At 72.6% G+C, this 56,642-nt stretch carries 51 protein-coding genes (1 of these 51 running past the window's edge); 13 read left to right on the plus strand and 38 right to left on the minus strand.

Features of this window, described 5'->3' with window-relative positions:
- Window positions 1–90: 90 nt before the first annotated feature.
- Window positions 91–1,125, minus strand: a complete 1,035-nt coding sequence (locus ACERUN_RS13490; RefSeq protein WP_370290522.1) for an extracellular solute-binding protein — start codon at window positions 1,123–1,125, stop codon at window positions 91–93.
- Between the two features lie 359 nt (window positions 1,126–1,484).
- Between ACERUN_RS13490 and ACERUN_RS13495 the strand changes: the two genes are divergently transcribed.
- From ACERUN_RS13495 to ACERUN_RS13505, 3 genes are all read left to right on the plus strand, one after another.
- Window positions 1,485–3,470 (plus strand): 2-oxoacid:acceptor oxidoreductase subunit alpha, encoded by a 1,986-nt coding sequence (locus tag ACERUN_RS13495; RefSeq protein WP_370290523.1) that lies wholly within the window; start codon window positions 1,485–1,487, stop codon window positions 3,468–3,470.
- Entirely contained in the window at window positions 3,467–4,570 is a 1,104-nt protein-coding gene (locus tag ACERUN_RS13500; RefSeq protein ID WP_370290524.1) for a 2-oxoacid:ferredoxin oxidoreductase subunit beta, read from the plus strand. The genes ACERUN_RS13495 and ACERUN_RS13500 overlap by 4 nt, the downstream gene beginning before the upstream one ends.
- 74 nt (window positions 4,571–4,644) lie before the next feature.
- Window positions 4,645–5,685, plus strand: coding sequence for a PP2C family protein-serine/threonine phosphatase (locus ACERUN_RS13505; protein WP_370290525.1), 1,041 nt, complete (start codon window positions 4,645–4,647; stop codon window positions 5,683–5,685).
- Between the two features lie 94 nt (window positions 5,686–5,779).
- Here ACERUN_RS13505 and ACERUN_RS13510 read toward each other — a convergent pair whose 3' ends face one another.
- The gene (locus ACERUN_RS13510; RefSeq protein ID WP_370290526.1) at window positions 5,780–6,973 is read right to left on the minus strand and encodes an acyl-CoA dehydrogenase family protein; all 1,194 of its coding nucleotides are present in this window, start codon (window positions 6,971–6,973) and stop codon (window positions 5,780–5,782) included.
- A 121-nt stretch (window positions 6,974–7,094) separates the two neighbouring features.
- On the opposite strand from ACERUN_RS13510, the gene rarD reads away from it, so the two are divergent.
- Window positions 7,095–8,003 (plus strand): EamA family transporter RarD, encoded by a 909-nt coding sequence (rarD, locus tag ACERUN_RS13515; protein WP_370290527.1) that lies wholly within the window; start codon window positions 7,095–7,097, stop codon window positions 8,001–8,003.
- A gap of 29 nt (window positions 8,004–8,032) precedes the next feature.
- Here rarD and ACERUN_RS13520 read toward each other — a convergent pair whose 3' ends face one another.
- The 17 genes from ACERUN_RS13520 to ACERUN_RS13600 form a co-directional block, all read right to left on the minus strand.
- Complete coding sequence (locus ACERUN_RS13520; protein WP_370290528.1) at window positions 8,033–8,545, minus strand: flavin reductase family protein; 513 nt, start codon at window positions 8,543–8,545, stop codon at window positions 8,033–8,035.
- Window positions 8,546–8,655: 110 nt separating this feature from the next.
- On the minus strand, window positions 8,656–9,678 hold the full coding sequence (locus ACERUN_RS13525; RefSeq protein WP_370290529.1) for a polyprenyl synthetase family protein: 1,023 nt from the start codon (window positions 9,676–9,678) through the stop codon (window positions 8,656–8,658).
- Window positions 9,675–11,276: an NADH-quinone oxidoreductase subunit NuoN gene (gene nuoN, locus ACERUN_RS13530; protein WP_370290530.1), complete on the minus strand. Its 1,602-nt coding sequence runs from the start codon at window positions 11,274–11,276 to the stop codon at window positions 9,675–9,677. Before nuoN ends, ACERUN_RS13525 begins: the two co-directional genes overlap by 4 nt.
- Window positions 11,276–12,976 carry an NADH-quinone oxidoreductase subunit M gene (locus ACERUN_RS13535; RefSeq protein WP_370290531.1) on the minus strand — a complete coding sequence of 567 codons (1,701 nt, stop codon included), beginning with the start codon at window positions 12,974–12,976 and terminating at the stop codon, window positions 11,276–11,278. Before ACERUN_RS13535 ends, nuoN begins: the two co-directional genes overlap by 1 nt.
- Entirely contained in the window at window positions 12,973–14,955 is a 1,983-nt protein-coding gene (gene nuoL, locus ACERUN_RS13540; protein ID WP_370290532.1) for an NADH-quinone oxidoreductase subunit L, read from the minus strand. The genes ACERUN_RS13535 and nuoL overlap by 4 nt, the downstream gene beginning before the upstream one ends.
- A gap of 11 nt (window positions 14,956–14,966) precedes the next feature.
- Window positions 14,967–15,260: an NADH-quinone oxidoreductase subunit NuoK gene (nuoK, locus tag ACERUN_RS13545; protein WP_370290533.1), complete on the minus strand. Its 294-nt coding sequence runs from the start codon at window positions 15,258–15,260 to the stop codon at window positions 14,967–14,969.
- The gene (locus ACERUN_RS13550) at window positions 15,257–16,156 is read right to left on the minus strand and encodes an NADH-quinone oxidoreductase subunit J (protein ID WP_370290534.1); all 900 of its coding nucleotides are present in this window, start codon (window positions 16,154–16,156) and stop codon (window positions 15,257–15,259) included. The genes nuoK and ACERUN_RS13550 overlap by 4 nt, the downstream gene beginning before the upstream one ends.
- Window positions 16,153–16,683, minus strand: coding sequence for an NADH-quinone oxidoreductase subunit NuoI (gene nuoI, locus ACERUN_RS13555; protein WP_370290593.1), 531 nt, complete (start codon window positions 16,681–16,683; stop codon window positions 16,153–16,155). Before nuoI ends, ACERUN_RS13550 begins: the two co-directional genes overlap by 4 nt.
- 100 nt (window positions 16,684–16,783) lie before the next feature.
- Entirely contained in the window at window positions 16,784–18,118 is a 1,335-nt protein-coding gene (gene nuoH, locus ACERUN_RS13560; RefSeq protein WP_370290535.1) for an NADH-quinone oxidoreductase subunit NuoH, read from the minus strand.
- On the minus strand, window positions 18,115–20,535 hold the full coding sequence (locus tag ACERUN_RS13565; RefSeq protein WP_370290536.1) for an NADH-quinone oxidoreductase subunit G: 2,421 nt from the start codon (window positions 20,533–20,535) through the stop codon (window positions 18,115–18,117). The genes nuoH and ACERUN_RS13565 overlap by 4 nt, the downstream gene beginning before the upstream one ends.
- Window positions 20,532–21,863 carry an NADH-quinone oxidoreductase subunit NuoF gene (nuoF, locus tag ACERUN_RS13570; RefSeq protein WP_370290537.1) on the minus strand — a complete coding sequence of 444 codons (1,332 nt, stop codon included), beginning with the start codon at window positions 21,861–21,863 and terminating at the stop codon, window positions 20,532–20,534. Before nuoF ends, ACERUN_RS13565 begins: the two co-directional genes overlap by 4 nt.
- The gene (gene nuoE, locus ACERUN_RS13575; protein WP_370290538.1) at window positions 21,860–22,579 is read right to left on the minus strand and encodes an NADH-quinone oxidoreductase subunit NuoE; all 720 of its coding nucleotides are present in this window, start codon (window positions 22,577–22,579) and stop codon (window positions 21,860–21,862) included. The genes nuoF and nuoE overlap by 4 nt, the downstream gene beginning before the upstream one ends.
- Window positions 22,576–23,958, minus strand: a complete 1,383-nt coding sequence (locus tag ACERUN_RS13580; RefSeq protein ID WP_370290539.1) for an NADH-quinone oxidoreductase subunit D — start codon at window positions 23,956–23,958, stop codon at window positions 22,576–22,578. The genes nuoE and ACERUN_RS13580 overlap by 4 nt, the downstream gene beginning before the upstream one ends.
- The gene (locus tag ACERUN_RS13585) at window positions 23,958–24,683 is read right to left on the minus strand and encodes an NADH-quinone oxidoreductase subunit C (RefSeq protein WP_370290540.1); all 726 of its coding nucleotides are present in this window, start codon (window positions 24,681–24,683) and stop codon (window positions 23,958–23,960) included. Before ACERUN_RS13585 ends, ACERUN_RS13580 begins: the two co-directional genes overlap by 1 nt.
- On the minus strand, window positions 24,680–25,234 hold the full coding sequence (locus ACERUN_RS13590; RefSeq protein WP_370290541.1) for an NADH-quinone oxidoreductase subunit B family protein: 555 nt from the start codon (window positions 25,232–25,234) through the stop codon (window positions 24,680–24,682). Before ACERUN_RS13590 ends, ACERUN_RS13585 begins: the two co-directional genes overlap by 4 nt.
- Window positions 25,235–25,314: 80 nt before the next feature.
- Window positions 25,315–25,671: an NADH-quinone oxidoreductase subunit A gene (locus ACERUN_RS13595; RefSeq protein WP_370290542.1), complete on the minus strand. Its 357-nt coding sequence runs from the start codon at window positions 25,669–25,671 to the stop codon at window positions 25,315–25,317.
- Between the two features lie 193 nt (window positions 25,672–25,864).
- Entirely contained in the window at window positions 25,865–26,554 is a 690-nt protein-coding gene (locus ACERUN_RS13600) for a demethylmenaquinone methyltransferase (RefSeq protein ID WP_370290543.1), read from the minus strand.
- Window positions 26,555–26,691: 137 nt separating this feature from the next.
- Here ACERUN_RS13600 and ACERUN_RS13605 point away from each other — a divergent pair, with 137 nt between their 5' ends.
- On the plus strand, window positions 26,692–27,636 hold the full coding sequence (locus ACERUN_RS13605) for a L,D-transpeptidase family protein (protein ID WP_370290544.1): 945 nt from the start codon (window positions 26,692–26,694) through the stop codon (window positions 27,634–27,636).
- Window positions 27,637–27,649: 13 nt separating this feature from the next.
- On the opposite strand, the gene ACERUN_RS13610 is transcribed toward ACERUN_RS13605, so the two are convergent.
- The 6 genes from ACERUN_RS13610 to ACERUN_RS13635 form a co-directional block, all read right to left on the minus strand.
- Window positions 27,650–28,312, minus strand: coding sequence for a hypothetical protein (locus ACERUN_RS13610; RefSeq protein WP_370290546.1), 663 nt, complete (start codon window positions 28,310–28,312; stop codon window positions 27,650–27,652).
- Window positions 28,313–28,402: 90 nt separating this feature from the next.
- Window positions 28,403–29,041: an MBL fold metallo-hydrolase gene (locus ACERUN_RS13615; RefSeq protein WP_370290547.1), complete on the minus strand. Its 639-nt coding sequence runs from the start codon at window positions 29,039–29,041 to the stop codon at window positions 28,403–28,405.
- Window positions 29,042–29,082: 41 nt separating this feature from the next.
- Window positions 29,083–30,954: a Na+/H+ antiporter gene (locus tag ACERUN_RS13620; protein WP_370290548.1), complete on the minus strand. Its 1,872-nt coding sequence runs from the start codon at window positions 30,952–30,954 to the stop codon at window positions 29,083–29,085.
- 55 nt (window positions 30,955–31,009) lie between these two features.
- Window positions 31,010–32,713: a 2-succinyl-5-enolpyruvyl-6-hydroxy-3-cyclohexene-1-carboxylic-acid synthase gene (menD, locus tag ACERUN_RS13625; RefSeq protein ID WP_370290549.1), complete on the minus strand. Its 1,704-nt coding sequence runs from the start codon at window positions 32,711–32,713 to the stop codon at window positions 31,010–31,012.
- Window positions 32,710–33,669 carry an o-succinylbenzoate synthase gene (locus tag ACERUN_RS13630; protein ID WP_370290550.1) on the minus strand — a complete coding sequence of 320 codons (960 nt, stop codon included), beginning with the start codon at window positions 33,667–33,669 and terminating at the stop codon, window positions 32,710–32,712. The genes menD and ACERUN_RS13630 overlap by 4 nt, the downstream gene beginning before the upstream one ends.
- Window positions 33,666–34,763, minus strand: coding sequence for an AMP-binding protein (locus tag ACERUN_RS13635; protein WP_370290551.1), 1,098 nt, complete (start codon window positions 34,761–34,763; stop codon window positions 33,666–33,668). The genes ACERUN_RS13630 and ACERUN_RS13635 overlap by 4 nt, the downstream gene beginning before the upstream one ends.
- Window positions 34,764–34,800: 37 nt before the next feature.
- On the opposite strand from ACERUN_RS13635, the gene ACERUN_RS13640 reads away from it, so the two are divergent.
- Together ACERUN_RS13640 and ACERUN_RS13645 are read left to right on the plus strand one after the other, a co-directional pair.
- Window positions 34,801–36,171 (plus strand): MFS transporter, encoded by a 1,371-nt coding sequence (locus ACERUN_RS13640; RefSeq protein ID WP_370290552.1) that lies wholly within the window; start codon window positions 34,801–34,803, stop codon window positions 36,169–36,171.
- Between the two features lie 66 nt (window positions 36,172–36,237).
- Complete coding sequence (locus ACERUN_RS13645) at window positions 36,238–37,131, plus strand: 1,4-dihydroxy-2-naphthoate polyprenyltransferase (RefSeq protein ID WP_370290553.1); 894 nt, start codon at window positions 36,238–36,240, stop codon at window positions 37,129–37,131.
- A gap of 16 nt (window positions 37,132–37,147) precedes the next feature.
- Here the strand turns inward: ACERUN_RS13645 and ACERUN_RS13650 are convergent, their stop codons facing one another.
- Entirely contained in the window at window positions 37,148–37,420 is a 273-nt protein-coding gene (locus ACERUN_RS13650; protein WP_370290554.1) for a DUF4229 domain-containing protein, read from the minus strand.
- A gap of 68 nt (window positions 37,421–37,488) precedes the next feature.
- Here ACERUN_RS13650 and ACERUN_RS13655 point away from each other — a divergent pair, with 68 nt between their 5' ends.
- Together ACERUN_RS13655 and ACERUN_RS13660 are read left to right on the plus strand one after the other, a co-directional pair.
- Window positions 37,489–37,734 carry a hypothetical protein gene (locus tag ACERUN_RS13655; RefSeq protein ID WP_370290555.1) on the plus strand — a complete coding sequence of 82 codons (246 nt, stop codon included), beginning with the start codon at window positions 37,489–37,491 and terminating at the stop codon, window positions 37,732–37,734.
- A gap of 239 nt (window positions 37,735–37,973) precedes the next feature.
- A complete protein-coding gene (locus ACERUN_RS13660; RefSeq protein WP_370290556.1) occupies window positions 37,974–38,912 on the plus strand; it encodes a type IV toxin-antitoxin system AbiEi family antitoxin domain-containing protein in 939 nt (312 codons plus the stop codon).
- Window positions 38,913–39,034: 122 nt separating this feature from the next.
- Here the strand turns inward: ACERUN_RS13660 and ccsB are convergent, their stop codons facing one another.
- From ccsB to hemL, 6 genes are read right to left on the minus strand one after another with little or no spacing between them, the layout of a single operon-like run.
- On the minus strand, window positions 39,035–40,099 hold the full coding sequence (ccsB, locus tag ACERUN_RS13665; RefSeq protein WP_370290557.1) for a c-type cytochrome biogenesis protein CcsB: 1,065 nt from the start codon (window positions 40,097–40,099) through the stop codon (window positions 39,035–39,037).
- Window positions 40,096–41,742, minus strand: coding sequence for a cytochrome c biogenesis protein ResB (locus ACERUN_RS13670; protein ID WP_370290558.1), 1,647 nt, complete (start codon window positions 41,740–41,742; stop codon window positions 40,096–40,098). Before ACERUN_RS13670 ends, ccsB begins: the two co-directional genes overlap by 4 nt.
- Complete coding sequence (locus ACERUN_RS13675) at window positions 41,739–42,500, minus strand: cytochrome c biogenesis CcdA family protein (RefSeq protein ID WP_370290559.1); 762 nt, start codon at window positions 42,498–42,500, stop codon at window positions 41,739–41,741. Before ACERUN_RS13675 ends, ACERUN_RS13670 begins: the two co-directional genes overlap by 4 nt.
- Window positions 42,493–43,131, minus strand: a complete 639-nt coding sequence (locus ACERUN_RS13680) for a TlpA disulfide reductase family protein (RefSeq protein ID WP_370290560.1) — start codon at window positions 43,129–43,131, stop codon at window positions 42,493–42,495. Before ACERUN_RS13680 ends, ACERUN_RS13675 begins: the two co-directional genes overlap by 8 nt.
- On the minus strand, window positions 43,128–43,841 hold the full coding sequence (locus ACERUN_RS13685) for a histidine phosphatase family protein (RefSeq protein ID WP_370290561.1): 714 nt from the start codon (window positions 43,839–43,841) through the stop codon (window positions 43,128–43,130). Before ACERUN_RS13685 ends, ACERUN_RS13680 begins: the two co-directional genes overlap by 4 nt.
- On the minus strand, window positions 43,841–45,229 hold the full coding sequence (gene hemL, locus ACERUN_RS13690) for a glutamate-1-semialdehyde 2,1-aminomutase (protein ID WP_370290562.1): 1,389 nt from the start codon (window positions 45,227–45,229) through the stop codon (window positions 43,841–43,843). The genes ACERUN_RS13685 and hemL overlap by 1 nt, the downstream gene beginning before the upstream one ends.
- A gap of 399 nt (window positions 45,230–45,628) precedes the next feature.
- Between hemL and ACERUN_RS13695 the strand changes: the two genes are divergently transcribed.
- Complete coding sequence (locus ACERUN_RS13695; protein WP_370290563.1) at window positions 45,629–46,861, plus strand: lytic murein transglycosylase; 1,233 nt, start codon at window positions 45,629–45,631, stop codon at window positions 46,859–46,861.
- Between the two features lie 110 nt (window positions 46,862–46,971).
- Here ACERUN_RS13695 and hemB read toward each other — a convergent pair whose 3' ends face one another.
- The 6 genes from hemB to ACERUN_RS13725 form a co-directional block, all read right to left on the minus strand.
- Window positions 46,972–47,964 (minus strand): porphobilinogen synthase, encoded by a 993-nt coding sequence (gene hemB, locus ACERUN_RS13700; RefSeq protein ID WP_370290564.1) that lies wholly within the window; start codon window positions 47,962–47,964, stop codon window positions 46,972–46,974.
- A 146-nt stretch (window positions 47,965–48,110) separates the two neighbouring features.
- On the minus strand, window positions 48,111–49,802 hold the full coding sequence (locus ACERUN_RS13705; RefSeq protein ID WP_370290565.1) for a uroporphyrinogen-III synthase: 1,692 nt from the start codon (window positions 49,800–49,802) through the stop codon (window positions 48,111–48,113).
- The gene (hemC, locus tag ACERUN_RS13710) at window positions 49,799–50,878 is read right to left on the minus strand and encodes a hydroxymethylbilane synthase (RefSeq protein WP_370290566.1); all 1,080 of its coding nucleotides are present in this window, start codon (window positions 50,876–50,878) and stop codon (window positions 49,799–49,801) included. The genes ACERUN_RS13705 and hemC overlap by 4 nt, the downstream gene beginning before the upstream one ends.
- Window positions 50,875–52,182 carry a glutamyl-tRNA reductase gene (locus ACERUN_RS13715; RefSeq protein WP_370290568.1) on the minus strand — a complete coding sequence of 436 codons (1,308 nt, stop codon included), beginning with the start codon at window positions 52,180–52,182 and terminating at the stop codon, window positions 50,875–50,877. The genes hemC and ACERUN_RS13715 overlap by 4 nt, the downstream gene beginning before the upstream one ends.
- Window positions 52,179–52,916, minus strand: a complete 738-nt coding sequence (locus ACERUN_RS13720) for a redox-sensing transcriptional repressor Rex (protein ID WP_370290570.1) — start codon at window positions 52,914–52,916, stop codon at window positions 52,179–52,181. Before ACERUN_RS13720 ends, ACERUN_RS13715 begins: the two co-directional genes overlap by 4 nt.
- Window positions 52,917–53,008: 92 nt before the next feature.
- Entirely contained in the window at window positions 53,009–53,377 is a 369-nt protein-coding gene (locus tag ACERUN_RS13725; protein WP_370290571.1) for a glutaredoxin family protein, read from the minus strand.
- 55 nt (window positions 53,378–53,432) lie between these two features.
- On the opposite strand from ACERUN_RS13725, the gene ACERUN_RS13730 reads away from it, so the two are divergent.
- The 3 genes from ACERUN_RS13730 to ACERUN_RS13740 all read left to right on the plus strand — a co-directional run.
- Window positions 53,433–54,314, plus strand: coding sequence for an HAD family hydrolase (locus tag ACERUN_RS13730; protein ID WP_370290572.1), 882 nt, complete (start codon window positions 53,433–53,435; stop codon window positions 54,312–54,314).
- 189 nt (window positions 54,315–54,503) lie between these two features.
- Window positions 54,504–55,304: a sigma-70 family RNA polymerase sigma factor gene (locus tag ACERUN_RS13735; RefSeq protein WP_370290573.1), complete on the plus strand. Its 801-nt coding sequence runs from the start codon at window positions 54,504–54,506 to the stop codon at window positions 55,302–55,304.
- A gap of 196 nt (window positions 55,305–55,500) precedes the next feature.
- Window positions 55,501–56,642 carry the 5' portion of a DUF5667 domain-containing protein gene (locus ACERUN_RS13740; RefSeq protein WP_370290574.1) on the plus strand. Its footprint extends 46 nt past the window's final position, so the window shows 1,142 of its 1,188 coding nt (coding positions 1–1,142); its start codon is at window positions 55,501–55,503; its stop codon lies off the right edge, out of view.

The following is a 56,642-nucleotide window of genomic DNA, read 5'->3' on the forward strand; positions in this document are numbered from 1 at the left end:
GGGCCGCCCGGCGTGGGGGGCGGCCCCAGTGGGGGCGGTGAGGGTCGCCTCAGCCATGGCGACCTCGTCGCGTGAGCGACACCGCCCGCGTCACTTCTTGGTGGCCTCGGCGTAGAGCCGGTCGAAGCGCAGCTTGACGCCGTCCTTGCCGAACCACTCCTTGTTGACAGCCGACCAGCCGCCGAGGTCGGCGATGGTGGTGAGCTTGCCGGGGGTCGGGAACGGGGCGGCGGGGTCGTTGGCACCCTCGACCTCGATGCCCGAGGCGTCGAAGTCGCCGACCGGGCGGAAGCCCTTCTTCACGAACTCGGTCTGACCCTTGTCGCTGAGCACGAAGTCGAGCCACTTCGTGGCCACGGGGTCGGCGTCCTCGAGGACGGCGCCGGGGTTCTCGATGAGGAAGGTCGAGTCGGGCACGATGTAGTCGAGGTCCTCGCCGTTCTGCTTGGCCAGGATCGCCTCGTTCTCGTAGGTGATGAGCACGTTGCCGACGCCCTTCTTGAACGCCTCGGTGGCCTCGCGACCGCTGGCCGCCCACGTGGTGACGTTCGAGAAGACGTCCTTGAGGAAGGTGTCGGCCTGCTCCTCGGTCGCGCCGCGGTCCCTGGCGGCGCTGTAGAGCGCGAGCACGTTCCAGCGGGCGGCACCGGAGCTGGCGGGGTCGGCCGTGACGACCTTGACGCCGGGCTTGGTGAGGTCCGTCCAGTCCTTGATGCCGAGGGGGTTGCCCTTCTTGACCGCGATCACGGCCACCGAGCTCGACACGATGCCCTTGGTGGGGCCGGTGTTCCAGTCGTCGGCGACGAGACCGGCGTCCACGAGTCGGGTGACGTCGGGCTCAAGCGAGAAGTGGACGTAGTCGACGTCCTTGCCCTTGGTGTCGGCCACCTTGCGGCTCTGGTCGCCCGAGGGGCCGTAGGACTGGATGAACGTGACGTCCTTGCCGTCCGAGGTCTTCTTGAACTCCGCCTCGATCGCCTCGTTGGCCGCCTGCGGCACGGCGAAGCCGTAGATGCCGATCGTGGTGTCGCTGGCGGCACCGCTGCCGCCGTCGGCGCTGGCGCACGCGGTGAGCGTGAGCGCGCCGGCCACCGTCAGGACGGCGGCCTTGAGCATGGTCTTCATCGTGTCCCACTCCTTCGCGGCCGGCGTGCACCCGCCGACCGATACAGGTCCCCACGCCGGAGTGAACCCGGCGTAACTGTATGGAAATCATAGAGTTCATCGGATCCATCGCCTCAATCCGCTCACTATGTGGCCGGGGTGGCGGACGTCACAGCCGCCCCTGCGCCCATCCCTCGGCGTACCGGGAAGTAGCGACAGGGGGCCGCGTATCGTGGAAAGGCGCCTGCCGATCGGCGAGTCGACACCTTCGTGATCACGTGCCCAGAAGTGGAACGTGTTCTAGTCTGACCCCCGGACCAGGCGCGCGCGCCGCACCCCTGCCGCGCGCGAGACGCTGATGCGAGAGAGTTGGATCGAACGTGAGCCAGACCAAGCAGGTCAAGCAGCTGGACCGGGTGATCATCCGCTTCGCCGGTGACTCCGGTGACGGCATGCAGCTCACCGGCGACCGCTTCACCCAGGAGTCGGCCGTCTTCGGCAACGACCTCGTGACGCTGCCCAACTTCCCGGCCGAGATCCGGGCGCCCCAGGGCACGATCCCGGGCGTCTCGTCTTTCCAGGTGCACTTCGCCGACCACGACATCCTCACCGCCGGCGACCGACCCGACGTCCTCGTGGCGATGAACCCGGCGGCTCTCAAGGCCAACCTGGGCGACCTGCCGAAGGGCGCGACGATCATCGTCGACACCCACGACTTCACCAAGCGCAACCTCGACAAGGCCGGCTACTCCTCCAACCCGCTCGACAAGCTGGGCGAGGTCGACGACCTGCTGGCCGGCTTCCAGGTGCAGCCGGTCGACCTCACCGGCATCACGGTCGAGGCGGTGAAGGACTTCGGGCTCTCGCGCAAGGACGCAGCGCGCGCCAAGAACATGTTCGCCCTCGGTCTGCTGTCGTGGATGTACGGACGCCCCACCGAATCGACCATCGAGTTCCTCACCAAGAAGTTCGGCAAGAAGCCCGACATCCTCGGCGCCAACATCGCCGCCTTCAAGGCCGGGTGGAACTACGGCGAGACCACCGAGACCTTCGTCGTCCAGTACGAGATCAAGCCGGCCAAGATGCCTGCGGGCACCTACCGCAACATCACCGGCAACCTCGCGCTCTCCTACGGCCTCGTGGCCGCCGGCGTCCGCTCGGGTCTGCCGGTGTTCCTCGGCTCGTACCCGATCACCCCAGCCTCCGACATCCTCCACGAGCTCAGCCGCCACAAGGGCTTCGGCGTCACGACCTTCCAGGCCGAGGACGAGATCGCGGGCATCGGCTCCGCGCTCGGCGCGGCCTTCGCGGGCCAGCTCGCCGTCACCACCACCTCCGGCCCCGGCATCGCGCTCAAGAGCGAGACCATCGGCCTGGCCGTGATGACCGAGCTGCCGCTGGTGATCGTCAACGTCCAGCGCGGCGGCCCCTCGACGGGCCTGCCCACCAAGACCGAGCAGTCCGACCTGCTCCAGGCGATGTACGGCCGCAACGGCGAGGCGCCGGTGCCGATCGTCGCGCCGCAGTCGCCGGGCGACTGCTTCGCCGCCGCCGTCGAGGCGGCCCGCATCGCCGTCACCTACCGCACGCCGGTCTTCCTGCTCTCCGACGGCTACCTGGCCAACGGCTCGGAGCCGTGGTCGATCCCCTCGATCGACGAGCTCCCCGCCATCGACCCGGACTTCGCGACCGAGAAGAACCACGTCTCGGCGAAGAGCGCGGACGGCGAGCCCGACGAGTACTGGCCCTACCAGCGCGATGCCGAGACCCTCGCCCGCCCGTGGGCGATCCCCGGCACCGCGGGGCTCGAGCACCGCATCGGCGGCCTCGAGAAGGCCGGTACCACCGAGGTCGGCCACGGCAACATCTCCTCCGACCCCGCCAACCACGACGCGATGGTGCGCCTGCGCGCCGCGAAGGTCGCCGCGATCGCCGACTCGCTGCCCCCGCTGGAGGTCGACGACCCGAGCGGATCCGCCAAGGTGCTCGTCGTCGGCTGGGGCTCCACCTACGGCCCGATCGGCGCGGCCTGCCGTCGCGTGCGCCGCGCCGGCTACGACGTCGCCCAGGTCCACCTGCGCCACATCAACCCGTTCCCGAAGGACCTCGGCGAGATCCTCAAGCGCTACGACAAGGTGCTCGTGCCCGAGATGAACCTCGGCCAGCTCTCGCGCCTGCTCCGCGCCGAGTACCTCGTCGACGCCATCGGCTACAACCACGTCTACGGCCTGCCCCTCAAGGCGGCCGAGCTGGCCGACGCCATCGGCGCGCTGGTCGGTGAGGCCGAGGGCATCGCCGTCGACCTCGGCGAACACGGCACCGCCCCCGCCGACCACGAGACCGCTTCTGAGGAGGCCACCCGATGAGCATCGACCTCGGCACCCCCGCCCTGCGCTCCGGCACCGAGCTGGTGCCCGCCCTCGCCGAGGGCGAGACCCAGAGCGGCAAGGACTTCTCCAGCGACCAGGAGGTGCGCTGGTGCCCGGGCTGCGGCGACTACGCCGTCCTCAAGGCCGTGCAGTCCTTCCTGCCCGACCTCGGCCTGCGCCGCGAGAACATCGTGTTCGTCTCGGGCATCGGCTGCTCCAGCCGCTTCCCGTACTACCTCGACACCTTCGGCATGCACTCGATCCACGGCCGCGCGCCGGCGATCGCGACGGGGCTGGCCACGGCCCGCGAGGACCTCTCGGTGTGGGTCGTCACCGGTGACGGCGACGCGCTGTCGATCGGCGGCAACCACCTCATCCACGCCCTGCGCCGCAACCTGAACATGACGATCCTGCTGTTCAACAACCGGATCTACGGGCTCACCAAGGGCCAGTACTCCCCCACCTCGGAGCCGGGCAAGGTCACCAAGTCCACCCCCGTGGGCTCGATCGACCACCCGTTCAACCCGGTGTCGCTGGCCCTGGGCGCCGAGGCGACCTTCGTGGCCCGCACGATCGACTCCGACCGCAAGCACCTCACCGCGGTGCTCGCCGCGGCGGCGGCCCACCGCGGCACGTCGCTGGTCGAGATCTACCAGAACTGCCCGATCTTCAACGACGGCGCGTTCGACGTCCTCAAGGACCGCGACTCCGCCCAGCACGCCCTCGTGCCGCTCGAGCACGGCAAGCCGGTCACCTTCGGTGTTCGCGACGAGGCCACCGGCCTCGGCGACAAGGCCGTCGTCCGCACCGCCTCGGGCAGCGTGGAGGTCGTCGAGACCGCCTCGGTGCCCGTCGAGCAGATCCTGGTGCACGACGCCCACGCGGACGACGCCACCACGGCGTTCGCGCTGAGCCGCCTCACCGACAACGACCACCTCAACCGCTCGCCCATCGGCATCTTCCGCCAGGTCGAGCGGGCGACCTACGACGACGAGGCGCGCGCCCAGGTCAACCGCGCCGTCGCGGTGGCCCCCGGCACCCCCGAGGAGCGGCTCGAGGCGCTCATCAACGCCGGCGACACCTGGACCGTGGCCTGATCGGACCCGCGTCACACGAGGGTCCGCCCTGCGAACTCCTCGTGCGCGCCGACCCGGGCTGGCAGACTGAGGGAATGTCCACCGTCAACGTCGCCGCCGTGCGCCCCGGCATCGCCGTGGGCGCAGGGCTGGCGACGCTGGGCCTCCTGGTCTTCATCGACATCGAGTTCTTCCGCCTGGCCGGTGCCTTCAGCGCCGCGGCACTGCTGACCTCGGTGATCGGCCGGTGGCGCCAGACGGCGGCGATCGCCGCCACCAGTGTCGTCGTGGCGATGCTGAGCGGGCTGTGGCACGGCTACACCTTCACCACCGAGTGGTGGCTGAGGGTCGGGGTCTGCGCGGGCATCGCCGTCCTGGCTGTCGCCTCGTCGGTGGTCCGCGACCAGCGCGAGGAGCGCCTGCGGCGCATGACCGTCATCGCCGAGACGGCCCAGCGCGCAGTCCTGCGAGCCACTCCCACGGCCGTCGGATCGGTCGGCGTGGCGAGCCGCTACGTCTCGGCCAGTGCCGAGGCGCGCGTGGGCGGCGACCTCTACGAGGTGGCGGCCACGCCGTTCGGCGTCCGCGTCATCGTGGGCGACGTCCGCGGCAAGGGCCTGCCCGCCGTCCAGACCGCCAGCGCCGTGCTCGGCGCGTTCCGCACCACGGCCTTCCTCGAGCCCGACCTCGCCAAGCTCGCCCAGGTGATCGACGTGATCGTCGACCAGGAGCCCGACGAGGAGGAGTTCGTGACGGCGATCGTGGCCGAGTTCGGCGACGACACGGTCAAGCTGGTCAACTGCGGCCACCACGCCCCGTTGATGGTCAGCGAGGCGCGCACCGAGCGGCTCGAGAGCGACGACGTCACCGTTCCCCTGGGCCTGGGCAGCGACCCGGTCGTCAGCGACCACGCATGGCCGCAGGGGGCGCGACTGCTGTTCTTCACCGACGGCCTCGTGGAGCACCGCGACGCCCGCGGCGAGTTCTTCGACCTCGAGGCCCACGCGGGCGTGCTCACCGGCCCGAGCCTGGACGACGCCCTCGAGCGCCTGGTGGGGCGACTGCTGGCCCACGGCCGCCGCGCGCTGTGCGACGACCTCGCCCTCGTCCTCACCGAGAACCGCGCCGGCGCCTGAGCCCCACGACGACAGAGCCCCACGACGACACCGCCCCGAGCCTCACGCGGAGGTCGGGGCGGTGGAGGGAAGTGGTGGAGCCGGAGTCGGCGGATCAGATCATCGGGCGCATGTAGCCGGGCGCCTCGACGTCGATCATCGACAGCGAGGAGGCGTGGTAGACCAGGCCCGGCACGTGGATGGCGTGGGTGAGACCCATGTGGATGTCGCGCCAGAACCGCTGCAGCGGGTGGGCCATGCGCATGCCGTTGCCGCCCGAGCGCGCCACGATCTCGTCGACCGCACGCGCCGCGCGCCACGCGGCGGAGACCTGGTTGCGTCGCGAGAGCGAGCGCTCGCCGAACTCGTACTCCTTGCCGGCCGCGACGGCGTCGTACATGCGGCTGACGCCGTCGAGCAGCGTCACCCGCGAAGCGTGGATCTCGGCGGCGGCGTCGGCCACCGCGTACATCACGTACGGGTCGTCCTTCACCTTGCGGCCGGTGATCTGCACGCGGCCGCGCTGGTAGGCCAGATGGTGGGCCAGGGCCCCCTCCGCCATGCCGATCACCGCCGAGGTGATGCCGAGCGGGAAGATCGCCGAGAACGGCATCTGGTAGGTCGGGTTGGTGAGGTCGCGCGAGCGCCAGGCCGAACCGTCGACGAGGCTGTTGTAGGTGATCGTGCGGTACTCGGGGATGATCGCCTTCTCGACGATGATGTCCTTGCTGCCGGTGCCCTTGAGGCCCACGACGTCCCAGGAGTCGGGCACGATCGTGTAGTCGCTGCGCGGGATGAGCACGTGGATGAGCTGCGGCGGGTCGAGCAGCGGCACGCCGTCCTCGTCGCCCAGCAGCGCACCGAGGAAGAGCCAGTCGCAGTGGTCGGTGCCCGAGGAGAACTGCCAGCGCCCGGAGAACTCGTAGCCGCCGTCGACCGGCTTGAGCACGCCCATGGGGGCGTAGGGCGAGCCCACCCAGACGTCGTGGTCGTTGCCCCACACCTCCTCCTGCACGCGGGGGTCGACGAAGGCCATCTCCCAGGGGTGGACGCCGACGATGCCGCACAGCCAGCCGGTCGCGCCGTCGAGCGAGGCGGCCTTCATGGTCGCCTCGGCCCACTCGCGCGGGTGCGCCTCGTAGCCTCCGTAGACGGCCGGCTGCAGCATCTTGATGACGCCGGCGTCGCGCAGGATCTTCGCCGCGCGGTCGTCGAGGCGGCCGAGCTCCTCGCTCACCGGACCGAGCGCGGCGATCTCCTCGGCGTGCTCGTCGAGCTTGGCGAGCACCTCGGTTGCGGAACGGCTCATCGTGGACACCTCTCGGAGCAGAATCTAGAACTTGTTCTAATTATGCCCGATGGTCGGTGATCGCACGACCCCCTCCGACGACGATCACGTCACAGCGGGTCGCTGCGGCTACTGTCCTCGGGTGTCAGATCAGCGTCGCGGCCTTCTCCTCGGTGTCGCCGCCTACGCGATGTGGGGCCTCTTCCCGCTCTACTGGCCCCTGCTGCGCCCCAGCGGCGCGGTCGAGATCCTGGCCCACCGGATGGTGTGGTCGCTGCTCGTGATGGGCGCCCTGGTGCTCGTGCTCAGGCGCCGCGAGGCCCTGCGCGCGGTGGTGCGCGATCGGCGCACGATGCTGCTGCTCACGCTGGCCGCCGCCACGATCACCAGCAACTGGGGCACCTACATCTACGGCGTCAACAGCGACCGGGTCGTCGAGACCTCGCTCGGCTACTTCATCAATCCGCTCGTCACCGTGGCGCTCGGCGTGGTGGTGCTCGGCGAGCGGCTCCGCCCGCTGCAGTGGGCGGCGCTGGGCATCGGCACCCTCGCGGTGCTGGTGCTCTCGGTCGACTACGGGCGGCCGCCGGTGATCGCACTCGTGCTCGCCTTCTCGTTCGGCACCTACGGCCTGGCGAAGAAGGCGGCGAACACCGGCGCCATCGAGAGCCTCACGGTCGAGACGGCGATCGTGGCGCCGTTCGCACTCGGCTACCTGCTCTGGCTCGGCTCGGCCGGCGAGGCGCACTTCACGAGCGAGGGCGCGGGCCACGTCGCCCTGCTGGCGGCGAGCGGCGCGGTCACGGCGATCCCGCTGCTGTGCTTCGGCGGCGCTGCGACCCGGGTGCCGATGACGACGCTCGGCCTGCTGCAGTACCTGGCCCCGGTGATCCAGTTCGTGCTCGGCGTCACCCTCCTCGGCGAGCACATGCCGCTGGGCCGCTGGATCGGCTTCACCCTCGTCTGGCTCGCGCTGGCGGTGTTCACCGCCGAGGCGCTCCGGCACCGGCGCCGCGAGCTGGCGCTCGCCGCCCACGCCAGCGCGGCGTGACCTTCCCCCGCGAGCGAGGAGCCGACAACTCAGGCGGAACGGGCCTCGAGACGACCGAAGGCGCTGCGGTGGAAGACGAGCGGCTGGTCACCCTCGTGCTCACCGTGATCGACCGAGAGCACGCGCAGCAGCACGATCACGTGGTCGCCGGCCTCGACCTCGCGGTAGAGATCGCAGTGGAAGCGCACCAGGCCCTCGTCGAGGGTGAGCGCCCCGTCGGCGGCCACCGACGTGGCGACACCGTCGAAGCGGTGCTCGACCGGGCCCGAGAGCTGACGGCACACGGCGCCGTGGTGGTCGGCGAGCACGGTGACGCCGAAGCCGGTGGCGCGGCGCAGGTCGGGCCACGTCTTGGAGCCCCGCGCGATCGACACCGACACGAGCGGCGGGTCGAGGCTGACCGAGGTGAAGGAGCTGGCCGCCAGCCCCACCGCGTGGCCCTCGACCTCCGCGGCGAGCGCCACCACCCCGGTCGGGAACGCCCCGAAGGCGCGACGCAGCGCCGCGGGGTCGAGGTCCTGGTTGGTCGCGAGGATGGCCATGCCCTCAAAGTTAACCGAATCAGTCGACTTTAACGACCCATCGGTGTCGCGGTTCCGCCGAGCCCCTGCACGGCACGACCGATCACGGACGACGGGGCGCCCGCACCGACTCAGGCCGAGCGGACCGCCACGACGTCGGCGAAGGCCTCCAGTGCCTCGCGGACCGGACCGCTGGGCAGCGCCTGGAGCAGCCGCTTCGCCTCCTGCGCCCGCTGGACGACGTAGGCGCGCGCCTCGTCCATGGCGGGGTGGGCCCGCAGCAGCGCGAGCGCCTCGGCGTGGGCGGCGGCGTCGGCCGCGAGGTCGTGCTGCGCGGGATCGAGGAGCTCGCGCAGGCGCGCGTGCTCGGGCTCGGTGGAGGCACGCGCGAGGAGCACCGGCAGGGTCGGTACGCCCTCCTTGAGGTCGGTGCCGGGGGTCTTACCGGACTCCTCGGAGTCGGAGGCGATGTCGAGGATGTCGTCGGAGAGCTGGAAGGCGGTGCCCACGAGCTCGCCGTACTCGGTGAGCGCGGCCACGACCTCGGGCTCGGCGCCCGAGAACAGCGCGCCGTAGCGGGCCGAGGTGGCGATGAGCGAGCCCGTCTTGCCGGCCACGACCTCGAGGTGGTGCGCCAGCGGATCCTCGTCGGGCCCCGGGGCCACCGTCTCCAGGATCTGGCCCTCGACGAGCCGGGTGAAGGTCTCAGCCTGGATGCGCACGGCCTCCGGCCCGAGCGTCGAGGTGAGCTCGGAGGACTTCGCGAAGAGCCAGTCGCCGGTGAGGATCGCGACGAGGTTGTCGTAGCGGGAGTTCGCCGAGTCGGCACCGCGGCGCAGCGCAGCCTCGTCCATCACGTCGTCGTGGTCGAGCGAGCCGACGTGGGTGATCTCGACGATGGAGGCGGCGGTGAGCACCGCGTCGTCGTCCGGACGCGGGCCGGCCTCGGCGGCCAGCAGCACCAGGAGCGGGCGGAAGCGCTTGCCGCCGGCGGCCAGCAGGTGGCGCGCGGCCTCGGTGACGTAGGGCGCGCGACTGCTGGCGTGGTCGAAGAGATCCTCCTCGACGCGGGCGAGACGAGCCCGCAACCGGTCGGCCAGCGCGCTGTCGACGATCGGCAGGGCCAGGTCGGCCGGACGTGCAGGTGAGCTCACCTGATGAAGTCTCCCGTATTGGTCACAATCTCGAGCACGGGGCCCGGGAGGACGCCGAGCACGAGAGTGGCCGCGAGGCACACCGCGACCGTGGCCGAGGTGACCAGCGAGGAGCGGGTGACCACGCCCGAACCGTCGGCTGCGGCGTCGGTGAAGAACATTAGCCGGATATGGCGCACGTAGAAGGTGATGGCCACGATCGAGGACCCGATCGCCACCAGCACCACCGGCCAGGCGCCGGCCGACATGGCCGAGGTGAACACCGCCCACTTGCCGATGAAGCCGGCTGTGAGCGGGATGCCCGCCATCGAGAGCAGGAAGAAGGCGAACGCCCCCGCCACCAGCGGGGAGGTCCGCCCCAGCCCGGCCCAGCGCTCGTAGGAGGTGGCCTCGCCGCTGCCGTCGCGCACCAGGGTGACGATCGCGAACGCGCCGATCATCGCGAAGCCGTAGGTGGTCAGGTAGAAGAGCACGCCCTGCAGCGAGGTGTACTGCCCCTCCCCCAGCTGGCCGGTGCTCTGCACGCCGAGCACGCCCACGAGCAGGAATCCCGTGTGGGCCACCGACGAGTAGGCCAGCATCCGCTTGACGTCGCTCTGGACGACGGCGAGCACCGCCCCCACGACCATCGAGGCGATCGCCACCACCCACAGCAGCGGCACCCAGCTCCAGCGCTCGGCGCCGAGCCCCACGTAGAACAGGCGCAGCAGCGCGCCGAAGGCGGCGACCTTGGTGCCGGCGGCCATGAAGGCCGTCACGGCGGTGGGCGCGCCCTGGTAGACGTCGGGCGTCCACGCCTGGAAGGGCACGGCACCGACCTTGAACAGCAGACCGACCGAGAGCAGGGCGATGCCGGCGAGCAGCAGTCCGTGGTCGCCCGCGCCGGCGCGCACCGCGTCGTTGATGCCGGCGAAGGTCATCGAGCCGGCGTAGCCGTAGACCAGCGCGGCGCCGTAGAGGAAGAACCCCGAGGAGAAGGCGCCGAGCAGGAAGTACTTCATCGCCGCCTCCTGGCTGAGCAGGCGGCGACGACGCGCCAGACCGCACAGCAGGTAGAGCGGGAGCGAGAGCACCTCGAGGGCGACGAACATCGTGAGGAGGTCGCCCGAGGCCGGGAAGAGCAGCATGCCGCCCACGGCGAACAGCAGCAGCGGGTAGACCTCGGTGTGCTCGAGCCCTCGGGTGGAGGCGTCGCGCTCGCTGTCGCTGCCCGGCAGCGCAGCGGCCTGGCCGGTGAAGGCCGACACGCCGCCCTCGAGGCTGCGCTCGGCGAAGAGGGCCACGCCGCCGAGGGCGAAGACCAGCAGGAGGCCCCACAGGTAGACGGTGGGGCCGTCGACGATCACGCTGCCCTCGGCACCCACGAGGCCGCGCGCGGCCCCGCCGGCGCGCTCGTCGAGCCCGAGGCCGACCACGACCGTGGAGACGAGGGCGGCCACGAGCACCGCGGCGGTGAGCACCAGTTGCGGCAGGCGGCGGCGCCCGCGCGGCAGCACGGCCTCGAGGACGACGCCCACGACCGCACCGCCGAGCACGAGCAGCAGCGGCAGCAGCTCGGCGTACTCGATGTCGGGCTTGACGAACTGGATCGGCTCCATCAGTCCTCCCCCTCCTGGGTGGCGGCGGGCACGCTGTCGGGGCTGACGGTGGGGGCACCGTCGTCGACGCCGACGCGCTGCAGCAGCTGCGCGACCGTGGGGTCGGCGGCATCGAGCAGGGGCTTGGGGTAGAAGCCGAAGAACACGAGGGCGGCCACGAGCGGCGCGACCGCGACGATCTCGCGCAGGCCGAGGTCGCGGTCGGACTCGACCCGGTGGGCCACCGGGGCCGCGGTGCGCTCGGCGACCGCCACCCCGCCGCCACCGTCGGAGGGAGCCGCGGCGGCGTCCTCGGGGGCGGCGTCGTCCACGCGGGCCTCGGAGTCGTCGGTGCCGTCGGGGCCGTCGGGGCCGACCGGATCGACCGTGGGCCCGGTGAACGCGCGCTGGTACATCCAGAGCACGTAGATGGCCGAGAGCACCACGGCGGTGACGGCGATCGCGCCGACGTACCAGGCGTGGTCGAAGGCCGCGAGGAGCACGAGGAACTCGCTGACGAAGGTCGACAGGCCGGGCAGTCCGAGGGTGGCCAGACCTGCCACCAGCAGCAGGCCGGCGAGCACCGGGGTGACCTTCTCGACGCCGCCCATGCGGCTGATGAGCGTGGTGCCGCGGCGCTCGGCGAGGTAGCCCGCGGTGAGGAAGAGCGCCGCGGTGCCCAGGCCGTGGTTGACCATGTAGAGGATCGCGCCGGTGCCGCCCTGGCTGGAGAAGGTGAAGATGCCCAGCGTGATGAGGCCGAAGTGGCTCAGCGAGGTGAGGCCGACGAGGCGGAACACGTCGTCCTGGCCGATGGCGAGCAGGGCGCCGTAGACGATGGAGACGAGCGCGAGCGTGATCACCACCGGTGTGGCCCACTGCGAGGCCTCGGGGAACAGTCCCAGGCAGAAGCGCAGCATGCCGAAGGTGCCGATCTTGTCGAGGATGCACACCAGCAGCACGCCGGTGCCGGGCGTGGCGTTGCCGGTGGTGTCGGCGAGCCACGTGTGCACCGGGAAGAGGGGCGCCTTGATGGCGAAGGCGATGAAGAACCCGAGGAAGAGCCAGCGACCGGGCTCGGTGTCGATGGTGAGCCGCTCGAGGTCGCTGAGCAGGTAGGAGGCCTCGCCCTGCTGCGCCGAGATCACGTAGAGGCCGATCACCGAGGCCAGCAGGATCAGGCCGCCGGCGAGCTGGAACATGAGGAACTTCAGCGCGACCGCGCCGCGGCCCTCGCGCCCGAAGCCGCCGATGAGGAAGTAGGCCGGGATCAGCGTCGCCTCGAAGACCACGTAGAACAAGAACACGTCGGTGGCGCAGAAGACCGCGAGCGAGAGGCCCTCGAGCGCCAGCGTCCACGCCACGAACGAGCGCGCACCCGCGCCGCCGGGAGCGTCAGCCTTGAACCACTCGGCGGCGAGCACGAGCGGCACGAGCAGCACCGTGAGCAGCACCATCAGCAGGCCGAGGCCGTCGACGCCCAGGGCGTAGTGGACGCCGAACGCGTCGATCCAGGTGTGCACCTCCTCGAGCTGGCGAGCGCCGCTGCCGGTGTCGAACTGCAGCGCGGCCACGACGCCGAGCACGAGGGTGGCGAGGGAGACGCCGAGGCCCACGACCTTCAGCAGGTGGGCCTGTGCCCCCGGCAAGAGCGCGACCACGATCGCGCCGACGATCGGCAGCCAGACCAGCAGGGAGAGGATCGGGAAGTCACTGCTCACGAGTTCACCGCCATCACGGTCAGGACGAGGACGACGGCGCCGGCGAGCACCGACAGCGCGTAGGAGCGGACGTAGCCGGTCTGCAGCTTGCGCAGCAGCTCGCCGGTGCCAGCGAAGAAGGTGGCGCTGCCCGACAGGATCCGGTCGACGATGCCGTCGTCGACCGCGAGCGAGGCGCGCACCGCTCCGCGACCGGGCGCGGCGACGAGGGTCTCGTTGATCGCGTCGCCGTAGAGGTCGGCACGCGCGGCCCGCACCGCGAGGGAGACGTTCGCGGGTGCCTCGCGGGGGATCTCCTCGCGCCGCACCAGCACGACCGCGAGCGCCACTCCGGCGGCGACGACCGCGACGGTGAGGAGCGTGAGGACGATGACGGGCACGGGGGCCTCGTGCTCCTCGGCCGTGCCGACCACCGGGCTGAGCCAGTCGACGATCCAGTCGCCCGCCAGCAGCAGGCCGGCAGCCGCCGACGCGCCGGCGAGCAGGATGAGGGGCACGGTCATGACCTTCGGGCTCTCGTGCGGGTGCACGCCCTTCTCCCAGCGCTGGCGGCCGAGGAAGGTCATCAGCATCAGCCGGGTCATGTAGAAGCCGGTGACGCCCGCGCCGAGCAGGGCGCACACGCCGACGATCGGGTTCTCGACCAGCGCGGTCTCGATGATCTTGTCCTTCGACCAGAAGCCCGAGAAGGGCGGGACGCCGATGATCGCGAGGTAGCCGATGCCGAAGGTGGCGTACGTGATCGGGAGCGCCTTGGTGAGCCCGCCGTAGTGGCGCATGTTCACGTCGTCGTCCATGGCGTGCATGACCGAGCCGGCGCCGAGGAACATGTTGGCCTTGAAGAAGCCGTGGGTGATGAGGTGGAAGATCGCGAAGGCGTAGCCAGCGACGCCGAGGCCGGCGCCGAGCATCATGTAGCCGATCTGGCTCATCGTGGAGCCGGCGAGCGCCTTCTTGATGTCGTCCTTCGCGCAGCCGATGACCGCACCCCACAGGAGCGTGACGGTGGCGACGACGACCACCACGGTCTGCGCGGCCGGGGCCTGCTCGAAGATGAAGTTCGACCGGGTGACGAGGTAGACGCCCGCGGTGACCATGGTGGCGGCGTGGATGAGCGCCGAGACCGGCGTGGGGCCCTCCATGGCGTCGAGCAGCCAGGCCTGCAGCGGCACCTGGGCGGACTTGCCGCAGGCGCCGATCAGCAGCAGGACGCCGATGGTGTTGAGCGTGGCCTCCGAGGCGCCGCTCGCGACCTCGCTGATGCCGCTGAAGCTGGTGGTGCCGAAGGTGACGAACATGAGGAAGATGGCCAGGCTCAGGCCCATGTCGCCGACGCGGTTGATGACGAAGGCCTTCTTCGCCGCCGCCGCGGCCGAGGGCTTGTGCTGCCAGAAGCCGATGAGCAGGTAGGAGGCCAGGCCCACGCCCTCCCAGCCGAGGAACAGGCCCACGTAGTTCTCCGAGAGCACCAGCATGAGCATCGCGGCCACGAAGAGGTTGAGGTAGGCGAAGAAGCGCCGGCGCCGGGGGTCGTGCTCCATGTAGCCGATCGAGTAGACGTGGATGAGCGAGCCCACGCCGGTGATGAGCAGCAGGAACAGTGCCGAGAGCGGGTCGATCAGCAGGTCCAGCCCGATGTCGAGACCGCCGGAGGCCTGCGAGCCGCCGGTGGAGATCCAGTCCCACAGGTGCTGGCGCACCTGCCGCTCCCCCTCGTCGCGCCCGAGCAGCTGCACGAAGAGCGTGAGGCTCAGCACGAACGACCCCACCGCCGTGGCCGTGCCCAGCAGGTGGCCCCACCGGTCGGTGCGTCGTCCACCGAGGAGGAGGACCGCGGCACCGAACAGCGGGAGCGCGATCACCAGCCACAGCAGGCCGAAGGCGCCGTCGGCGCCGACCGGGGTGACGACCGGGATCTCGCCTCCCGCACGCGGCAGGAGAGCGGGGAGCAGGGTGGGGAGCCCCGACACTTCAGACATCGGACAACCTCTCAGAACTTCAGCAGGCTCGCGTCGTCGACCGAGGCCGAACGTCGGGTGCGGAAGATGGTCATGATGATCGCGAGTCCGACCACCACCTCGGCGGCGGCCACCACCATCACGAAGAAGGCAGCGATCTGGCCGTCGAGGTTGCCGTGCTGGCGGGCGAAGGCCACGAACGCGAGGTTGCAGGCGTTGAGCATCAGCTCGACGCACATGAAGACCACGATCGCGTTGCGTCGCGTCAGCACGCCGACGGCGCCGATCGTGAACAGGATCGACGACAAGACGATGTACTCGTTCATCGCACCTCACCCCCCTCGGGGCCGTGGGTGGTCGTGGACGGCGCGTGGTCGGCGCTCGCGGGCGCCTCGCCCTCGCCCTGGCCGCGGGGCTCGACGGCCTCGCCGGGCTCGGCCGCGCTGTCGCGGCCGGCGGTGGACGGCGCGTCGGCCACGTCGACGCCCAGCTGCGCGGTGATCGCGTCGATGTCGCGCGGGGTCTGCTGCTGCATGCTGCCGCGGGCGGCGAGCACGCGCGACACCGAGGCCGCGGCGGGGGTGCCGTCGGGCAGCAGGGCCGGGGTGTCGACGGCGTTGTGGCGGGCGTAGACGCCCGGGGCCGGCAGCGGACCGAGGTGCGCGCCGGTGGCGGCGTAGGCCTGCAGGCGATCGGCCGCCAGGTCGCGCTGGGTCTTGCGGGACGTGAGCCGCTCGCGATGGGTGAGCACCATCGCGCCGACCGCGGCGGTGATGAGCAGGGCGCTCGTGGTCTCGAAGACGAAGACGTAGCGCGAGAAGAGCAGGTTCGCCAGCGCCTGAGCGTTGCCGCCGCGGTTGGCCTCGTCGAGGCCGACCGTGCTGGCGAAGGTGACCTGGCCGAGCCCGGCCACCGCCACCACGCCGGCCAGGATGCCCACGAACCACGCGAGCACGCGCTGACCCCGGATGGTCTCGACGACCGAGTCGGAGGCGTCGACGCCCACGAGCATCAGCACGAACAGGAACAGCATGAGGATCGCGCCGGTGTAGACGATGATCTGCACCACGAAGAGGAACGGCGCCTCCAGCACGGCGTAGAGCACGGCCAGGCTGATCATCACCACGGCCAGCAGCAGGGCGGCGTGCACCGCCTTGCGCACGAACAGGATGCCCAGCGCGGCCAGCACCATGATCGGTGCCAGCACCCAGAAGGCGGTCATGCGCCGGCCTCCGCCCCACCCGCCGTGGACGACGCCAGTCCGGCGCCCGGCGGCGGAGCGGCGAACTCGCCGCGGTAGTAGTCGTCGTCCGAGCCGAGGAGCTGGGCGTGCGGCGGGGCCTGCATACCGGGCAGCAGCGGGGCGAGGAGGTCGGACTTCTCGTAGATCAGGCTGGCGCGGCTGTCGTCGGCGAGCTCGTACTCGTTGGTCATCGTGAGCGCCCGGGTGGGGCAGGCCTCGATGCACAGCCCGCACAGGATGCAGCGCAGGTAGTTGATCTGGTAGACGCGGCCGTAGCGCTCGCCCGCGGAGTAGCGACCGGACTCGCCGTTCTCGTCGAGCCGGTCGTCGTTCTCGGCGCCCTCGACGTAGATCGCATCGGCGGGGCACGCCCACGCGCACAGCTCGCAGCCGACGCACTTCTCGAGGCCGTCGGGCCAGCGGTTGAGCTGGTGGCGCCCGTGGAAGCGCGGCGCCGTGGGCAGCTTCTCCTTGGGGTACTGCTCGGTGACGACCTTGCGGAACATCGTGCGGAAGGTGACGCCGAAGCCGGCGACGGAGTCGAGCAGCCCGGGCCGCTCCTCGCCGCCGGGAGCGCCGGTGGGGCCCGGGGGGGTGGGGGGCCGATCAGCCATCGTTGACTCCTGCACTCGCGCCCGCAGCGGGACGGGGGGACCGGGGGGTGTCGTCGTCGCCGGCGAAGACCAGCGGGGCGGCCGCACCGCGCACGGCCCCTCCGGCCGGGAGCGGGGGCACCGGGAAGCCGCCGGCGCGCGGCTCGAGGTAGGTGGTCGAGGCTCCGGGCTCCTCCTCCTGGCCGGCGGGCAGGAAGAAGCTGCCGACCACCGCCACGAGCAGGACGCCCGAGACGGCGAGCAGCACGCCGGGGCTGCTCAGCGGACCGGAGTCGAAGACGCCCTCGTTGCGCGCGACCCGGACGGTGGAGACCAGCAGGATCCAGCCGATCGAGACCGGGATGAGCAGCTTCCAGCCGAAGGACATGAACTGGTCGTAGCGCAGTCGCGGCAGCGACCCGCGCAGCCAGATGAAGCCGAAGATGAACAGGAGCACCTTGCCGAGGAACCAGACGACCGGCAGGAAGCCCGACTCCGCGCCGTCCCAGACCCGGTCGAGCCAGAACGGGGCGTGCCAGCCGCCGAGGAACAGCGTGGTGGCCAGCGCCGAGACCGTGGCCATGTTGATGTACTCGGCGAGGAAGAACAGCGCGAACTTCAGGCTGGAGTACTCGGTGTGGAAGCCGCCGACCAGCTCGCCCTCGGCCTCGGGGAGGTCGAAGGGCGCGCGGTTGGTCTCGCCGACCATCGCGATCGTGTAGATCACGAACGACGGCGCCAGGATCAGGCCGAACCACAGGTCGCGCTGGGCGGCGACGATCTCGCTGGTCGACATGGAGCCGGCGAAGATGAAGACCGCCACGAGCGAGAGGCCCATCGCGACCTCGTAGGAGATCATCTGCGCGCTCGAGCGCAGGCCGCCGAGCAGCGAGTAGGTGGAGCCGCTCGACCAGCCGCCGAGCACGATGCCGTAGATGCCGATCGAGGCGATCGCCATCACGAAGAGCACCGCGACCGGCATGTCGGTGAGCTGCAGCGGGGTGCGCTCGCCGAACAGCGTGACCTCGGGGCCGAACGGGATCACCGAGAAGGTCACGAAGGCCGGCACCACCACGATGATCGGCGCCAGCACGAAGACGACCTTGTCGGCCGCCTTCGGGATGATGTCCTCCTTGAAGGCCAGCTTCACGCCGTCGGCGAGCGACTGCAGCAGGCCGAAGGGGCCGTGCACGTTGGGCCCGATGCGGTGCTGCATGCGGGCCACCACCTTGCGCTCCCACCAGATGTTGAACAGCGTGAGAAGCACCAGGAAGACGAAGATCATCAGCGTCTTGACGCCGACGATCCACCAGGGGTCGTTGCCGAAGGCCGCGAGCGACTCGTTCATCCGTGCACTCCCTCCGCACCGCTGATCCGCACCCGGGCCCCGGGCGGGGCGAGGTCGGCGAGCACGCCCTCGCCCACCGACGAGGCCGGCACCCACACCGCGCCGTCGACGAGGTCGTCGGCGATGGCCGCGGGCAGCGTCATCGAGCCGCGCTCGCCGGTGAGGGTGACGGTGGGCCCGTGCTGCTCGAAGACGGCCGCAGACACCAGCGCCACCGGGGTGCGGGCCGTGGCCTTGAGGTACTTGTCGCCGTCCTGCATCGAGCCGTTGTCGAGGTGCTGCTTCCAGGTGGCGAGGAGCGCCTCGTCGCCGCCGGGGGCGGCCACCGTGGCGGGCGGCACGGCCGTGAGCGTCGGGCGCTCGCCGTCCCAGGGGCCGAGCTGGGCCATCTCGGCGCGCACCTCGTGGGGCGTGCGGAAGCCGAGCGGGGTGCCCATCGCCTCGGCGATGCCCGCCAGCGATCGCAGGTCGGGCAGGGCGGCGGGCTTGTGCATCGCGGCCTCCCACGGGCGCACGCGGCCCTCCCAGGTGAGGAACGTGCCCGACTTCTCGGCCACCGGGGCGACCGGCAGCACGACATCGGCCGCGGCCGTGACCTCGGTGGCGCGCAGGTCGAGCGCCACCACGAAGCCGGCGGCGGCGATCGCCGCACGCGTGGCGGCGGGGTCGGCGGTGTCGCGGGGATCGACACCGGCGACGAGGAGGCCGCCGAGCTCGCCGCTCGTCAGCGCCGCGACGATCTGCGAGGCGTCGCGTCCCGGCTGCTCGGGCAGCGCACCGGACCCCCAGGCGGTGGCGACGTCGACGCGCGCGCCGCCGTCGGCGACCGGTCGGCCACCGGGCAGCAGGTTGGGCAGGCAGCCCGCCTCGAGCGCGCCGCGGTCACCGGCCCGGCGCGGCACCCATGCCAGGCGGGCACCGGTGCGCTCGGCCAGGGCGGCAGCGGCCGAGAAGGCGCCCGGCGAGGTGGCGAGCCGCTCCCCCAGCAGGACGACGCTCGCCGGCCCGAGGAGGTCGGCGTCCAGGCCCTGCAGTGCTGCGCCCTCGCCGCCCGGGAGGGTGGGCACCACGGTGGCCCTCAGCTTGGTGAGACCGCGGGTGGTGGCCGGCGCCAGCGCCACGACCCGGGTGCCGCCGGCGCGCACGCTCTTGCGCAGGCGCAGGAAGATCGCGCCGGCCTCGTCCTCCGGCTCCAGGCCCGCGAGGACGACGGTCGCCGCCGTCTCGAGGTCGGCGTAGGTGACCGCTCCCGACTCGGGCCCGGTGAGCACCACGTGCGCGGCCAGGAACTCCGCCTCCTCCACCGAGTGGGGGCGGGCGCGGAAGTCGATGTCGTTGGTGCCGAGCGCGACGCGCGCGAACTTGCTGTAGGCGTAGGCGTCCTCGGCCGTGAGCCGACCGCCGGTGAGCACACCGACGCCGCCGTTCGCCCGGGCGGCGGCCAGGCCGCGTGCGGCGACCGCGAACGCCTCGGGCCACGAGGCCGGGCGCAGGGAGCCGTCGTCGTCACGGACCTGGGGGTAGGTCAGCCGGTCGTCGGCGTCGGCGTAGGCGAAGGCGAAGCGGTCCTTGTCGGTGATCCACTCCTCGTTGACCTCGGGGTCGTTGCCGGCCTGGCGGCGCAGCACGGTGCCGCGGCGGTGGTCGATGCGGATCGCCGACCCGCAGGCGTCGTGCTCGGCGACGCCAGGCGAGGAGACGAGGTCGAAGGGGCGCGACCGGAAGCGGTAGCGCTCGGAGGTAAGCGCGCCGACCGGGCAGATCTGGATGACGTTGCCGGAGAAGTACGACAGGAACGGAGCGTCCTCGGCGATGCCGATCTGCTGCTGTGCCCCGCGCTCGACGAGCGCGATGAACGGGTCGCCCGCGATCTCGTCGGCGAAGCGGGTGCAGCGCTGGCACACGATGCAGCGCTCGCGGTCGAGCAGCACGGTGGGCGAGAGGTTGATGGGCTTGGGGAAGGTGCGCTTGACGCCGCGGTTGCGCTCGTCGGAGAAGCGCGACTCGCCGCGACCGTTCGACATCGCCTGGTTCTGCAGCGGGCACTCGCCGCCCTTGTCGCACACCGGGCAGTCGAGCGGGTGGTTGACGAGCAGCAGCTCCATCACGCCCTGCTGGGCCTTGTCGGCCACCGGACTGCTCACCTGCGTGTTGACGACCATGCCGTCGGCCACCGGCAGCGTGCAGGAGGCCTGCGGCTTGGGGAAGCCGCGGCCGTTGCCGGCGTCCGGGACGTCGACGAGGCACTGCCGGCAGGCGCCGACGGGCGCCAGGAGCGGGTGGTCGCAGAAGCGCGGCACCTGCACGCCGGCCTGCTCGGCCGCCCTGATCACGAGCGTCTCGGGCGGCACCTGCACCTCGATGCCGTCGATGGTGACCCGCACCGTGGTGACCTTCTCGATCTCGGGGGCGCTCATGCGCTGACCTCCTGCCCGGCCCAGGCGGTGGAACGGCGCGGGTCGAACGGGCATCCGCCGTGCGCGAGGTGGGCGAGGTACTCCTCGCGGAAGTGCTGGATCGAGCTCGACACCGGGCTGGTGGCGCCGTCGCCGAGCGCGCAGAAGGAACGGCCCAGGATGTTGTCGCACTGGTCGAGCAGCTGGTCGAGGTCGGCCTCGGTGCCCTGGCCGCGCTCGAGGCGGGTCAGGGCCTGCACCAGCCACCACGTGCCCTCGCGGCACGGGGTGCACTTGCCGCACGACTCGTGCTTGTAGAACTCCGTCCAGCGCAGCACCGCGCGCACCACGCACACGGTCTCGTCGAAGATCTGCAGCGCGCGGGTGCCGAGCATGGAGCCCACCGCGCCGACACCCTCGAAGTCGAGCGGCACATCGAGGTGCTCGGCGGTGAGCAGCGGCGTGCTCGAGCCGCCCGGCGTCCAGAACTTCAGCTCGTGGCCGCGGCGCACACCGCCGGCGAGGTCGAGCAGCTGGCGCAGCGTGACGCCGAGCGGGGCCTCGTACTGGCCGGGGCGCTCGACGTGGCCGGAGAGCGAGAAGATGCCGTGGCCCTTGGACTTCTCGGTGCCCATGGAGGCGAACCAGGCCGCGCCGTGGCGCACGATGGCGGGCACGGAGGCGATGGACTCCACGTTGTTGATCACGGTGGGGCTGGCGTAGAGACCGGCCACCGCGGGGAAGGGCGGGCGCAGGCGCGGCTGGCCGCGGCGTCCCTCGAGGCCCTCGAGCAGGGCCGTCTCCTCGCCGCAGATGTAGGCCCCCGAGCCGGCGTGGACGACGATGTCGAGGTCGTAGCCCGAGCCGTGGATGTTCGTGCCGAGGTGCCCCGCGGCGTAGGCCTCCGCCACCGCCGCCTGGACGCGGCGGATGACGTGGAGGATCTCGCCGCGCACGTAGATGAACGCCTTGTGCGCGCGGATCGCGTAGGAGCTGAGGATCACGCCCTCCACGAGGACGTGGGGGTTGCCCATCATGAGCGGGGTGTCCTTGCAGGTGCCCGGCTCGGACTCGTCGGCGTTGACCACGAGGTACTTCGGCTTGGCGCCGGCCTCGGTGGCGGGGTCCTGCGGGATGAAGGACCACTTCATGCCGGTGGGGAAGCCCGCACCGCCGCGGCCGCGCAGGCCGGAGTCCTTGACGGCGGCGACGACGTCATCGGGCGCCATCGCGAAGGCGATGTCGAGGGCGGCATAGCCCCCGCGGGCCTCGTAGGTGGCCAGCTTCCAGGAGCGCTCGGCGTCCCAGATGTCGGTGAGCACGGGGGTGAGCACGGGTGCCTCGCTCACGACTGTCCTCCCTCGTTCGAGCCGGCCTCGAGGGCGGCCGGCGACGGTGCCGGCGGCGCGGTCCAACCGCGCTCGCGGGCGATCTGCAGGCCGGCGAGGCTGCGCGCGCCGACCGAGGGGCCGTCGTCCGCACGCCCGTCGGGGAAGCCGGCGAGCACGCGCTCGGCCTCGCGCCACGTGCACAGCTTCGGCCCGCGCGTGGAGGCGACGTCGTGACCGGCACGCAGCGCCTCGACCATCTGGACGGCGGACTCGGGCGTCTGCTCGTCCATGAACTCCCAGTTGACCATCACCACCGGGGCGTAGTCGCACGCGGCGTTGCACTCGATGTGCTCGATGCTGACCGTGCGGCTGTCGCCCTGGCGCAGGGCCGCGACCTCGTCGTTGCCGATCCCGAGGTGCTCCTGGAGGCGGGCGAGGATCTCGTCGCCGCCCATCACCGCGCAGAGCGTGTTGGTGCACACCCCGACGTGGTAGTCGCCCACCGCGTGGCGCTTGTACATCGTGTAGAAGGTCGCCACGCCGCTGACCTCGGCGGCGCTGATGTCGAGCACCGCCGCGCACGCCTCGATGCCCTCGGGCGTGATGCGGCCCTGCACCGACTGCACGAGGTGGAGCATCGGCAGCAGGCCCGAGCGGGCCTCGGGGTAGCGGCCGGCGATCTCGCGCAGCTCGGCGAGGACCTTGTCGTCGATCGGGCTCATCGCGGCGCTCATCGGTCGACGCCTCCCATCACGGGGTCGATGCTGGCGATGGCCACGATGACGTCGGCGATCTGGCCGCCCTCGCTCATCAGGCCCATCGCCTGCAGGTTGTTGAACGACGGGTCGCGGAAGTGCACCCGGAAGGGCCGGGTGCCGCCGTCGGAGACGACGTGCGCGCCCAGCTCGCCGCGGGGGCTCTCGACCGGCACGTAGGCCTGGCCGGCGGGCACGCGGAAGCCCTCGGTGACGAGCTTGAAGTGGTGGATCAGCGCTTCCATCGAGGTGCCCATGATGTGGCGGATGTGATCGAGGCTGTTGCCCATGCCGTCGCTGCCGATGGCGAGCTGGCTGGGCCACGCGATCTTCTTGTCGGCCACCATCACCGGGGCGCCCTCGAGACGCGCGAGGCGGTCGGCGGCCTGCTCGATGATCCTCAACGACTCGTGCATCTCGTTGAGGCGGATGCGGAAGCGGCCGTAGGAGTCGGCGGTGTCCCAGGTGTGCACGTCGAAGTCGTAGGTCTCGTACCCGCAGTAGGGCTGGGCCTTGCGCAGGTCGTAGCCGTAGCCGGTGCTGCGCAGCACCGGGCCGGTCAGGCCCAGCGCCATGCATCCCTCGAGGTCGAGGACGCCGACCCCCTCCAAGCGCGCCTTGAAGATCGGGTTGGCGTTGCACAGCGCGGCGTACTCCGGCAGCCGCTTGCGCATGAGGGCCACGAACGAGCGGACCTCGTCGAGGGCTCCCGGCGGGAGGTCCTGGGCCACGCCGCCGGGGCGGATGAAGGCGTGGTTCATACGCAGGCCGGTGATGAGCTCGAAGAGGTCGAGCACCAGCTCACGCTCGCGGAAGCCGATGGTCATCACTGTCAGGGCGCCGATCTCCATGCCGCCGGTGGCGATGCACACCAGGTGCGAGGAGATCCGGTTGAGCTCCATGAGGAGCACCCGCATGGCCTGGGCCTTCTCGGGGATCTCGTCCTCGATGTCGAGCAGGCGCTCGACGCCGAGCACGTAGGTCATCTCGTTGAAGAACGGCGAGAGGTAGTCCATCCGGGTGCAGAACGTGACGCCCTGCGTCCAGGAGCGGTACTCCATGTTCTTCTCGATGCCGGTGTGCAGGTAGCCGATGCCGCAGCGGGCCTCGGTGACCGTCTCGCCCTCGATCTCGAGGATCAGGCGGAGCACGCCGTGGGTGGAGGGGTGCTGCGGGCCCATGTTGACCACCACGCGCTCGGCGAGGTCGGGCACGTCGCCCAACCCGGCGGCGATGGTGTCCCAGTCCTGGCCCGTGACGGTGAAGACCCGGCCCTCGCTGGTCTCGGCGCCCGGGGCCGCGTAGTAGTCGGCGTTCTCGCCGGTGCTGTTGTGCGTGGTCTGCTCGGTGCTGGACATCAGTTGTACGACCTCCGCTGGTCGGGCGGCGGCACGGTGGCGCCCTTGTACTCCACGGGGATGCCCCCGAGGGGGTAGTCCTTGCGCTGCGGGTGGCCCGGCCAGTCGTCGGGCATGAGGATCCGGGTCAGGGCGGGGTGGCCCTCGAACTCGATGCCGAACATGTCCCACGTCTCGCGCTCGTGCCAGTCGGCGGCCGGGTAGACGGCCACCAGCGAGGGCAGGGTGGGCTCGGCATCGGGGATCGAGACCTCGACGCGGATGCGGCGGTTGTAGGTGAACGAGGCCAGGTGGTAGACGACGTGCAGCTCGCGGCCGTCGTCGCCCGGGTAGTGCACGCCGCTCACCGAGGCGAGCAGCTCGAAACGCAGGGCGGCGTCGTCACGCACCAGTCGGGCGACCTCGACGAGGTGCTCGCGCGCCACGTGGAAGGTGATCTCGCCGCGGTGCACCACGACGTACTGCACGAGCGGCTCGAGCAGGTCGGCCACGGTGTCGAACCACCCGCCGTAGGGACGCGGAGTGGCTCCCGGCAGGACGACGGGCGCGACCAGGCCGCCGTAGCCGCTGGTGTCACCGGTGCCGCTGACACCGAACATGCCGCGCCGCTCACCGACCTGGCGCGCACCGCCGGCGGCGTCCAGACGACCCGGCAGGTTCTCGGGCGAGGCGTCGACGGCGGGCTGCTCGACGGCGGGCGCGGGGCCCTGGGGGGCGTCGGTCATCGCAGGAGCCCCCGCTGGTCGCCGGTGGGCAGCGCGACGAGGCCCTCGGCCTCGAGCTCGGCGATCTGCGCCCGGCGGTTCGCGCCGAACGGCGTGGCCTGCACCTTGTCGTGGAGCTTGAGGATGGCGTCGATCAGCATCTCGGGCCGCGGCGGGCAGCCGGGCAGGTACATGTCGACGGGCACCACGTGGTCGACGCCCTGGCCGATCGCGTAGTTGTTGAACATGCCGCCGCTGCTGGCGCACACGCCCATGGCGAGCACCCACTTGGGCTCGGCCATCTGGTCGTAGATCTGGCGCAGCACCGGGGCCATCTTCTGGCTCACCCGGCCGGCGACGATCATCAGGTCGGCCTGGCGGGGACTGGCCCGGAAGACCTCCATGCCGTAGCGGGCGAGGTCGTACTTCGGGCCGCCGGTGGTCATCATCTCGATGGCGCAGCAGGCCAGGCCGAAGGTGGCCGGCCAGAAGCTCGCCTTGCGCATGTAGCCGGCCAGTCCCTCGACCGTGCTGAGCAGCACCCCGCTGGGGAGCTTCTCCTCGATACCCATCTCAGTTCCCTTCGGTGAGGGGGCCCCGCAGGGCCGGACGTCGGGTGGGGCGCGTCTCGCGCAGATTCATCGCGGACCGCTCAGTCCCAGTCCAGTCCGCCGCGGCGCCACACGTAGAGGTAGGCGACGAGCACGGTGACGATGAACAGGACCATCTCCACGAGGCCGAACCAGCCCATCGCGTCGAGGTGCACGGCGAAGGGGTAGAGGAAGATGATCTCGATGTCGAAGACGATGAAGAGCATCGCGATGATGTAGTACTTCACCGGGAACCGGCCGCTGAGCGCCTGCGGCGTGGGCTCGATGCCGCACTCGTAGGAGTCGAGCTTGGCCCGGTTGTAGCGCTTCGGACCGGTGAGCGTGCTGATCGCGACCGAGCCGACCGCGAAGGCCGCGGCGAGGCCCGCCAGCACCAGGACCGGCGTGTACAGCTCCATCAGGGGTTCCCCCTCGTGACCTTGTGAAGAGAATCACTAGTGGCGTGGGCCACACTATGGCACTCCGTCGGGGGCGTGCACAGAGGGGGGTGACCCGGACCACACGGGTCCTAGGTCTCCTCGGGGCGCGGGACCATCAGCCGGCGCGGCGGCGAGCGACGGCGGCTCCCTGTCGGCGCGGGTCAGGCGCCGGTCAGGCGGTGGCGCGGTGCAGGGCGACGATGCCGCCCGAGAGGTTGCGCCACTCCGGGCGCGTCCAGCCGGCCTTCGCGATGAGGTCGGCGAGGCCGGCCTGGTCGGGCCAGGCGCGGATGGACTCGGCGAGGTAGACGTAGGCGTCGGGCGAGGACGAGACCGCGGTCGCGATGCCCGGCAGGGCCTTCATCAGGTACTCGAGGTAGACGGTGCGAAACGGCGTCCACGTGGGGTGGCTGAACTCGCACACCACCAGCCGACCGCCGGGGCGGGTGACGCGCTTGAGTTCCGTGAGGCCCGCGAGCGGGTCGACGATGTTGCGCAGGCCGAAGGAGATCGTGACCGCGTCGAAGGTGTCGTCGCGGAAGGGCAGGCGGGTGCCGTCGCCCGCGGTGAAGGGCAGGTAGGGCAGGTTGCGCTTGCCGACCTGCAGCATGCCGAGCGAGAAGTCGCAGGGCACCACGGTGGCGCCGGCCTCGGCGAACGGGACGCTCGAGGTGCCCGTGCCGGCGGCCAGGTCGAGCACGGTGTCGCCGAAGGACGGGTCGACCGCCTGCAGCACCTCGCGGCGCCAGCGGCGGTCCTGGCCGAAGGAGAGCACGTCGTTGGTGATGTCGTAGCGCTTCGCCACGGCGTCGAACATGCGACGGACGTCGGCGGGTTGCTTGTCGAGCTCTGCACGGGCCACGACGTCGAGCGTACCGAGGCACAGGGTGCGCCCGGCGAGGCGGACCGCTCCCACGCCCGCCGCCGTCGCGAGACGGCCCTCGCGAGATTCATCGGCCCGGCATGCAACCGATCGCCTCCGCGCGGCGTCAACCAGGCATGACCAGCACGCTCGGGACCCCCCGCCGCCTCGCCCTCGTCGCCGTGGGCCTCGCATCCGCCGTCACCGTGGCCGGCACCGCCGCCTGGGCGGTGGAGGCCGAAGGACTGCCGTGGAGCCACGCCGACACCTCGTCGGCTCCGCGGGCCGCCGCGCCGGTCGGGTCGGGTGCTCCCGCTCCCACCCCTCGGCCGGCACCGACCTCCGCGCCAGCCACTCCACCGACCTCCGCGCCGACCTCCGCGCCGACACCGCCCGCATCATCGGCAACGCCGACCCCGACCACGCCCCCGGCCGGGCCCGCCGTCCTCTCCCCCGGCGATCGCAGCGCGCAGGTGCGCGACCTGCAGGCGCGGCTGCGCCAGATCGACTGGTTCAGCGGCGACGTGACCGACCTGTACGGCGAGCGCACCACCGCGGCGGTGCGCGGGTTCCAGGCCAAGCGCGGCTTCGAGGCCACCGGCGTGGTCGACCGGCGCACGCTCGACCGCCTCGCGGCGATGACGCGCACCCCGAGTGCGGACGAGCTGGCGAACCGTCGTCCGAGCAGCGACGCCAACACCCCCGGACCCCTCGACCCGCGGTGCACCAGCGGCCGCGTGCTGTGCATCGACAAGTCGAGCCGCACCCTGCGCTGGGTCGTCGACGGCGTGGTGCGCACCAGCGTGGACGTGCGCTTCGGCGCCGACACCACCCCGACGCGCGAGGGCAGCTTCAGCGTGCAGCGCAAGAGCCGCGACCACGTGTCGACGATCTACCACTCGTCGATGCCCTACGCGATGTTCTTCTCGGGCGGGCAGGCCGTGCACTACTCCTCGGACTTCGCCCAGCGCGGCTACGCCGGTGCCTCGCACGGGTGCGTGAACGTGCGCGACCTCGCTGCGGTGCGCAGCCTCTTCGACCAGGTCGAGGTCGGCGACCGCGTGGTGGTGTACCGCAGCTGAGCCCTACCGCAGGTCAGGCGGTGAGCTCGAGCACCTTGTCGAGGTAGCCCGCGACCTCCTCGGGCGACAGGCCGCTGGCGTACACGTCGTAGGCGAGGCCGTCGCGCTGGGCGCGGCACTCGGCCTCGTAGTTCGACGCCGGCACCTCGCCGCCGGTGGGCTGACCGGTGGTCGGGTCGGTGGGCTCCTGCCAGGAGACGCCGCAGCGGTGGCCATCGATCTCCTGCAGCTCGTAGCGCGAGCCGCCCTGGCTGATCGGGAACGGGCCGTTCGGGATCACCAGGCCCGCCTCACCGGGGACGATCGACACCGACATCTGCGCGGGACGCTGCTGGCCCTGGGTGGCGAGCACCGATCCGTCGATGTACAGGCGCACGGTGCCGCCGCCGTAGAGCTCGTCGAACTTCTTGCTGGCGTCCGCATCGCCCTTGTCGGCCGCTGTCACGAACTGCTCGATCAGCTGCTTGTCGTTGGGGTCGGTGGCGCCGGCGTCCTCGGGGGTGAGCGCCGCGACGGCGACCATGCGCTGGTCGAGCCGGTCGGGCAGCGTCGGGAGGGAGGCGGTCGGACCGTCGTCGCCGGTGGCCTTCGGCAGCCCGATGCCGAAGCCCGCCACGCCGGCGAGCAGGACGACACCGGAGACGACTCCGGTCAGGGTGGAACGTGCGATCGGCATGCGCCGATCCTGCCGCGCGCACCTGAGAGTCCCGTGAGCGCCTCCCGGGCGTGGACACGGCCGACGAGCGCGCGTGCGGGCCTCAGGGGCCTAGAGGTCGGCGCCGTCGGCCAGGCGGGTGAACTGCTGCTCGCGCGCGCCGAGCAGGCGCCCGAACTGAGCGTCGACGACGCCCAGCCCCTCCGCCGAGTAGACGCGGTCGTGGATCGCCACGGTGCGCGGGGCACCGACCGAGCGGGCGAAGTCGATGCCCTCCGCCAGGCGCATCCACGGCGCGCAGACCGGAGCGAGCAGCACGTCGACGTCCACGCCGGGGCCGGTGAGGGCGTCGCCGGGGTGGAACACCTTCTGCTCGCCCAGGCTCAGCAGGAAGCCGCTGTTGTGGAAGCGGGGGAGGTCGGGGTGGATCACCGCGTGCAGCTCGCCGATGGCGCGCACGCCGATGCTGCCGATCTGCCAGGCCTGGTCGGGGTGGACGACGGTGACGCGCTCGGCCACGTCGGGCGCGCTCTCGCGCAGCTGGGCGGCCACGGCTCCGATGGTGTGGATCGGCGCCTCCGTGGCACGCAGGTGCTCGACGTCGACGTGGTCGGGGTGCTCGTGGGTGATGAGCACCGCGTCGGCCCCGTCGACGCTCTCGCGCTGGCTCCACACGCCGGGGTCGATCACGACGGTGGTGCCCTCGTGCTCGAGGCGGACGGCCGAGTGCCCGAACTTCGTCAGTCGCATGGGCTCACGCTAGCCCGCGCGGCGAAGCGCCGCGCCCGCGCTCAGCCGGTCTGGTGGTGGACGAAGCACCAGCGCCAGTCCTCGCCCGGCTCGATGGAGCGCATGACGCGGTGCTCGGTGTCGTGGAAGTGGCGCGAGGCGTGGCGGGCCGGCGAGGAGTCGCAGCAGCCGACGTGGCCGCAGGTCAGGCACATCCGCAGCGCCACCCAGCGCGTGCCCTCGGCCAGGCAGCCGGGGCACTCCATGGCCGTGGGCGGCTCCGGGTGCTCCTGCCGGGCGGCGTCCTCGAGGTCCTCGCAGCCCTCGTGGCGGCGCACCGCCGGGGCGCTGCGCAGCTCGGCGCGGGCCGACTCCGCGGCGTCGAGCATCGACTCCTCGACGTCCAGCATCGCGAGCACCTCGCTCACGACCTCCGAGGGCACCCGACCCGAGGAGCGGATCTCGAGCACCCGCTTGCGCTCGGCCTCGATCATCTCGCCGCGCCAGCGCGAGTAGAGGTCGCTCGGGCTGACCTCGCCCTCGGTGGTGCCGAGCCGCTCCCACGCCGCGAAGCCGCGCTGCTCGACGCGGGCGACGATGAGGTCGCGCACGCCGTGGTGGTCGGGGTCGTCGCCCGAGAGCTCCTCGAGGCGGTGCAGGCCCGCCTTGCCCGCCTGCTGCAGCAGGGTCGCGCGGGCCAGCGCGTCGTCGTGCGGGTCGGGGCCCGGGACCGACAGGCGGCGGGCCAGCCACGGCAGCGTCGTGCCCTGGCCGAGCAGCGTGCCGGCCACGACGGTGAAGGCCACCAGCAGCAGCACCTCGCGGTTGGGGGTGTCCTCGGGCACCGTGAAGGCCGCCGCGAGGGTCACCACGCCGCGCATGCCCGCCCAGCCGATCAGCAGCGAGTGCCGCCACGACGTGGGCTCGCCCGTGAGGGGGTCGTCGCCGCGCACGAGCAGGTAGCGCGCCGCGAACACCCACGCGATGCGCAGCACGATGGACGCCGCCAGGGCCGCCGCGCACACGACCGCCAGCCGTGCCCCCGAGAAGCTGCTCTCGCCCACCTCCGCGAAGAGCCAGTCGGCCTGCAGGCCGATGAGGAGGAAGACGGTGTTCTCCAGGCCGTAGGCGATGGTGCGCCAGTTCATCCGCTCCGCGATGCGCGACTGGGCGCTCTGCAGCACCGGCGCCACGTGCCCCAGCAGCAGGCCCGCCACCACGACGGCCACCACGCCCGAGGCGTGCACCTCCTCGGCCAGCACGTAGGCCGCGAACGGCACGACGAGCGAGATCGCGGTGTCGAGCAGCGGATCGGCGACCTTCTTGCGCACGAAGCCGACGATCAGGAACGCCAGACCGCCGGCGAGCAGACCGCCGCCCGCGGCCACCACGAAGTCCAGCCCGATCTCCCACGCGGCCACGCCCGTGCCGAGCGCGGCGATCGCGGTGCGCAGCGCCACGAGCGCGGTCGCGTCGTTGAAGAGCGACTCGCCCTCGAGGATGGTGACGACCCGCCGCGGCAGGCCGATGCGTCGTCCGATGGCCGTGGCGGCGACCGCGTCGGGCGGGGCGACCACGGCGCCGATCGCGATCGCCAGCGCCCAGCGCAGGTCGGGGATGACCAGCTTCACGACCATGGCCACCCCGAGCGTCGTGACGACGACGAGGCCGACCGAGAGCAGCAGGATCGGGCGCCGGTTGGCGTTGAAGTCGACGAGCGAGGTGGAGATCGCCGCGGAGTACAGCAGCGGGGGCAGCAGGCCGAGCAGCACGACCTCGGGTTCGAGGCGCAGCTCGGGAACGCCCGGGACGAACGAGACGGCGACACCTACCACGACGAGCGTCAGCGGTGCGGGAACGCCGAGGCGCTCGGACGTGGCGGTGACGGTGAGCACAGCCACCGCGATCGCCACGAGGAGCAGTGCGACCTCCATGCGGATCCTCCGGTTCGTCTCGTCGGGTCAGGGCCGGGCGGAGGTGCCGGCGTCGTCAGTCTCGCGGGCCGAGGACGCCGCGCAGGGCGTCGTCCACGACGGCTGCCGCCTCCCCGGCGAGCGCGCGGATGCGGGCGTCGAGGTCACGGCGACCGCTGCGACTGAACACCGCCTCGACCACCTCGATTCCCCCGTTGGGCGAGGCGAGCGCCTGCTCGAGCTCCGGACGCGACGTCGCGCGCAGGTGCGGCACTCGCGCGGCGGCGCACAGCGAGGCCAGGTCGTGGCCGTGCGGCGTGCCGAAGAGGCGCTCGAAGGACGCCGCGTGGGCCGGCGCCCCCTGCTCGAGCACGGAGAAGATGGCGCCGCCGTCGTCGTTGGCCACGACGATCGTGAGGTCGGGGCGCGGCTCGTGCGGCCCCAGCACCAGCGCGGTCTGGTCGTGCAGGAAGGTGAGGTCGCCCATGAGGGCGAGCGATCGGCTGGACTCGCGGCCCAGCGCCGCGCCGATCGCCGTGCTCAGGGTGCCGTCGATGCCCGCCAGGCCGCGGTTGGCGATCACCCGGCGCCGCGAGCCCACCGGCGTGGGGCGCGCCATCAGGTCGAGGTCGCGGATCGGGCTGGAGGCACCCACCGTGAGGAGCCCGCCCGCCGGCAGCGCCCCGTGGACGACGCCCGCCACCGCGTAGGGGGTGAACCCCTCCCCCGCGAGCAGCGCGTCGAGGCGTCGTCCGAGGTGGCGATCGGCGTCGCGCCAGGCCGCCAGCCAGGCGGGATCGTCGGGCTCGCCGCTCCAGGCGGGCGGGGCGGGCAGCACGCGGGCGCCCGGTGGCGACACCGGCCAGGCGCCGCGGCCCGGCACGACGAGCACCTCGCGCGGCCCCGTGCCGCCCGACCCCAGCAGCCGGGTGACCGGCCGCGAGAGCGTCGGGCGACCGAACACCACGACCCGTTCGACAGCCTCCCCGAGGGCGGTGGCGAGCAGCAGCCGGTAGGTGCGCAGCGCGTGCTCGCCGGTGCGCGAGCCGCTGGAGGGCTCGGCCAGCAGCGGCCAGCCGGCGGCCTCGGCGAGACGGCGGGCGGCCGGCCCCGCGTCGTCCCCGGCCACGACGACCGTGCGGGGGCCGCGGGGCAGCTCGTCGGCGTTGGCGTCCGCGCCCGGACGCCGGGCGTCGGGTCGGGCCGCGAGCGGCGGCAGGTCGTCGAGGGTGAGGGTCGGCGGGGCTGGCGGCACCAGGGGCGCGTCGAGCTGCAGGTTGAGGTGCACCACCGCGTCGGGCGGTGCGGGCACCGCCTCCAGGGCGGCGAGGTCGGCGATGTCGTGGCTGACGACGAGGGGGCCGAAGATCCCCGCCTGGGCGGTGGTCTGGTTGGCGCCGGTGCCGCGCAGCCGCGCGGGCCGGTCGGCGGAGAGCACGATCAGTCCGACGCCGGCGTGGGTGGCCTCCAGCACGGCCGGGTGGAGGTTGGCGACCGCCGTGCCCGAGGTGGTCAGCACGGCCGCGCGCGGTCCGCCGGCCGAGCCCTTGGTGAGGCCGAGCGCGACGAACCCGGCCGTGCGCTCGTCGATGCGGGTGTGCAGCCGCACCCCGCCGGCCTCGGCCAGCGCCCACAGCGCGAGGGCGAGCGGCGCGTTGCGCGAGCCCGGACAGAGCACCACGTCGGTGACACCGGCGCGACGCAGCCACGCGAGGGTGGCCAGCGAGAGGTCGTCGGCCCGCGCCGGGGCGGGAGCGCCGTCGAGCGGCTGGGCGTTCATCGGGGCCGATCCTGCCCGACGGCGCGCACGGCGGCGAGCCGCGCCGTCCACGCCTCGACGCGGTCGGGGGCGGCCGCGAGCAGGTCGAGCTGCGCGACGTCCACGCTCGGACGACGCACCGGGAGCGCACCGTCGACGGGCAGCAGCGGGTCGGCGACCACGTCGGCGGTGAGGAGCTGCACGGTGGCCAGACCGCAGGCGTGGGGCAGCTCGGGCAGCGCGGCGGCGAGGGCGACGCCGGCCGCGATGCCGATCGAGGTCTCCAGCGCCGACGACACCACCACCGGCAGGCCGATGCGCTCGGCGATCTCGAGGCAGGCGCGCACGCCGCCGAGCGGCTGCACCTTGAGCACGGCGATGTCGGCCGCCTCGAGCTCGCGCACCCGGTAGGGGTCCTCGGCGCGACGGATCGACTCGTCGGCGGCGATCGGCACCTCGACGCGGCGGCGCACGCGGGCGAGGTCCTCGACGCTCGCGGTGGGCTGCTCGACGTACTCCAGGCCGCCGGCGGCCCGGTCCAGCGCCGCGATGGCGACGACCGCGGTCTCGACGTCCCACCCGCCGTTGGCGTCGACGCGCACCTGGCCACCGGGGCCGTCGACCTCCAGCGCATCGCGCACGGCCTCCACCCGGGCGAGGTCGTCGGCCAGGCTCTGCCCGGTCTCGGCCACCTTCACCTTCGCCGTGCGGCAGCCGCCGGCGCGCACGATCGCGTGCGCCTGCTCGGGGTCCACCGCCGGCACGGTGACGTTGACGGGCACCCGGTCGCGCACGGGCGCCGGCCAGTCGCCGTCCATCGCCTCCTCGGCGCACCGCAGCCACGCGGCCGCCTCCGCCGGCCCGTACTCCAGGAAGGGGCTCCACTCCGCCCAGCCGTGCGGCCCGCGCAGCAGCGCCGCCTCGCGCACCTGCAGGCCGCGGAAGCGCGTGCGCATCGGCACCGCCACCACCCTCATCGTCCGTCCCCCTCGCTCGTGCGGTCGCGGCCGTGCGCCTCCTCGGCGAGGCGCCGCAGCGCCCGCCGGTCGGGCTTGCCCTGCGCCATCAGCGGCACCCGGTCGACGTGGACGACGCGGCGCGGCGCCCACGCCCGGGGCAGCTCGCCGGCCACCCAGTCGCGCAGCTCCGCCAGCGACGGCGCGGGGCGCTCGGCGCGGGGTTCGACGACCGCCACCACCGCACGTCCCCACTCGGCGTCGTCCACGCCCACCACCTCGGCGGCGGCGACGTCCGGGTGGGCCTGGAGCCGGGCGGCCACCGCGGGGCCGGGCACGTTGAGTCCGCCGGAGACGATCACGTCGTCCACCCGGCCGATGACGCACAGGCGGCCGTCGGCGTCGATCGTGCCGGCGTCGGAGGTGTGGAACCAGCCGTCGCGCAGCACCGCGGCGGTCTGCTCCGGGTCGCCCGCGTAGCCGTCGAACAGCGTGGGACCGCCGATCCGGATGCGACCCCCCTCCCCCAGCGCGACGGCCACGCCGTCGAGCGGCAGCCCGTCGTAGACGCACCCGCCAGCGGTCTCGGCCGAACCGTAGGTGGCCACCACGTGGACGCCGGCCGCGGCCGCGCGCTCGCGCAGGTCGCCGGTCGGGCCGCCACCGAGCAGCACGGTGTGCGCGCGGCGCAGGGCCGCGGTCGCGGTCGGGTCCTCGAGCAGTCGGCGCAGCTGGGTGGGCACGAGGGAGATCGACCAGCCGTCGCCGTCGGGCCAGCCGTCGCGCTCGAGCAGCACCGGCTCGTGCCCGGCCGCGAGCGAGCGCGCGAGCACCTGCAGCCCGGCCACGAAGGTGGGCGGGAGCGCCAGCACCCACGGTCCGCTCGCCTCGGCTCCCCGCACCTGCGCGAGCCGGGCGGCCGAGGCCCGCACCGAGGCCAGCACCGCGTTCCGGCCGAGGACGACGCGCTTCGGCGCGCCCGTGGAGCCGGAGGTCTCGACGACCAGGCGGGGCGGGTCGTCGTCCTCGGTGGCGGGGGCGTCGAGCCAGCGGCGGAGGTCGTCGACGACGCGCCCCGCGTCGCCGCGCACCGTCCACCACTCCCGCGCCTGCACCTTGCAGACGGTAGTGGGCTCGGTGAAGATGGCGGGGATGAGTTCTGTCTCGGGGGCAGGACGACCGGATCGGGCCGGTCGACTGCGTCGCCTCGTGCCACCGACCCCGATCGCGCGCCGCCTGTCCGCGCAGTCCCTGCTCTTCGCCACCGGCGACGGGGCCTTCGTGACCGCGAGCGCGGTCTTCCTCACCCAGGTGGTCGGCCTGTCGGCGGCCCAGGTCGGGCTCGCCCTGACCATCGCCGGCGTCGCCGAGCTGGCGCTGGCCTATCCGGCCGGGCGCCTCGTCGACCGCGTGGGGCCCCAGCGGATGTGGGCGATCACCGCGACCCTGCGCACGGGCTGCTTCGTCGCGCTCCCGTTCGTCGGATCCTTCGCCGCCTACGTGCTGCTCGCGCTCGCCTTCTCGCTCCTCGACACCACGGGCAAGTCCGCCAACCGCGCCTACGTCATCGACGTCCTCGCCCCAGCGGAGCGGATCCGCACCCAGGCCCACCTCTACTCCGCGCTCAATCTCGGCTTCACCCTCGGCGCCCTCATCGGCGGCATCGCGCTCGCGGCGGGCGGTGAGGCCGTGCGCTGGGCGCCCCTGCTCTCCGCGGTGCTGCTGGCCGCGAACGCCGTCTGCATCGCGCGGCTGCCGCGCGCTCCCCACGACCTCCGTGCCACCCAGCGGGCGCCTCGCGAGAAGCCGGCCGGCCCCGGCCCGCTGCGCAATCCCGGGTGGCGGCTCACCAGCTTCTTCATGGGTGTGATCTCCACCCACCAGGTGCTCCTCAAGGTCGTCATCCCGCTCTGGCTGGTCGAGGCCACCGACGCCCCCCACGTGCTCCTCGCCTGGCTCTACGCCACCAACACGGTGCTCTGCATCCTGCTGCCGGCGATCACCTCCCGGGGTGTGCGCACCCTCGACGACGCCCTGCGCTACCTGCGCTGGTCGGGCGCCTTCTTCCTCGCCGCCTGCCTCGTCACCGCCGCCACGCACTCGACCGTCGGCCTGAGCACCGTCGCGCTCGTGTGGCTCGGCCACCTCGCCGTCACGGGCGCCGAGCTCGCGTCGTCCGCGGCGATGTGGTCACTGCAGAGCGAGCTGATGGAGCCGACCCGGCGCGGGGAGTACCAGGGGGTCCAGGAGATCTTCGGCGGGCTGGGCAGCCGCTGGGCGCCGGCGCTCTTCACCTTCCTCGCGATCGAGCGGGGGGCTGCTGGGTGGCTCGTGATCGCCGTCATCGTCGTCATCGCCACCGTCGGCGTGCACCCGTCGGCACGGGCGGCCCAACGCTTCGCGCGCCGGCACTGGGCAGCGGATGCCGACCCGGCGCTCCCGCCTCCCGCGACGGCGCCGGCCGCCGTCGTCCCGGAGGAGCCGCGGATGACCGGGCGCCTGTCGTCGTCGCGGCGCGGGTGAGCCCCGGCCGCCGGCCGCTCACCCCGACCGGGCGGGATACCCCCCGACCTGCTTGAATCGTGAGTCATGGCCACTCCCGCCCACTGGCTCGCCGGCGCCCGGCCCCGCACGCTGCCCGCCGCCCTGGCCCCGGTGGTGGCCGGCACGGCCCTCGCGGTCCACGCCGATGCCGCCGTGTGGTGGAAGGCGCTGCTCGCCCTGGTCGTCAGCCTGGCCCTCCAGGTGGGCGTGAATTACGCCAACGACTACTCCGACGGCATCCGCGGCACCGACGACGACCGTGTCGGCCCGCTGCGCCTCGTCGGATCCGGCCTGGCGCGCCCCGGGCAGGTCAAGGCCGCCGCCTTCGCCAGCTTCGGCGTCGCGGCGGCGGCGGGGCTCGTCCTGGCCGCCACCACCTCGTGGTGGCTCGTCGCGGTGGGGGCGCTCGCCGTCCTCGCGGCCTGGTACTACACCGGCGGCTCCACGCCCTACGGCTACCTCGGGCTGGGCGAGGTGATGGTGTTCGTCTTCTTCGGCCTCGTGGCCGTGATGGGCACGACCTACGTGCAGACGCAGGCCTGGGGCGAGGTCGGGTGGGCCTCGTTCGCGGCCGGCACCGGTGTCGGCGCGCTCGCCTGCGCGATCCTCGTGGCCAACAACCTGCGCGACGTGCCCACCGACCGCCTGGCCGGGAAGATGACGCTCGCCGTGCGCCTGGGCGACGCCCGAACCCGGACGTTCTACACGCTGCTCGTCGTCCTCGCCGCGGCCGCCGTGGTGGCGGTGGCCGCCCTCACCGCGTGGTGGGCCCTGCTGGGCCTGGCGTTCCTGGTGCCCGCTGCCGACGGCCTGCGGATCGTGCGCGGCGGGGCGCAGGGACCCGCGCTGATCCCGGTGCTGCAGAAGACCGGCGTGGCCGAGCTCGCCTGGGCGGTGCTCACCGGCGCGGGACTCGTGATCGCGCGACTGGTGGGCTGATCCGCCCCGCGGCGGCTCAGTCCTCCTCGGCGTCCTCGCGCGAGCGCATCTCCTCGTAGCGCTCGGTGATGCGCCCCGCGCGCGCCTCGACGCGCTGCGCGAACGCCATGCGCTGGCGCTTGAGGAGCACGTAGGACGCCGCGCCGCTGAGGATGAACGACAGCACCAGCACGACGAGGAGGTTCACCGAGTCCGAGCTCGAGACGAAGTCGAAGATGCCGAGCACGACGAGGAACGAGCCGACGAAGACGAGCAGCCGCAACCCGGTGTAGATCCAGAACTCCTTCACCCCACCAGCCTAGGCGGTGGCGCGGCACCGCCGGTCGCGGGCGACCACGTGCCGCCTAATCTGGACGTGTGAAGCTCCTGCTCGTCGTCCTCCTCTTCGCAGTGGTCGTCTACGTCGCGACCCGCCTGCTGCAGGAACGCGGCCAGGGCGGCACCGGTGGCACCCCCTCGCTGCGTCGTCCCTCGCGTCCCGGCCCTCCCACCCGTCCCGTCGCCCCCGATGACGACGAGACCTTCCTGCGCGACCTCGACTGGAAGCGTCGTCAACAGCAGCGCCGCAAGCCCCAACCCCCCGACTCCCCCGGCGACGCCTGAGCGGGCGGCCGCCGGCGGCGGATTCACCGGCCGGCCGGTGAATCTGGCACCTGGACGACGGAGTTCCGTCGTCCACGTGCCAGATTCGTCGTCCGAGTCGTCGTGGAGCAACCGCGCGGACGACCCACGCGTCACAGCAGACGCCGGTCCACATCCACAGCAGCCAGCTGGCTCGCGGTCGTCCACAGCCTGGAGAGGCACGGCGCCGACCTGACCACCGAACGGGCCAGCATCGGCGCATGGACCTCAAAGAGTTCTCCGACGAGAACGGGATCATCCTGCGCCGCCATCTCGTGGCACTGGGCATCGACGACAAGGTGATCAGACGGGCGATCGACAGCGGCCGGATCGTTCGGCTCCGCGCCGGCGCCTACGCACTCGCGGGCGTCTGGGACGCTGCCGACGCGATCGGCCGGCACCGGCTGATCGCGGCGGCGGTGCGGCTCGTCTACGACGAAGATGTCGCGCTATCGCACGTCAGCGCCTGCCTCGAGTACGGCGCGCCCACGTGGGGGATGGACTTGAGCCGAGTCCACCTCACCAGCCTCGAAGGACGCGGCGAGCGCACGGCGGCGGGCATCGTGCATCACCGCGGAGGCTGCGGCGTCCTCGACATCACGCGCGACGGGCAGGGCTGGATCACCGCGCCCACCCGGACCGCGCTCGACACCGCGAGCCACCTGCCCCAGGAGCCGGCCGTCGTCCTCCTCGACTGGTTCCTGCACGAGGGCCTCACCACGAAGGACGAGCTCGAGATCGGCCGCGCGTCGATGCACCGCTGGCCCGACTCGCTGGCCCTTCGACGATCCGTTCAGCTGGCCGACGGCTCCGCGGAGTCGGTCGGAGAGTCCCGATTCCGGCTGATGTGCCGCAGGTACGGCCTCCCCGCGCCGTTCGCGCAGTACGAGATCCATCACCCGAACGGGCGACTGGCCGGTCGAGTCGACTTCGCCTGGCCCGAGCACCGGCTCATCGTCGAGTTCGACGGCCGCGAGAAGTACCGGCGGTTCCGGCGTCCGGGAGAGAGCCTCGAGGAGGCGATCATGCGAGAGAAGGACCGCGAGGACCTCCTGCGCGAGCTGACCGGCTGGCGCGTCATCCGCATCACCTGGGCCGACCTGGCGCGCCCTGCCGAGACCATCGCTCGACTGCGTCGCGCTCTCGGCGTGGCGGCATGAGCAGGGACGTCGCCCGCGCGGTCGACCTGGCCGACAAAACCAGCACGTGGACGACGGAGTTCCGTCGTCCACGTGCCAGATTCACCGGCCGGCCGGGGAATCTGCCACCGGCGGCCGCCCGCTCAGGCCCGCGTCACCACCGGCGCGTCGACGACGCGCTCGACGGCGTAGGAGTGCTGGCTGGTCGTGGAGAAGTAGTTGATGCCGATGAAGTTGAACCACAGCGTGCCGAGACCCACGAGGGCGAGCATGGCGGCCTTGCGGCCCTTCCAGCCGGCGGTGGCGCGGGCGTGGAGGTAGCCCGCGTAGACGACCCAGGTGATGAACGCCCACACCTCCTTGGGGTCCCAGTTCCAGTAGCGCGACCACGCCTCGTGGGCCCAGATGGGGCCGGTGATGAGCACGGCGAAGGTCCACACCGGGAAGGCGAAGGCGTGCACGCGGTAGGCCAGGCGGTCGAGGGCGGGCAGCTCGGGCACGCGGGCGAGCCAGCCGGTGAGCTGCGTGCCGGCGGCAGCGGCCTTCTTCTCCGCCCGCGAGCGCACGAGGTACATCACCGAGGCGATGCCGCCGATGGTGAAGGCGCCGGTGGCGATGACGGCCGAGACGACGTGGATGACGAGCCACGGCGAGTTGAGGGCCTCGGTGAGCGGCGCCACCGAGTCGTGCAGCCAGATCACGGCCACCATGAGCGTGGCGGTGACGAAGGTGACCACCAGCGGGCCCATCCAGCCGAGCTGGTAGCGGCGGTAGAGCGCGAGGAAGGTGAGGGTCACCACGAACGTGCCCGAGATCGTGAACTCGTACATGTTGCCCCAGGGCACGCGGTTGGGGTCGGCGGCCATGCCGCGCCCCACCAGCGCCACGAAGTGGACGACGCACGCGATCGTCGTCAGCAGCACACCCAGGCGCCCCAGGAAGTCGGCGCGCCCGGCCCGCTCCTCGGCCACCGAGGACGACGCGCCGGCACCGCCCGCGGCACCGCCGGAGGTCACGGACCCGCCCGCGGCGGCCCCCACGAGCTCACGCTCGGGCGCGGCCTCGGCGTCCTTGACGGCTGCAGCGCCGCCCCTGACCTGTCGCAGCGACGCCCATTCGGCCAGGTAGACCAGCAGGGCGATGAAGTAGACCAGCCCGGCCATGGCGATGGCCTGGTTGCTCACGTTCTCCCACGCGGTGTTGCTCACTTCGGTGCCTCCTGCAGTTGCTCGAGCAGGTCGGCGAGCACCTGGTCGGTGTCGCCGTTGCCGGAGCGGTCGAGTACGGCGACCTCGACACGAGTGCCGCCGCTGTTCTCCATTGTGCCGTCCGCATCCCGAGCGGGATCCGGGTCCGGTCCTGCGCCCGCGGCCCCTGTGGCGGGGGCCACGCGCACCCACACGCGGCGCGGCCGCACGAACAGCGAGCCGCACAACCCGATCAGCGCGAGGACGACGCCCGCGAGCGCCACCTCCTTGCCGGGGGTCTGACTGATCTGCACCCGGATCCACGGCTCGACGCGCTCGAACGTGACCGTTCCGAGCCCGTTCGGCAGCACGCGGGTGTCACCGGGCTGCATGTCGAGGCGGAAGGGCTTGCCGTCGTCCTTCAGCACGGGCTTGGCCCGCGACTTGTCGAGCACGTACACCGACTGCGAGCGACCGCTCTCGTAGCCGAGGTCGCCGGTGTAGGCGAGCATCGACAGCGTCGGGTTGAGGTCGTCGCCGAAGACGGTGACGGGGTTGCCGTCGACGAGGTCGAAGGTCGGGTAGAACAGGCCCTCCAGGCCGAGCTGCGGCTGCACCGTGGGCGGCTTGACGACGCCGAACGACAAGAACGTGGCGTCCTGCGGCAGGAAGACGGTGGGGCCGGTGTAGGTGACCTCGCCCTTGGCGTCGCGCACCGTGATGATCGGGGCGTAGCCGTGGCCGATGAGGAAGACGTCGGTGCCGTCGAGGTTCAGCGGGTGGTTGACACGCAGGTCGTAGCGCTGGGTCGGGCCGCCGTCCACGTTGTACTCGAGGCCGGCGTTGAACTTGCGCGCCTGCCCGGCACGCGGGCCCTCCTTGAGCCAGTCGACGCTGAAGGTGTCGACCTTGAAGCGGAAGTCCTTCATCTGGCCCTGGCGGAACAGACCGCCGGGCTTGAAGTCGTCGTACTGGGTGAGGTTGTTGCTGAACGACTGGCCCTGCACCACGATCACGCCGCCCTGGTAGCCGAAGAGGCTGCCGAGGGCGAAGCCGGCCAGCACGATGAGCACCGAGAGGTGGAAGAGCAGGTTGCCGGCCTCGCGCAGCCGGCCGCGCTCGCCGGCGACGAAGTCGTCGCCGGGCTCGGCCACCCGCAGGCGGTAGCGCCTGCCCAGCACGCGGCGGGCGTGGGCCAGCGCCTCCTCCGGCGTCGAGGACGACGTGTAGCTGGCGTGCACGGGCAACCGGTCGAGGCGCTGGGGGGCGCGCGGCGGTGCCGCGTTCCACGCCTTCGCGTAGACGAACAGCCGCGGAACGATGCAGCCGACGAGCGAGATCACGAGCAGCAGGTAGATCGCGGAGAACCACGGCGAGCTGTACACCGAGAACAGGTCGAGCTTCTCGTAGATCGGCGTCAACTGGGGGTGCCTGTCCTTCCAGCGCGTGACGGCGAGCGAGTCGACGTCCTGCTGCGGGATGACCGAGCCGGGGATGGCGGCGAGGGCGAGCAGCAGCAGGAGCAGCAGCGCCGTGCGCATGGAGGTGACCTGGCGCCACACCCAGCGCAGCAGCTCCCGCGCGGTGAGCTCTCCGGGGCGACGCTCGCCGCGGCGCGGGTCGGGAGCGGGGGCCTGCGGGGGTGTCTCGACGTCGGTGCTCACACACTCACCTCGAACTCACTGACGAGCTGCAGCTGCAGCCACTGCACGATCTGGTCCCACCAGCCGGTGAGCATGAGCACGCCGATGGTCACGAGCATGAGCCCGCCGGCGCGCATGACCCACTTCTGGTGACGTCGCACCCAGCCGGTGACGCCGAGGGTGCGGCGATAGGCCAGGGCAGCCACGATGAAGGGGATGCCCAGACCGAGCGCGTAGAACAGGGAGAGCAGCGCCCCGCGCATGGCGGTGGCGTCGACGTAGGTGAGGCTGACGATCGCGCCGTAGGTGGGGCCGATGCACGGCTGCCAGCCGATCGCGAACAGCGCGCCGATGAGGGGCGCGGCCCCCAGACCGACGGCGGGGATGCGGTGGATGCGCCACTCGCGCTGCAGGAAGGGCAGGGCGCCAGCGAACACAAGACCGAGCACGATGAGCAGCACCCCGAGCACGACCTGCACCTGGCTCTGCCAGCTGCGCAGCTCGGCACCCACCGAGCCGAAGGCCGCCCCGATGAGCACGAAGACCACCGCGAAGCCAAGCACGAAGAGCAGCGAGCCCGCCAGCATCCGCCCGCGGCGGCGGCTGGCCTCGCCGGCGGCGAGGTCGGCGCCGGACAGGCCGGTGGCGTAGGAGAGGTAGCCGGGCAGCAGCGGCAGCACGCAGGGGGAGAAGAACGAGACGAGTCCGGCGAACATCGCCACCGGCACGGCTAGTCCGAGCGATCCGACCGACGCCTGCTGGCTGAACCACTCACCCATCGGCAGGGCTCCCGCTGTCGGAGGGACTCGCGGGCGCTCCCCCGCCGCCCTCGGCCAGCACGTCGTCCACGACGGTGGTGAGGGTGGTGCGCGAGGGGATGGCGCCGTTGATGAGGGCCGCCACCCGACCTTCGCGGTCGAGCACGATCGTGGCCGGCGGCGCGTAGGGCGCGTAGCGACCCAGCGCGCGCAGGGTGTCGCTGCCGGGGTCGTAGAGCGAGGGGTAGTCGACGCCGCGGTCACGCTCGAACGCAGCGGCGTTCTCGGGGGCGAGATCGCGGATGTTGATGCCCACGAACGACACCTGACCCGGCTGGTTCTCCTGGTAGCCCTTCTCGGCCTCGACGAGCATCGGCATCTCGGTGCGGCACGGTCCGCAGCCCGACCACCACACGTTGAGGACGACGACCTGCCCGCGCAGGTCGGCCAGGTCGAGCGCCTCGCCCTGCACCGTCTTGCCGGCGATGTCGACGACGTCGCCGCGGTCCTTGGCGCCGACCTCGACGACCGGGCCGTCGCCGGCGACGTACTCGAGGTCGCCGGTGCTGCCGACGTCGGAGCACGCCGACGCCACCAGCACGACCGCGACCAGCACGGCCAGCAGGGCGGGGAGCCGACGCGCGCGGCTCACAGGACCGGTGTCCCGTCGGGGCGGTTCTCCTCGGGGGCGTCGCCGGCCGAGAACGGCGCCGCGAGGTCGCGCACGGGGATGAGGTCGATCGCGGGCTCGGCGTACGAGATCCGCACGAGCTCCTCGCCGGCGAAGCCGAAGGAGGTGATCGAGCACAGCGTGCACTGGCGCTTGCGCGGATCGTGCAGGAACGATCGCTTCTCGGCGGCCAGGCGCGTCGTCCAGATCGGCAGCTGGTGCGAGACGAGCACGGCCTCGTGGCCCTGCGCGTCGCGGCGGGCGTCGTGCACCGCGGCCATCATCCGCTCGACGATCGCGCGGTACGGCTCGCCCCACGACGGCGTGAAGGGGTTGTAGAGGTGACGCCACAGCAGCGGGTTGCGCAGCGCGTTGTTGCCCTTGCCGAACGGCTTGCCCTCGAAGACGTTCTCCGACTCCAGCACGCGGTCCTCGCGGCCGACCTCGAGGCCGAGTGCTGCGGCGAGCGGAGCGGCGGTCTCGCGGGCCCGCTCGAGCGGCGAGGAGCGCAGCACCGTGATGTCGCGCGAACCGAGGTGGGTGGCGACCCGATCAGCCATCGCGCGGCCGCGCTCGGACAGGTGGAAGCCGTCGCGGCGGCCGTAGAGGATGCCCTCGGGGTTGTGCACCTCGCCGTGGCGCACGAGGTGCACGGTGGTGTCGACCGCGCCGGTCGCGGCGTGAGTGCCCATCAGACCGCTTCCCCGGCCGCACCGCCACGGGCGGCGATGGCGGCCGCGGTGACCTTGGCCGCCTCCGGCAGCGCGGCGAGCACGTGGTCGACGGCGGCGTCGTCGTGCGAGGCCGAGACGAACCAGGCCTCGTAGGCCGAGGGCGGCAGGTGGACGCCGCGGTCGAGCATCGCGTGGAAGAACGTGCCGTAGGCGGCGGCGTCAGTGCGCTGGGCGCCTGTGAAGTCGACGACCGGCTCGTCGGTGAGGAACACCGAGAACATCGATCCGGTCGACTGGACGACGTGCGGCAGACCCGCCGCGGAGAACGCCTCGGCCACACCCGCGCGCAGGGCGTCGGCCACGACGTCCAGGCGCGCGTAGACCTCGTCGGTGGCGTTGCGCAGCGTGGCCAGACCAGCGGCGGTGGCCACGGGGTTACCCGAGAGCGTGCCCGCCTGGTAAACCGGACCCTCCGGCGCGAGGTGCGCCATCACGTCGGCGCGACCGCCGAACGCAGCGGCCGGGAAGCCGCCGCCCATGACCTTGCCGTAGGTGACCAGGTCGGGCTTCCAGCCCTCGAGGGCGCCGTCGGTGCCCCACTGGCCCGAGCGCGAGACCCGGAAGCCGGTCATCACCTCGTCGCTGATCATCAGCGCGCCGTGGGCGCGGCAGGTCTCGGCGAGGAAGGCGTTGAAGCCCGGCAGCGGCGGGACGACGCCCATGTTGCCGGCCGCCGCCTCGGTGATCACGCACGCGATCCGGTCGCCGTGCTCGGCGAACGCGGCGGTGACGGCGTCGCGGTCGTTGTAGGGCAGGACGAGTGTGAGCTCGGTGGAGCTTGCCGGGACGCCGGGGGTGCCGGGCAGCGAGAAGGTCGTGAGGCCGGAGCCCGCCGCGGCGAGCAGGGAGTCCACGTGGCCGTGGTAGCAGCCGGCGAACTTGACCACGACGTCGCGGCCGGTGAAGCCGCGGGCCAGGCGGATGGCCGACATGGTGGCCTCGGTGCCCGACGACACCAGGCGCGCCTGCTCGACCGGGGTGCGCCCGACGATCTCCTCCACCAGCGCGACCTCGCCCTCGGTGGGCGTGCCGTAGGACGAGCCGCGACCGACCGCGTCGCGCACGGCCTCGACGACGGCCGGGTGGGCGTGGCCGAGGAGCATCGGGCCCCACGAGCAGATGAGGTCGACGTAGGTCGTGCCGTCGACGTCGGTGAGCCAGGGCCCCTGGGCCGAGCGGATGAAGCGCGGCGTGCCGCCGACCGCGTTGAACGCGCGCACCGGCGAGTTGACGCCGCCCGGGGTCACCGCGCGGGCGCGGGCGAACAGGGCTTCGGAGGCCGCGGTCCCGGGAGCGGCGCCGGCGTCGCGGTCGGCGCCGGGGGTGGACGAACCGGAGACAGTCACGTTCCCATTCTCCCCGATCGACCCCAGCCCCCGAGCATCGCGGCGGCGCTGGTGACCTGCGTACGCGCGCGAGCGGCTCGCGGACTCAGTCACGTATCAGTGGCCGTTCAGTCGTCTCTCAGCAAACCGCCGCTCACCGGCGCCTCATCACGGCCGTCGCGAGCGTGGGCGGGCGTCGTCCGCGCCTCCGTGAGGTGCCCACCCTGTGATCTCAACCATGTGACAGGCATAACGAGGTGTGGGACCATTCGTTGACCCGGTGTCGCACTCGTTGCGTCGCCCCCGAGGCGTCGCCACCTGGCGGCATGCTCGGGTGGGACGCGGAGGGAGCGGCCCGCATCAACGCGACGGCCCCGCACCGGGGCTCAGGGGAGAGAGAACCACATGACGAGGAAGCGTTTGGGGAAGCTGCAGCGCGCGGCGACCATCATTCCGCTCGCCCTGCTGTCTGCGGCATGGACGGCCGGCGTGGCCGGGATCGGTGGCCCCGCGTCGCCGGTCGCGGCGAGCGAGGGTCCGGGCCAGGTCACCGACGGCACCAGCGTGCCCACGGACTCGATCGACGACCCCGCCAGCCTCTCCGACCCCGCGTCGGTCGACGGCAGCGACGGCAACACCGCCGGCATCGTCTCCGCGTCGTCCACGAACGCCATCCCGGCCGCCGCGCTCGCCGCCTACCAGCGTGCCGAGACGGTCATCAACTCCGCCGACGCCTCCTGCAACATCACCTGGCAGCTCATCGCCGCCATCGGTCGCGTCGAGTCCGACCACGGCCGCTTCGGCGGCAACGTGCTCAACGACGACGGCGTGGCCACTCCGGGCATCTACGGCCCCGAGCTGAACGGCAAGAACGGCACCAAGGCCATCTCCGACACCGACGCCGGCGTCTACGACAACGACACCGAGTTCGACCGCGCCGTCGGCCCGATGCAGTTCATCCCCTCGACGTGGCAGGTCGTGGGTGTGGACGCCGACGACGACGCCGCGCGCAACCCGCAGGACATCGACGACGCCGCGCTCGCCGCCGCCGTCTACCTCTGCTCCGGCGACGGCGACCTGTCCACCGTGGTGGGCCAGCGCGCCGCGATCTACCGCTACAACAACAGCCAGGCCTACGTCGACCTCGTGCTGCGCATCATGAACGCCTACCTCGAGGGCGACTACACCTCGGCCCCGAACAACACCACGGCGGCCGGCTACATCGTCCCCGACCCGCCGAGCTTCGTCGTCCGCGGCCCCAAGCCCGTGCGTGGCGGCTCCGGCAACGGCGGCGGCAGCAGCACCGGCGGCGGCACGTCCTCGCCCGCCGCTCCCGGCACGGGCGGCGGCTCGACCGGCGGCGGTTCCAACGGCGGCGGCACCGACAACGGTGGCGGCACCGGAGGCGGCAACGGTGGTGGCACCGGTGGCGGCACTCCCACCCCGGCGCTCCCCGACCTCCCCAAGGCCGTCGAGGACACCGTGAAGACCGTCGACGAGGGCGTGGGCGCCGTGACGTCCGGCCTCATCAGCGGCGTGCTCGGCCTGCTCGCCCCGGCCGACGCCCCGCAGAAGTGCGCCGCGGCCTACCCGAAGCTCACGCAGACCCTCGACCTGCTCAACTGCCTGCTGAGCTACGGCATCAAGAAGTGACGCGCTAGTCGCGATCCACGATCGACGCAGGAGGCCCCGGACCACACGGTCCGGGGCCTCCTGCGTTCTGCGTTCGTGGGGGCTCGACTCAGCGCAGACTCAGCGCAGGCTCACCGCAGCCAGCGCGCCGCCTCGACCGCCCAGTAGGTGAGGATGACGTCGGCGCCCGCGCGTCGGATCGCGGTCAGGGTCTCCAGGATCGCGGGTTCGCGCTCGATCCATCCCTGCGCAGCGGCCGCCTCGACCATGGAGTACTCCCCGGAGATGTTGTAGGCGGCTACCGGCACCCCCTGCTCGGCGGCGAGATCGGCGATGCGACGCAGCACGTCGAGGTAGGCCAGGGCCGGCTTCACCATGACGATGTCGGCACCCTCGTCGATGTCGAGCAGCACCTCGCGTACGCTCTCGCGCGCGTTGCGCGCGTCCTGCTGGTAGGTGCGCCGATCACCCTGGAGCGCACTGTCGACGGCCTCGCGGAAGGGACCGTAGAAGGCCGAGGCGTACTTCGCCGAGTAGGCGAGGATCGCGGTGTCGAGGTGACCGGCGGCGTCGAGGGCCTCGCGGATGACCGCGACCTGCCCGTCCATCATGCCGCTCGGGCCGACGACGGCCGCGCCCGCCTCGGCCTGGGCCAGCGCCATGTCGGCGTAGCGCTGCAACGTGGCGTCGTTGTCGATGTGGCCCCGCTCGTCGAGCACGCCGCAGTGACCGTGGTCGGTGAACTCGTCGAGGCACAGGTCGCTCATCACGACGAGGTCGTCGCCCACCTCGGCCGCCACGTCGGCGATGGCGAGGTTGAGGATGCCGTCGGGGTCCGTGGCGCCGGAACCCACGGCGTCCTTCGTGGTCGGCACGCCGAAAAGCATCAGCCCGCGCACCCCGGCCTCGACCGCCTCGACGGCCGCGCGCCGCAGCGAGTCGCGCGAGTGCTGGACGACGCCCGGCATGGAGCTGATCGGCACCGGCTCGCTCGCCCCCTCGCGCACGAAGGCGGGCAGCACCAGCTGGCCGGGACGCAGCGTGGTCTCGGCCACCAGCTCGCGCAGGGCCGGTGTGCGCCGCAACCGGCGCGGGCGGACGACGGGTCGCTCGAAGTCGCTCACCCGTCCACCCTAGTCATGGGCCCGCAGCCGCGTGTAACTACGTGTTCGGTGCTCTACCAGGGTGGTCGACCACCCTGGTAGGTACACGAACACGTAGTTACATGAGGCGGAGCGTCACGAGGCGGGCTGGCCCCGGGGCCGCCTGATCAGGCCTTGCGGCGGCGGGCGGAGGGCTTGCGGTCGCTGGGCTTGGTGACGGGCTCGCCGGCCTCGATCATCGCGGCGCGGCGCGTGGCACCGAAGTCGGCCAGCGCGTCGACGAGGAGGTCGACGTCGGGCTTCGAGGCGAGGACGTCGACCCGCAGGCCGTGCTCCTCGGCGGTCTTGGCCGTGGCGGGGCCGATGACGGCGATCACCGTGGACGGGTGCGGCTTGCCGGCGATGCCGACGAGGTTGCGCACGGTCGAGGAGGAGGTGAAGACGACCGCGTCGAACTTGCCCGTCTTGATCGCGTCGCGCGTGGGCGCCGGCGGCGGGGCCGCGCGCACGGTGCGGTAGGCCGTGACGTCGTCACACTCCCAGCCGAGGTCGATGAGACCGGCGACGAGGTTCTCGGTGGCGATGTCGGCACGCGGCAGGAAGACCCGGTTGATGGGGTCGAGCTGCTCGTCGTACTCGGGCCAGTCGGCCAGCAGACCGGCCGCCGACTGCTCGCCGGAGGGCACGAGGTCGGCTCGCAGGCCCCAGTCGGCGATGGCGCGGGCGGTCTTGTCGCCCACGGCCGCGATCTTGAGGCCCGAGAAGGCGCGGGCGTCGAGGCCGTACTCCTCGAACTTCTCGCGCACGGCCTTCACGGCGTTGACCGAGGTGAACGCGATCCACTCGTAGCGGCCCTCGACCAGGCCGCGCACGGCCTTGTCCATCTGCTGCGGGTTGCGCGGGGGCTCCACCGAGATGGTGGGCACCTCCTCGGGCACGGCGCCGTAGCCGCGCAGGCGGGCCGACACCGAGGCCGACTGCTCCTTCGTGCGCGGCACCAGCACGCGCCAACCGAACAGCGGCTTGGTCTCGAACCACGACAGCTTCTCGCGCAGGTCGACGACCGCGCCGACGACCACGATCGCCGGCGGGGCGATGCGGGCGGCGCGCGCCTCGGCGGCGATGTCGGCCAGCGTGGAGGTGACCGTCTGCTGCTCGGTGGTGGTGCCGACCCGGGTCATCGCGACCGGGGTCTGCGGCGAGCGACCGGCGGCGACGAGCTGCGCGGCGATGTCGCCGATCTGACCCACGGCCGAGAGCAGAACGAGGGTCGGGGTGTCGACGTAGCGGGACCAGTCGACCTTGTCGCCGCACGTGACGACGGCGACCTCGCGGTGGTCCTTGGTGGTGAGCGGGATGCCGGCGTAGGCGGGCACGGCACCGACCGAGGAGACACCGGGGACGATCTCGAAGCCGAGGCCGGCCTTGGCCACCGCCTGCGCCTCCTCGGGCCCGGAGGCGTAGAGGAAGGGGTCGCCGCCGAGCAGGCGGACGACGCGCAGCCCGCGCTTGGCCTGCTTGAGCACGACCTTCGCGCGCGCGGCGTGGGTGAGGGGCTGGCCGTCCTCGCCGAAGCCGCCGTCGACGAGCTCGGGGCCGTCGGCCGCCTCGTCGTCGTCCGCGGCAACGCTCGGGACGACGCCGTCCGCCGCCGCGGCGCGGGCGCGCACGACCGCCACGAGGTCGGCGTGGTGGGGCTCCTCGGTGATGACCACGTCGGCGTCCTCGATGAGACGCACGGCCCGCACGGTGAGCAGGTCGGGGTCTCCGGGGCCGGTGCCGACGAAGGCGACGCCGCCGGGCTGGGCGGTCGCGGGGGCGGGAGTCGCAGCCGAGGAGGCTGCCGTGGCTCGCGTCATGGGGTGTGCACCTCTGCAGATCGTGCGGACGGGTGGGAGCTCGGGTTCGCCGGGTCGTCGGCGGGGGGTATCGGCCCGGGGCCGGGATCGGGAGGCTCGTCGAGGTCGCCCGCGCCGGCGGCGAGCATCTCCTCGGCGAGCTCGGTGCCGAGCCGGGCACCGATCTGCTCCCACTGGGCGGCCCCGACCGGGAGCGCGTTCGAGGCCGCGCGACGCACCGACAGGGAGCCGTCGTTCGACAGCGCCACGGCGCGCAGCCACAGCTCGGGGCCCTCCTCACCCTCGACGAGGTCGCACAGCGCCCCGATGGGTGCGGAGCAGCCGCCCTCGAGGCGCGCGAGGGTGGCGCGCTCGGCGGCGACGGCGGCCCGGGTGTCGGGGTGGTCGAGGTGGCGGAGCACCTCGTGGGTGGCGGCGTCGTCGGCACGGCACTCCACCGCGAGCGCGCCCTGACCCGGAGCGGGCAGCACCTGCAGCGGGTCGAGCACCTCGGTGGCCTCCTCGAGGCGGCCGAGCCGGGCCAGTCCGGCCCGCGCGAGGACGACGGCGTCCAGCTCGCCGCTGCGCACCCGACCGATGCGGGTGTCGACGTTGCCGCGCAGGCCGACCAGCTCGAGGCCGAGGCCCAGCGCGTGGATCTGCGCGACGCGACGCGGCGAGCCAGTGCCGACCCGCGAGCCGGGCGGCAGCTCGCCGAGAGTCAACCCGTCGCGGGCGACGACGACGTCGCGGGAGTCCTCGCGCACCGGCACGGCGGCCAGCACGAGGCCCGCGGCCGGGTAGGTGGGGAGGTCCTTGAGGGAGTGCACGGCCACGTCGATGTCGCCGGCGAGCAGCGCCTCGCGCAGCGCGCTGACGAACACGCCCGTGGACGCCGCACCCGCCAGCGGCGTGCCCGCGGCCTGGCTGCGGTCGCCGTCGGTGGTGATCTCGACGAGCTCGGTGGCCACGCCGGTGGCCGCGGTGATGGCGTCGGCGACGTGACCGGACTGGGTGGTGGCCAGAGCGCTGCGGCGGGTGCCGATGCGCAGCGGTGTGGCGTTCGTGGCGGCCGGGGCCGTCGGCTCGGCGCTCATGCCCCCGCCTCCTCGACGCCCACCGGGCGCGTGACGGCGTCGACGGCCTCGGGGTCGAGGGCGAAGAGCTCGGCGAGTGCGGCCGCGTAGGACACCGCCCCCTGCTCGTTGGCGAGCTCCTTGACCCGGACGGTGGGCTCGTGGAGCAGCTTGTCGGCCACCCGTCGCACGGTCTGGCGGATCTCGGCGCGCACGTGGGGGTCGAGGTCGGTGAGTCGCCCCTCGAGGCGGGCCATCTCGGCGTCCACCACGGCGGTGGCCATCGAGCGCAGCGCGACGACCGTGGGCGTGACGCTGGCCTGGCGCCGCGCGGCGAGGAAGGCGGTGACCTCCTCGCCCAGGATGCGGCGCACGTCGGCGACCTCCTCGCCGGTGGCGCCGCCCTGGAGCGCCTCGGACAGCTCGGCGAGACCCACCAGCTGCACCCCGGGCAGGTCGGCGACGGCGCGGTCGACGTCGTGCGGCAGGGCGATGTCGATGAGGGAGAGCGGGCGGTCCGCGTCGACCCGGGCCGCGGCTACGACCTCGCGGTCGACCACGGTGCCCGAGGAGCCGGTGCAGCTGATGAGGACGTCGGCCTTCGCGAGCTCGGCGGCGAGGTCGCCCAGGGGCGCTGGGCGACCGTCGTACTGCGCGGCGAGGCGGTGCGCCCGCTCGAGCGAGCGGTTGAGGACGACGAGCTCGCCCGCACCCAGCCGGTGCGCGGTGGCGGTGGCGAGCCCGGCCATGGCGCCGGCGCCGACGACCACGACATGCTTGCCCTCCAGCTCGCCCACGTGCGCCCGCGTCTGCTCGAGAGCGGCGCTCACGAGGGTCGGGGCGACCTGGTCGATCTCGGTCTCGGCCCGCGTGCGCTTGCCCACGCGCAGGGCCTGCTGGAAGAGGAGGTTGAGGGCGGGGCCGACGGTGCCGAGCTCCTGACCGCGGCGCAGGGCCTCGCGGGTCTGACCGAGGATCTGACCCTCGCCCAGCGCCATGGAGTCCATGCCCGCAGCCACCTGGAACAGGTGCGAGATCGCACCGTCGTCGTAGTGGACGTACAGGTGCGGCAGCATCGCCTCGACCGAGCCGCCGGCCCGCTCGACGAGGAGTCGCGAGAGCTGCTCGATGCTGCCGTGGAAGCGCTCGACCTCGGTGTAGATCTCCAGGCGGTTGCAGGTGGAGATCACCGTGGCCTCGCTGACGTGCTCGCACGCGGCGGCCTCGGTGGTGATGCGCTGCACGCCGTCGTCGTCGAGCGCGACGCGCTCGAGCAGCGCGACCGGGGCGGAGTTGTGGGAGATGCCCACCACGAGGACGCTCACGAGCCGCCTCCGGCCGCGCGCAGGTCGCCGTCCGCGCGGACGCCGACGGCGGCAGGCGCCTCGCCGGGGTCGACGGCGGGCGCTCCGGCCTTGCGCTGCTCGTGGTAGGCCAGGATCTGCAGCTCGATCGACAGATCGACCTTGCGGACGTCGACGCCCTCGGGCACCGCGAGCACGGCGGGCGCGAAGTTGAGGATGCTGGTGATGCCGACCGCGACCATGCGATCGGCCACTCCCTGGGCGGCGAAGGCCGGCGTGGCGATGACGCCGATCGCCACGTCGTGGGTGCGCACGATGGTCTCCAGGTCGTCGAAGGGCTCGACCTCGACGCCGGCGACCGTGCGGCCGATCAGCTCGGGATCGGCGTCGAGCAGGGCCACGACGCGGAAGCCGCGGCTGCGGAAGCCGGAGAAGTTGGCGAGGGCGTGGCCGAGGTTGCCGATGCCGACGATCACCACGGGCCAGTCCTGGGTGACGCCGATCTCGCGGGCGATCTGGTAGCGCAGGTAGTCGACGTCGTAGCCGACTCCGCGGGTGCCGTAGCTGCCGAGGTAGGAGAGGTCCTTGCGCAGCTTGGCGCTGTTGACGCCAGCGGCTCCGGCGAGGTCCTCGCTGGAGCAGGTGCGGATGCCACGCTCGGCCAGGCCCGTCAGCGCCCGCAGGTAGACAGGCAGGCGGGCGACCGTGGCCTCCGGGATCACCCGGGTGGCGTCCGTCGAACTCCGTGCAGTCACAGCTCCACTTTCCAGCCGCGCCCGGCGGGTGCGACGCGACTCCTCAAGGGTAGGAGCTTGTGAATGTGAGAACCAAATCTCGACCCGGGACCTCAGCCCCCCAGGGCGCGGCGCAGGCGGGTCGGGTCGACGCGCCAGAAGTCGTGCTGGCGTCCGTCGACGAAGGTCACCGGGATCTCGTGGGCGAAGCGGCGCGCGAGCTCGGGTTCGTCGTCGATGGAGACCTCGGCGAAGGTCTCGCCCAGCTCGGTGCACACGGCCGCGACGACCTCACGGGCGTCGTCGCACAGGTGGCAGCCCGGCCGGGTGTAGAGGACGACGCGGCTCGAGCCGTCGGTGCCGGGCGCCGTCTGCGGCGGCGCGGGGTCGGGGGCCTCGACGTCGGCGGAGTCGGGGGCCGCCGCGCGATCCGACCGGCCCCTGCGCCACCGCAGGCCTCGACGGGGAGCACGCTCTTGCACACCGGCAGTGTGGCAGCAGCCCGTTCGGGGGCGGGTGCGCCCTAGAGTGACGCCCATGGCGGGCGATCGGACGCGGCGACTCGATCTGCAGCAGCGCTCGCGACTGGCGGGGGAGGCCGCGGCCGCGGCCGCAGAGGTGGAGCACGCGCTCACCACGCCGGCCGACGCGACATCCGCGGCCTTCTTCGACGTCGACAACACCGTGATGCAGGGCGCCAGCATCTTCCACTTCGCCCGGGGGCTCTACCGCCGCGACTTCTTCAGCACCCGCGACCTGCTCAACGCCGCGTGGAAGCAGACCTACTTCCGCATCGCGGGCGTGGAGGACCCCGAGCACGTCGCCGAGGCCCGCAACTCCGCACTCGCCTTCATCGCCGGCCACACCGTGGCCGAGCTCGAGGAGATCGGCGAGGAGATCTTCGACGAGGCGATGGCACACCGCGTGTGGCCGGGCACCCGCGCGCTGGCGCAGATGCATCTCGACCAGGGCCAGCGGGTCTGGCTCGTCACCGCCGCACCGATCGAGATCGCCACCATCATCGCTCGCCGCCTGGGCCTCACCGGAGCCCTCGGCACCGTCGCCGAGCACGTCGACGGCGTCTACACCGGCCGGCTCGTCGGCGACCTCCTGCACGGACCTGCCAAGGCGGTGGCCGTCGAGGCCCTCGCCGAGCGCGAGGGGCTCGACCTGGCGCGCTGCTCGGCCTACAGCGACTCCTACAACGACCTGCCCATGCTCGGCATGGTGGGCGACCCCTGCGCCATCAACCCCGATCCGCGGCTGCGTGCCCACGCCCGCTCCGCCGGGTGGCGAGTGCGTGACTACCGCACCGGGCGCAAGGCCGCCCGCGCTGGCCTGATGCTCGGCTCGGCCGCCGCCGGGGCATCGCTGGCGGGCGCGGTCGCGCGTCGCCGACTGCTCCGCGGCCGCGGCTGAGCCCCTCCCGCACTCGGCGGGCTCCCCTTCCCGCACAGGGAGCGCCCAGCCGCCCGGCCGCCCCGCCCGCTAGTCACAACGGGCCATGAGGGCGCCGACGAGGGTGGTCGATCGGTTGCCAGGATCCGGTGTCGCTCGGCGCCGATCCGCCCTACGATGCTGGACGGGGAGACAGGAAGGGTCGACGAAGTGGTCGGGGAGAATCTCGCGCGAGGGCTCGACGCCCTGCGTGACGCCGTGCTCGAGGCGCTCAGCGCCTTCGACGGCACCCCCGCGCCCGCGTCGGCCTACGGCGCGAGCGCCACGGCCGGTCGCCGCGGGGCGACCTCGACGTCCAGCGGCCCCCGGTGGCTCGCGAGCGAGGCGCACGCGGAGGTGCCGGACGGACCCGGATCCTTCGACGACGCCACCCTGGCGACGTCCTCGGAGGACTCCCCCGAGGCCCGCGAGCGCCTGATCGCCCTCGTCGAGCTCGCCCGCGGCGGCGACGCCGAAGCGTTCGGCCAGCTCTACGACCACTACCAGCCGGCCGTGTACCGCTTCCTCTACTACCGCACCCGCTCGGTGGTGGTGGCCGAGGACCTCTGCTCGGAGACCTTCTTCCGCGCGCTGCGCAACATGTCGTCCTTCCGCTGGCAGGGCAAGGACTTCGGCGCCTGGCTCATGACCATCGCGCGCAACCTCGCCACCGACCACTTCAAGGCGGGGCGCACGCGGCTGGAGCTCACCACCGAGGACATGGGTCAGCACGACGCCAGCACCGAGGGCCCCGAGAACGCCGTGCTGGCGGGCCTCACCAACGAGGTCCTGCTGCGCGCGCTCACCGAGCTGCCCACCGAGCAGCGCGACTGCCTCATCATGCGCTTCCTGCAGGGCATGAGCATCGCCGAGACGGCGGCCGCGCTCGGTCGCAGCGAGGGCGCGATCAAGCAGCTGCAGCTGCGCGGCGTGCGCAACCTGGCCAAGGCGATGCCGGAGGACCTCCGATGAGCGCCCGCATGAGCACCGTCGCACCGGGGTACAGCCGCCGAGTCGGGACGACGTCCCGGCTCGTCCCACCGATCGGTCACACCGTGCCGCGTGAGGCGCGACACGCCGTAACCTGGGGGCCCGCCCTCACGTTGAACCACTGTCAGGTCCACTGCCCCGGGATCGCTCCCTGGGCCGCACGAGGAGGGTCCCGGTGATGCGTCCGCACATCAGCTCGCGCCGCGCCGAGGAGTTCAACGCCCTCCTCGAGGGCCTGGAGGGCTCCGCCGACGGCGCCACCGCGTCCGGCGAGCACGCCGAGCTGCTCGCGCTCGTCGGAGCGCTCCGCGCCGTCCCCGAGCCCGCAGCCCGTCCCGACTTCGTCGCCTCGCTGCGCACGCAGCTCGTGGCCGCCGCCGAGCGCGAGCCCACACGAGCCGAGGCCGAGCTGGCCGCCAAGCTCACCCCCCGCCAGCGCCGGGGCACCCGCGAGCGTCGCGTCGCCGCGCTCGTCGCCGGCTTCGCGGTGGTCTCAGCCACCGGTTCGATGGCCGTCGCCTCGCAGGGAGCCCTGCCCGGTGACGCGCTCTACCCGGTGAAGCGGGCCATCGAGAACGCCCAGACCAACCTCCAGCGCGACGACGCCGACAAGGCCGCCACCCTGCTCGAGCACGCCCAGGCGCGCCTCGACGAGCTGGAGCAGCTCACCGCGCGCGACCGCGACGCCGACCAGATCACCGCCACGCTGCAGGACTTCACCGACCAGATCGGCGAGGCCGGCGACCTCGCGCTCGACGATTACTCGGCCACCGGCTCGCAGGCGCAGATCGCGGACCTTCGCGACTTCACCTCCGACAGCATGGGCGTCCTGGGGCGCCTCAGCCCGCAGGTGCCGGCGTCGAGCCGCCCGATCCTGATCACCGCCACCCAGACGGTCAAGCGGGTCGACACCGCTGCCTGGGAGGCCTGCCCGACCTGCGCGGCCGGCGCCGTCATCGACCTGCCCGACTGGGCCCTGCAGCGCCTCAGCAAGGTGCTGAGCGGCGACCTCCCCGACCTCGCCTCGCTCACCCGCACCGGAACCGCGCCGCTCACCGGAGGCCCACAGCCCTCAGATGCCCCCGGCCGGACCCCGTCGGCCCCCGGAACGTCGATCTCCCCGGGCCGCCAGGGCGGCGCGTCGTCCTCGCCGAGCGCGCCGGGCGTCGTCCCCGACCTGCCGACCACCAGCAGCCCCTCGGGCAACGTGTTGAACGAGACGGTCGACAAGGTCACCGACACGATCAAGGGCATCACCGGCGGCTCGAAGCCGACCAAGCCGGCCTCCTCGCCGTCGTCCTCCCCAACGCGGGGCACGCT

The sequence above is a fragment of the Nocardioides sp. genome, assembly GCF_964229035.1.
Lineage (GTDB): Bacteria > Actinomycetota > Actinomycetes > Propionibacteriales > Nocardioidaceae > Nocardioides.

What these genes read in the sequence shown, in the direction of transcription:
- ACERUN_RS13490 (WP_370290522.1), bottom strand. Translation starts at nt 1,125, where the DNA reads ATGAAGACCATGCTCAAGGCCGCCGTCCTGACGGTGGCCGGCGCGCTC.
- ACERUN_RS13500 (WP_370290524.1), top strand. Translation starts at nt 3,467, where the DNA reads ATGAGCATCGACCTCGGCACCCCCGCCCTGCGCTCCGGCACCGAGCTG.
- ACERUN_RS13505 (WP_370290525.1), top strand. Translation starts at nt 4,645, where the DNA reads ATGTCCACCGTCAACGTCGCCGCCGTGCGCCCCGGCATCGCCGTGGGC.
- ACERUN_RS13510 (WP_370290526.1), bottom strand. Translation starts at nt 6,973, where the DNA reads ATGAGCCGTTCCGCAACCGAGGTGCTCGCCAAGCTCGACGAGCACGCC.
- ACERUN_RS13520 (WP_370290528.1), bottom strand. Translation starts at nt 8,545, where the DNA reads ATGGCCATCCTCGCGACCAACCAGGACCTCGACCCCGCGGCGCTGCGT.
- nuoN (WP_370290530.1), bottom strand. Translation starts at nt 11,276, where the DNA reads ATGGAGCCGATCCAGTTCGTCAAGCCCGACATCGAGTACGCCGAGCTG.
- nuoL (WP_370290532.1), bottom strand. Translation starts at nt 14,955, where the DNA reads ATGTCTGAAGTGTCGGGGCTCCCCACCCTGCTCCCCGCTCTCCTGCCG.
- nuoK (WP_370290533.1), bottom strand. Translation starts at nt 15,260, where the DNA reads ATGAACGAGTACATCGTCTTGTCGTCGATCCTGTTCACGATCGGCGCC.
- ACERUN_RS13550 (WP_370290534.1), bottom strand. Translation starts at nt 16,156, where the DNA reads ATGACCGCCTTCTGGGTGCTGGCACCGATCATGGTGCTGGCCGCGCTG.
- nuoI (WP_370290593.1), bottom strand. Translation starts at nt 16,683, where the DNA reads ATGTTCCGCAAGGTCGTCACCGAGCAGTACCCCAAGGAGAAGCTGCCC.
- nuoH (WP_370290535.1), bottom strand. Translation starts at nt 18,118, where the DNA reads ATGAACGAGTCGCTCGCGGCCTTCGGCAACGACCCCTGGTGGATCGTC.
- ACERUN_RS13565 (WP_370290536.1), bottom strand. Translation starts at nt 20,535, where the DNA reads ATGAGCGCCCCCGAGATCGAGAAGGTCACCACGGTGCGGGTCACCATC.
- nuoE (WP_370290538.1), bottom strand. Translation starts at nt 22,579, where the DNA reads ATGAGCGCCGCGATGAGCCCGATCGACGACAAGGTCCTCGCCGAGCTG.
- ACERUN_RS13580 (WP_370290539.1), bottom strand. Translation starts at nt 23,958, where the DNA reads ATGTCCAGCACCGAGCAGACCACGCACAACAGCACCGGCGAGAACGCC.
- ACERUN_RS13585 (WP_370290540.1), bottom strand. Translation starts at nt 24,683, where the DNA reads ATGACCGACGCCCCCCAGGGCCCCGCGCCCGCCGTCGAGCAGCCCGCC.
- ACERUN_RS13590 (WP_370290541.1), bottom strand. Translation starts at nt 25,234, where the DNA reads ATGGGTATCGAGGAGAAGCTCCCCAGCGGGGTGCTGCTCAGCACGGTC.
- ACERUN_RS13595 (WP_370290542.1), bottom strand. Translation starts at nt 25,671, where the DNA reads ATGGAGCTGTACACGCCGGTCCTGGTGCTGGCGGGCCTCGCCGCGGCC.
- ACERUN_RS13605 (WP_370290544.1), top strand. Translation starts at nt 26,692, where the DNA reads ATGACCAGCACGCTCGGGACCCCCCGCCGCCTCGCCCTCGTCGCCGTG.
- ACERUN_RS13610 (WP_370290546.1), bottom strand. Translation starts at nt 28,312, where the DNA reads ATGCCGATCGCACGTTCCACCCTGACCGGAGTCGTCTCCGGTGTCGTC.
- ACERUN_RS13615 (WP_370290547.1), bottom strand. Translation starts at nt 29,041, where the DNA reads ATGCGACTGACGAAGTTCGGGCACTCGGCCGTCCGCCTCGAGCACGAG.
- ACERUN_RS13620 (WP_370290548.1), bottom strand. Translation starts at nt 30,954, where the DNA reads ATGGAGGTCGCACTGCTCCTCGTGGCGATCGCGGTGGCTGTGCTCACC.
- menD (WP_370290549.1), bottom strand. Translation starts at nt 32,713, where the DNA reads ATGAACGCCCAGCCGCTCGACGGCGCTCCCGCCCCGGCGCGGGCCGAC.
- ACERUN_RS13630 (WP_370290550.1), bottom strand. Translation starts at nt 33,669, where the DNA reads ATGAGGGTGGTGGCGGTGCCGATGCGCACGCGCTTCCGCGGCCTGCAG.
- ACERUN_RS13640 (WP_370290552.1), top strand. Translation starts at nt 34,801, where the DNA reads ATGAGTTCTGTCTCGGGGGCAGGACGACCGGATCGGGCCGGTCGACTG.
- ACERUN_RS13645 (WP_370290553.1), top strand. Translation starts at nt 36,238, where the DNA reads ATGGCCACTCCCGCCCACTGGCTCGCCGGCGCCCGGCCCCGCACGCTG.
- ACERUN_RS13660 (WP_370290556.1), top strand. Translation starts at nt 37,974, where the DNA reads ATGGACCTCAAAGAGTTCTCCGACGAGAACGGGATCATCCTGCGCCGC.
- ACERUN_RS13675 (WP_370290559.1), bottom strand. Translation starts at nt 42,500, where the DNA reads ATGGGTGAGTGGTTCAGCCAGCAGGCGTCGGTCGGATCGCTCGGACTA.
- ACERUN_RS13685 (WP_370290561.1), bottom strand. Translation starts at nt 43,841, where the DNA reads ATGGGCACTCACGCCGCGACCGGCGCGGTCGACACCACCGTGCACCTC.
- ACERUN_RS13705 (WP_370290565.1), bottom strand. Translation starts at nt 49,802, where the DNA reads ATGACGCGAGCCACGGCAGCCTCCTCGGCTGCGACTCCCGCCCCCGCG.
- hemC (WP_370290566.1), bottom strand. Translation starts at nt 50,878, where the DNA reads ATGAGCGCCGAGCCGACGGCCCCGGCCGCCACGAACGCCACACCGCTG.
- ACERUN_RS13730 (WP_370290572.1), top strand. Translation starts at nt 53,433, where the DNA reads ATGGCGGGCGATCGGACGCGGCGACTCGATCTGCAGCAGCGCTCGCGA.